The organism is Streptomyces yokosukanensis, from assembly GCF_001514035.1.
Taxonomy (GTDB): Bacteria; Actinomycetota; Actinomycetes; order Streptomycetales; family Streptomycetaceae; genus Streptomyces; species Streptomyces yokosukanensis.
This window is the reverse complement of the sequence record NZ_KQ948214.1, coordinates 170137-227048: the sequence shown is the minus strand read 5'-3', so window position 1 is coordinate 227048 and position 56912 is coordinate 170137. Positions and strand designations below refer to the sequence as shown.

The window sequence follows — 56912 nt, the reverse complement described above, 5'->3', positions numbered from 1 at the left end:
GGCAGGCGAGCAGCAGGCGGTCGCCGATCCGCAGCATCGATCCCTGCACCATCGGGGCGTACAGGTCGGGCAGGTCGTGGAAGGGGGCGGTGAAGCTGCCGCCGCCGTCGCGGCTGAGCGCCTGGGTGCGGTGGCCGAGGTCGGTGCCGTCCTGCTCCCGGCCGCTGATCAGGAGGGAGCCGTCCTGGCGCTCGGCCAGGGTCAGTTCGGACGGCTTCTGCCGGAAGGTGCCGTCGTCGGCGATGGGCCAGGTGTCGGTGGCGCCGATCCGCCAGTGGCCGCCGTGGTCGTCGCTCACGATCAGCGCCGCGTGGTTGGCGGTTATCCGGCTGCCGTCCCAGGACTCGGTGTTGACCCCGAAGACCAGCCGGCCGGCGTAGCGGCCCCGGGTGAGCTGGATGCCGTGCACCGGGCCGGTCGCGTACCAGGAGTTCCAGTCGGCGGGCAGGATCTCCGGGCTGAGGTCGCGCGGTGCGGACCAGGTGCGGCCGTCGTCGTCGCTGTACTGCAGGTGCGGGGTGCGGTCACAGGGGATCGCGCAGCTGGCGCTGTCGGTCCGGCCCGTGTTGTACGTCTCCGCGAGCCAGACCCGGCCCGTCTCGCGGTCCACGATCGGCGCCGGGTTGCCGTGGGTGTCGCCGCCGCCGTCGTTGACCACCTGCAACGGGCCCCAGCTGCGGCCGCCGTCGGTGGAGCGTTTGAGGACGATGTCTATGTCGGCGGCGTCCCCGCAGTTGAGGACGCGGCCCTCGGCGAACGCCAGGAGGGTGCCGTCGGCCGTCCGCGCGATCGCCGGGATGCGGAAGCAGGCGTAGCCGGGATCCTGCGACGCCTTGAACAGGACTTGCTGTGCGAACTCGGGTGAGTCCGCGGCGGGCTGGGCATGTGCGGGGTGGGGGGTGGCGAGAGGCAGTACGAACAGGGCCGCCACCGTGCAGACGGCGGCGAGTACGGATCTGAGACGGGCGCGGAGACCTGACGGCATGGAGCGACCTGCCCTTCGTCGGCCGGACATCTGGACATCCGGACATCCCATGTCCAACGTGCGCCCCATCGAAGGTAGTTGGGGGCAGGTCGCCTCACAAGAAGCGTGCAGCACGCGGTGCGCGCGACATCTCTACGGGCGCAGGACGACCTTGCCGCGGTTGGCTCGTGTCTCGATCACCTCGTGCGCCTTCGCGGCGTCCCCGAGGCCGAACTCGGCATGGACGGCAGGCTTCAGGGCGCCCTCGGCGAAGAGCCGCCACAGCTCCTTTCGCCACTGTTCGTACAGGTCCGGCCGTCCGCGGGCGATCAGGGCCATCTGGAAACCGATCACCGACTTGGCTCCCACCAGCAGGTCGTACGCCTCCAGGGTGCCGCCGCCCGAGCTGTAGGCGACGAGGCGGCCGTGCGGGGCGAGGGCGGCGACGGCAGGGGTGAGCAGGGCACCGCCGACGGCGTCCAGGACGCAGTCGAAGGGGTCTCCCCAACCGTCGTCGTCGTACTGCACACAGTCGTCCGCGCCGAGCGAGCGGACGAAGTCCGCCTTGCCCGGGTCGGACACGGCTCCCACCACCCGCCCCGCACCCCGCGCACGGGCCAGCTGCACGGCGAGGTGGCCGACCCCGCTGGCCGCCGCCGTGACGAGGACCGACTCGCCCGGCGCCGGACGCGCCGCCTCGAGCGCCCCGTACGCCACCAGGCCGCTGCGCACCAGCGCGATCGCGTCCACGGCGTCGGCGCCGTCGGGTACGGGCGAGGTCATGGCCTCGTGCAGCAGGGCGAAATCGGCGTACCCGTGTCCGAAGCACATCCCCGTCACCCGGTCGCCCGGCCGGAAGCGGGTCACGCCCTCGCCGGCCGCCACCACCTCGCCGGCGACCTCCCCGCCGAGCGCGATCGGCTCGGCGGCCTCGGTGACCTTGCGGACCACGGGCAGGGTGACGCCGATCGCCGCGCAGCGCACCAGCAGTTCGCCGGGGCCGGGCTCGGGGACGGGGGCTTGCTCGACGAAGAGCGGGCCGCCGGTGGATTCGTAGCGGACGCGACGCATCGCACACACCTCTCGGGCCGGGCGGGCCCGGCGCATGGATCGTTGGGGACACCCATGAAATCATTGGGGGTCCCAACGGTAGCGGAGATTCATGGGGAGGTCCAACGATTGTCGGATAGGCTGCCGGTATGGCCGAAGCACCCCTGCCCGCGATCCGCTCCCTGCCCAGCTGGCTCCTCGGCCGCGCCGCGGCCCGGGGCCGCGCCCTGGTCGCCGACGCCCTCGCGGTCGAGGGGCAGAAGATGTGGCACCACGTCGTCCTCTCCGCCGTCCGCGACCTCCAGCCCGTCGCCCAGGCCGACCTCGGCCGCGGCGTCGGCCTCGACCCCAAGGACCTGGTCGGCGTGCTCAACGACCTGCAGTCCGCCGGCCACGTCCTGCGCGCCCCCGACCCCCGGGACCGGCGCAAGAACGCCGTGACCCTCACCGACGCCGGCGCCCGCCTCCTCGCGCGCTGCGAGAAGGCGGCCCGCGAGGCCAACGAGGAACTGCTCGCGCCGCTGTCGGCCGCCGAACGCGATCAGTTCATGGGCCTGTTGATCCGGATTTCCGGCACGGACGGCTGACGGCGGCTAACGTTCCGTCATGACCGCAGCTCCCGTGCTTGATCCGCAGCGCACCGCTCTGATCCTCGTCGATCTGATGGAACGCATCGTCGCGCTGCCCCTGGAACCCCGCAAAGGCACCGAAGTGCTCTCCGCCGCCGAGGAGTTGGCGGGCGTCTTTCGCGCTGCCGGAGCGCCCGTCGTCCTCGTCCGGGTCGAACGCCCCTCGGTCGCCGAACAGCCCCCCGGCAGCGGACTCGTGCCGGGCCTCGCCGCCGCCGGCGACCTGGAGGTGGTCAAACACACCATCGGCGCCTTCCAGGGCACCGGTCTGGACGAACGACTGCGCCAACGCGGCGTCACCACCCTGGTGTTCGGCGGCATCGCCACCAACCTCGGCGTCGAGTCCACCGCCCGCGCCGCCGCCGACCTCGGCTACGACCTGGTCTTCGTCCAGGACGCCATGGCTGCCTTCACCGCCGCCGAGCACGAGGCCTCCGTCCGGCTCGACTTCCCCCGGCTCGGCACGGTCTGCGCCGCCGCCGACGTGCGCCTCACCCCCGCCTGACCGCTCAGACCAGCGTGCCGCCCCCGTCCACGACCACCGTCGAGCCTGTGCTGTAGCCCCCACGCATCAGATACAGGAACGCCTCCGCCACATCCGCCGGCTCGCCCACCCGCCCCACCGGCAGCGACTCGGCGGACGACCGGAACAGCGCCTCCCGGTCCGCCTCCGCCACCTCCCGCCACAGTTCGGTGCGCACCACCCCGGGCGAGACCACATTGACCCGCACGGGCGCCAGCTCCACCGCCAGCGCCCGGGTCAGCGACTCCATCGCCCCGCACAGCGCCGACACGGCACTCGAACCCGGCAGCGGCCGCCGCCCCGCCGTCCCCGTGGTCAGCACCACCGACCCTGCCGGGCGGATCGACCCGGCGCCGTACTTCACCGCCGTGTACGCACCCCACAACCGCGTGTCCAGAAGCCGCCGGGCCTGCTCCAGACTCGTCTCGGCGAGGCTCTTCAGCAGCAGCGAGTCACCTGCCGTGTACACCAGGTGATCGAAGGCGCCGATCCGCCCGAAGAAGCCGCGCACCGCGTCCTCGTCCGTCGCGTCCAGCGGGTACCCCTCGCTCCCCTCGGGCAGCCGCTTCAGTGCCGCGTCCACGCTCTCCTGCCGGCGCGAGGCGACCACCACCTCGGCGCCCTCCCGTGCCGCACCCTCGGCGACCGCGAGCCCGATGCCCGATGTGCCCCCGATGACGACGACGCGCTGTCCCTGCAGATCCATGGGGAGTCCCTCTCCAAGTCGGTGTTTCACCTTGTTCGGACGCTTTCCAGCCTGCGCCCCCGGTGGCGCGGCCGTCCAAGACCTCTTTCGTGTCCGGCGATACCCTGGAGGCATCGCCACGGGTACGACGAAAGGGCCGGCCATGGACCTCGACCTGCGGAAGGTCCGCTACTTCGTCGCCGTCGCCGAACTGCTGCACTTCGGTCGCGCCGCCGAGCGGCTGCACATCGCCCAGCCCGTGCTCAGCCGTCAGATCCGCGCCCTGGAGAAGGACATGGGTGCCGAGCTGTTCGTACGTGACAGCCACGGTGTGACGTTGACCGATGCCGGGCGCCAACTCCTCGACGACGCAGGGAAGTTGCTCACGCTCGCCGACGGGACTCGGCGCCGGGTGCTACGGGCCGCACGCGGTCCCCGGCGGCTCGTCGTCGGCTTCCGGGCCGGGGTCGTCGTCGCCCCCGCCCTGCGCGCCTTCGCGGCGGCGCACCCGGACGTCGAGGGCCGCGCCCGCCGGGTCATGGGGGCACCTCCCGCTCGAGCGTAGTCGAGAGTGGGGGAGGGACGACCAGGAACAGCTGATCCTCGACGGCACCGTGGACGTCGCCTACGTACGACGGCCGGTCCAGGAGGACGGCCTGGAGCTGCGGCCCCTGTACCGCGAACCCCGCGTGGCGATGCTCCCGGACGGCCACCGCCTCGCCGGGAAGCAGGAAGTGTCGCTCGCCGACCTCGACGGCGAGACCTGGCTGCACTACGCCGACCCCCGGCCGGGCGACCTGCCGATCCGCACCATCGAGGAGAAGTTCGAGTGCGTGGCCGCCGGCACCGCCATCACGCTCGTCCCGCGCTCGGTCGCGGAGCAGTACTCCCGCCCGGACATCAGCTACGTGCCGGTCACCGACGCCGAACCCGACCAGGTGCTGCTGGCCTGGGCGGCCGGCCGGCCCTCACCCCTGATCACCGCGTTCGTCGACGCCGCGCAGTCGCTCGGCTGAGGCGGGGCCCGGTGGCGCAGGGGGCGCTCCCCGCCGGTCGGGCCCCGCCGCCGTGCCGCGGGCAGGCGGCTCAGCCCTGGGCGGCCGCCTCTTTCAGGGCGATGCGGTCCTCACCCGCGTACACGTTCATCGAGCTGCCCCGCAGGAAGCCCACCAGGGTCAGACCGGTCTCCGCGGCCAGGTCCACCGCCAGCGACGAGGGCGCCGACACGGCTGCCAGCACCGGGATGCCCGCCATCACCGCCTTCTGCGCCAGCTCGAACGAGGCCCGCCCGGAGACCAGCAGGATCGTCCGCGACAGCGGCAGGTCGCCGTTCTGCAGCGCCCGCCCGACCAGTTTGTCGACCGCGTTGTGCCGGCCGACGTCCTCCCGTATGTCCAGCAGCTCCCCGTCCTCGGTGAACAGGGCCGCCGCGTGCAGGCCCCCGGTCCGGTCGAACACCCGCTGGGCCGCCCGCAGCCGGTCGGGGAGGCTCGCCAGCAGCTCGGGGGTGAGCCGGACCGGGGGAGTGTCGGCGATCGGGAACCGCGCGGTCGTCCGTACCGCGTCCAGGCTGGCCTTGCCGCACAGACCGCACGAGGAGGACGTGTAGACGTTGCGCTCCAGCGTGAAGTCCGGCAGGGCGACGTCCGGCGCGGTCTTCACGTCGACCACGTTGTAGGTGTTCGAGCCGTCCGCGGTCGCCCCCGCGCAGTAGACGATGTTCCGCAGATCGGCCGCGGCGGCCAGCACGCCCTCGCTGACCAGGAACCCCGCCGCCAGCGCGAAGTCGTCGCCGGGGGTGCGCATGGTGATCGCGAGCGGCTTGCCGTTCAGCCGGATCTCCAGGGGTTCCTCGGCGACGAGTGTGTCCGGCCGGGTGGAGAGCGCCCCGTCCCGGATGCGCAGGACCTTGCGTCGTTCCGTGACTCGTCCCATGTCCTGATCAGCCCCGGTTCTGTACGTGCTGGTAGCCGAAACGGCCCTTGATGCAGAGATTGCCGTGGGTCACCGGGTTGTCGTGCGGAGAGGTGACCTTCACGATCTCATTGTCCTGCACGTGGAGCGTGAGGGTGCAGCCCACTCCGCAGTACGCGCACACCGTGGACGTCTCGGTCTGCCGTGACGCGTCCCAGGTGCCCGCCGCCCGCATGTCGAACTCCGTGCGCGGCGACAGCGCCCCGGTCGGGCACACCTCGACGCAGTTCCCGCAGTACACACAGGCCGAGTCGGTCAGCGGCGCATCCTGCTCGACGGCGATACGGGCGTCGAAGCCGCGTCCGACGACCGAGATCGCGAAGGTGTTCTGCCACTGGTCGCCGCAGGCGTCGACGCACTTGTAGCACAGGATGCACTTGCCGTAGTCCCGCACATACAGATCGTTGTCGACCTTCGGTTCCTCGTTCAGCCGGGCCGCGCCGGGGCCGAACCGGTCCGGCTTCGCCCCGTACTCCTTGATCCACTCCGCAGCTCTCGGTGTGGTCGACAAGTCGACCGAGGAGGCGAGCAGTTCCAGGACGATCTTCCGGCTGTGCCGGGCCCGCTCGGTGCCGGTGCGGACCACCATCCCCGGCTCGGCCCTGCGCGAGCAGGCCGGCACCAGGGTCCGCGCGCCCTCGACCTCCACCACGCACACCCGGCAGGCGTTCTTCGGCCGCAGTGTGTCGCCCTGGCACAGCGTCGGGATGTCCTTCCCGGCCGCCCGGCAGGCGTCCAGGACGGTCGAACCCTCCGGGACCCGGGCCGGCTCTCCGTCGATGGTGAACTCCAGCAGCCGGCGCGGGATCCCGAGCGGTGTGACGGTCATGTGTACGCCCCCAGACGGTCGATGGCGGATTCCACGGCGTTCCACGCGGTCTGCCCCAGACCGCAGATCGAGGCGTCCCGCATCGCCCGGCCGATCTCCCGCAGCAGGGCGATGTCGCCGGCGGCCGCGGCCCCGGTGCGCTCGGTGATCCGGCGCAGCGCCTCCTCCTGCCGGACGGTCCCGACCCGGCACGGCACGCACTGCCCGCAGGACTCCTCCCGGAAGAACTCGGCGATCCGCAGCAGCAGCCGGGGCAGCGGCACGCTGTCGTCGAAGGCCATCACCACCCCCGAGCCGAGCGTGGTGCCCGCCTCGCGGGTGCCCTCGAAGGTGAGGGGGATGTCCAGTTCGTCGGGCCGCACGAACCCGCCCGCCGCACCGCCGAGCAGCACCGCCCGCAGCCCGTCCCGGACTCCGGCGAGGCGCAGCAGCTCGCCCAGCGTGGCGCCGAAGGGGAGTTCGTAGACACCGGGTCGCGCCACGCTCCCGGACACGCAGTACAGCTTCGGCCCGGTCGACCCCTCGGTGCCGATCGCCGCGTACGCCGGGGCGCCCATGGTCAGGATCGGCAGGACGTTGACGAGCGTCTCCACGTTGTTCTCGACCGTCGGCTTGCCGAACAGGCCCTTCTCCACCGGGAACGGCGGCTTCGAGCGCGGCTCGCCGCGGTACCCCTCGATGGAGTTGAACAGGGCAGTCTCCTCCCCGCAGATGTACGCCCCCGCACCGCGCCGGATCTCGATGTCGAAGGCGTAGCCCCGACCGAGGACGTCGTCCCCGAGGAACCCGCGCGCGCGTGCCTGCGCGATCGCGTGCTCCAGGCGGCGCAGCGCGCGCGGGTACTCGCCGCGCAGATACAGATGGCCCTGGTGGGCGCCGGTCGCGTACCCCGCGATGGTCATCGCCTCGACCAGCGCGTACGGGTCGCCCTCCATGAGCACGCGGTCCTTGAAGGTGCCCGGCTCGGATTCGTCGGCGTTGCAGACCAGGTGGTGCGGATGGTCGGGCTGGGACGCCGTGGCCTGCCATTTGCGGCCGGTGGGGAAGGCAGCGCCACCGCGCCCGACCAGGCCGGAGTCGGTGACCTCGCGGATGACCCCGGCGGGCCCGAGCGCGAAGGCCCGGCGGAGCGCGGTGTAGCCGCCGTGCGCGCGGTAGTCGTCCAGCGAGGCCGGGTCGACGACACCCACCCGCCCGAGCAGGACGAGACCCTCCCGGCCGGCCTGCGGCACCGCCGTGGCCACCGGTGGCTCCTCGGGCGCGGAGTCGGGCGCGTCGGCCGCGCGTACGGCCTCCTCCACGGTCGCGGGCGCCGCCACCGCCGTACGCACCGGATCGCCCGCCCTGACGGCGAGGGCCGCCGGAGCGCGTTCGCACAGGCCGAGGCAGGGGCCGCGCTCGACCTGGACGCCGCTGTCCGGACCGAGCCGGGCCGCGACCCCGGCGCACAGCTCGGACGCTCCCGCCGCCGCGCACGCCAGGTCGGTGCACAGATGCAGCACGGTCGCCGGGCGGGGCCGCACCGAGAACATCGCGTAGAAGGTCGCGACCCCGTACGCCTCGGCCGGCGGGACCGTCAGCCTGCGGCACAGATGGCCGAGGGCGCCCTCGCTGATCCAGCCGATCCGGTCGTTGATCGCGTGCAGCCCCGGCAGCAGCAGATCGCGGCGGTCCCGGGCCCGGCGGCCGCCGCGCGCCCACCGCAGATCCGCGTCACTGCGGTCGGCGCCCTCCCAGGAGGAGTCCGGCGGGCCCAACAGGGCGTCCACGGCGGCCCGTTCCTCATCCGTCGGCAAGCTGTCGCCGAAGTGCAGATCCACGCCCTCACCTCACATACGTAACAGCCGGAAGCTTCTCGATCCGGATCGCCGACGCCTTGAACTCCGCCGTCCCCGCGATCGGGCAGTTCGCCTCGATGGTCAGCTGGTTGGTGTCCACCTCGTCGGGAAAGTGCATGGTCATGAAGGCCAGACCGGGCCGCAGCGCGGTGTCGATCCACACCGGCGCCACCACCGACCCGCGCCGCGAGGACACCCGGACCGCCTCGCCGACCACGACCCCGTACCGCTCGGCGTCCTCCGGGCACAGCTCGACGTACTCGCCGCGCCTGAGCGGGGAGGCGAAACCGCCGCTCTGCACACCGGTGTTGTAGGAGTCCAGGCGGCGGCCGGTGGTCAGCCGGATCGGGTACTCCTCGTCGGTGAGGTCCACCGGCGGGTCGTGCCGCACCAGCCCGAACGGCGCCGGCATCCCGCGCCGTTGCGGGTCCGGCTCCCACAACCGGCCGTGCAGATACGCCGGTTCCAGCCGGTCCGTGCCGGGGCAGGGCCACTGGATGCCCTGGTGCTCCTCCAGCCGCGCGTACGTCATCCCGTAGTGGTCCGGCGAGACCGAGCGCAGCTCGTTCCAGACGGCCTCGGCGTCGGCGTACTTCCAGTCGTGGCCGAGGCGGGCCGCCAGCTCGCAGATGATGTCGATGTCCTCGCGGGCCTCGCCGGGCGGGGTGAGAGCGCGCCGTACCCGCTGCACCCGGCGCTCGCTGTTGGTGGTCGTGCCCTCGGTCTCCGCCCAGCCGGCGGTCGCCGGCAGCACGACGTGGGCCAGCTCGGCCGTCCTCGTGAGGAAGATGTCCTGCACGACGAGGAAGTCCAGTGCGCGAAGCCGCCGTACGGCCTGCTCGCTGTCGGCCTCCGACTGCGCCGGGTTCTCCCCGATGCAGTACACGGCCCGCAGCCCGCCGTCCTCCATCGCCTCGAACATCTCCGTGAGGTTCAGCCCGTAGTGCGGCCGGATGACGGTGTCCCACGCCGACTCGAACTTCAGCCGGACGTCCGCGTCGAGGAGGTCCTGGAAGCCGGGCAGGCGGTTGGGGATCGCGCCCATGTCGCCGCCGCCCTGCACGTTGTTCTGCCCGCGCAGCGGCTGCAGCCCCGAGCCGTAGCGGCCGATGTGGCCGGTGAGCAGGGCCAGGTTGATCAGCGCGCGGACGTTGTCGGTGCCGTTGTGGTGCTCGGTGATCCCGAGCGTCCAGCTCAGCTGGGCGCGTTCGGCGCGGGCGTACGCGTGCGCCAGCTCCTGTATCGCGCGGGCGGGCACGCCGGTCACCTTCTCGGCGAGCGACAGGGTCCACGGCTCGACCAGCTCGCGGTACTCCTCGAAGCCGGTCGTCGCCCGCTCGACGAACGCCTCGTCGGCGAGCCCGGCCCGGATGATCTCGCGGCCGATCGCGTGCGCCATCGGGATGTCGGTGCCCACGTTCAGCCCGAGCCAGCTCTCCGCCCACTGCGCGGTGGACGTGCGCCGCGGATCGACCGCGTACATCCGGGCGCCGCCCCGGATGCCCTTCAGCACATGCTGGAAGAAGATCGGGTGCGCGAAGCGGGCGTTGGACCCCCACATCACGATGACGTCGGTGTGCTCGATCTCCTCGTAGGACGACGTGCCGCCGCCCGAGCCGAACACGGCCGACAGGCCCGCGACGCTCGGGGCGTGACAGGTGCGGTTGCAGGAGTCGACGTTGTTGGTGCCCATCACGACCCGGGCGAACTTCTGTGCCACGTAGTTCGTCTCGTTGGTGGCGCGGGCGCAGGAGAACACCCCGAACGCGTCCCGGTGGCGGGCGAGTCCCCGGGCGGCCCGGTCCAGCGCCTCCTCCCAGCTCGCCTGGCGCAGCGGCTCGTCGCGCGAGTCGCGCACCAGCGGGCGGGTCAGCCGGGTGTAGGTCTTCGGTTGCCGTTTCCTCATGCGGCGCTCCTCAGCGCGAGCAGGTCCGAGATGGCGTGCACGGTGCGCAGCGTGGGCACCTCGACGCCGGTGATCTCCGCGAGTTCGACGACGGCCGCGAGCAGCACGTCCAACTCCAGCGGCTTGCCGCGCTCCAGGTCCTGGAGGGTGGAGGTGCGGTGGTCGCCGACGCGTTCCGCGCCCGCGAGCCTGCGCTCGACCGAGACACCGACCGGGCAGCCCAGCGCCTCGGCGACGGAGAGCGTCTCGCGCATCATCGTCTCGATGACCCGGCGGGTGCCGGCGTGCAGACACATCTGCCGCATGGTGGCGCGGGACAGGGCGCTGATCGGGTTGAAGGAGATGTTCCCGAGCAGCTTCACCCAGATGTCGCCGCGCAGTTCCGGTTCCACCGGGCACTTCAGTCCGCCGGTCCGCATGGCCTCGCTGAGGTCCTGGCAGCGCGGCGAGAGGCTGCGGTCGGGCTCGCCGACGGAGAACCGGGTGCCTTCCAGGTGCCGTACGACACCGGGGGACTGCAGTTCCGTGGCCGCGTAGACGACGCAGCCGATGGCGCGTTCGGGGGCGAGGACCTCGCTGACGGCGCCGCCCGGGTCGACGCTCTCCAGGCGGTGGCCGTCGTAGGGGCCGCCGTGCCGGTGGAAGTACCACCAGGGGATGCCGTTCTGCGCGGCGACCACCGCGGTGCGTTCGTGCAGCAGCGGGGCGATCAGCGGCCCGCACGCCCCGTACGCGTTGGCCTTCAGGCCGAGGAGGACGTAGTCCGCCGGACCGACCTCGCCGGGATCGTCGGTGCAGTGCGGGTGCGCGGTGAAGTCGCCGCGCGGGCTGAGCACGCGTACTCCGTGCTGCCTCATGGCCGCGAGATGCGGTCCACGGGCGATGAGATGCACATCGGCGCCGGCGCGGTGGAGCGCGGCACCGACGTAGGCACCGATGGCACCGGCGCCGAGAACTGCCACTTTCACGGGAGCACTCCGTTCGGTTTGAGGGATACCGCGGAGAGGGAGGACAGCTGAATCCTGTCGACGAAATATTGTCTACAGTATGGAGTTGAGGGCGACAAGGGTTCGGACACCGACCGTTCGGCGCATTCTGGATACCGCTTTCGCATACGACCGAGCCGTCGGGTTCTCAACTACCTTGAGCGGCCGTACCGTTCGGTATTCATGAGCAGCCCCCCTGTAGCACCGCCGGGCTGGAGCCGCTGGCTCGTTCCGCCCGCCGCCCTCTCCGTCCACCTCTCCATCGGCCAGGCCTACGCCTGGAGCGTGTTCAAGCCCCCGCTCGAATCCGCGCTGAACCTCGACGGCACCCAGAGCGCGCTGCCCTTCCAGCTCGCGATCGTGATGCTCGGTCTGTCGGCCGCCTTCGGCGGCACCCTCGTCGAACGCAACGGACCGCGCTGGGCCATGACCGTGGCCCTGGTCTGCTTCTCCTCCGGCTTCCTGATCTCCGCCCTCGGCGCCGAGACCAAGCAGTACTGGCTGATCGTCCTCGGCTACGGCTTCGTCGGCGGCATCGGCCTCGGCATCGGCTACATCTCGCCCGTCTCCACCCTGATCAAGTGGTTCCCGGACCGGCCCGGCATGGCCACCGGCATCGCCATCATGGGCTTCGGCGGCGGCGCGCTGATCGCCTCGCCCTGGTCCGCGCAGATGCTCGACTCGTTCGGCGGTGACAACGATGGCATCGCCCTCGCCTTCCTGGTGCACGGGCTGTCGTACGCCGTCTTCATGACCCTCGGCGTGTTCCTGATCCGGGTGCCCCGCACCGAGGTCCCGCAGGGCACGCGCAGTGCACCGCCCAGCGCCTTCGAGGGGGTGCAGGTCTCCGCGCGGAGCGCCGTGCGCACCCCGCAGTTCTGGTGTCTGTGGATCGTGCTCTGCATGAACGTGACCGCGGGCATCGGCATCCTGGAGAAGGCCGCCCCGATGATCACGGACTTCTTCGCCGACAGCTCCACCCCGGTGTCGGTGTCCGCGGCCGCCGGGTTCGTCGCCCTGCTGTCCGCCGCCAACATGGCGGGCCGCATCGGCTGGTCGTCCACCTCCGACCTCATCGGACGCAAGAACATCTACCGCGTCTACCTCGGCGTCGGCGCACTGATGTACCTGCTCATCGCCCTCTTCGGCGACTCGTCCAAGCCGCTGTTCGTGCTCTGCGCGCTGGTGATCCTGTCCTTCTACGGCGGCGGCTTCGCCACGGTCCCGGCGTATCTGAAGGACCTGTTCGGCACCTACCAGGTCGGTGCGATCCACGGCCGGCTGCTCACCGCGTGGTCCCTCGCCGGTGTGCTCGGGCCGCTGATCGTCAACTGGATCGCCGACCACCAGAAGGACGCGGGCAAGCACGGCTCGGCCCTGTACACCCTGTCCTTCGGGATCATGATCGGGCTGCTCGTCGTCGGCTTCGTCGCCAACGAGCTGGTCCGCCCCGTCCACGCCCGCCACCACGTCCCCGCCCCGAGGGAGGCCGCCGATGTCGAACGACAGCAGTCCGCCTGACCGGCGCCGGCTGATCGCCTTCGCCTGGATCTGGGTGGGAGCACCCTTCGCCTACGGCGTGTACGAGCTGGTGCAGAAGGCGACACAGCTGTTCAACGGGTGAGTGCGGGGAGAGGTAGGGCGTCCGAGGGTCTGCAAGAAGCCGACAACTCGGGCGCCCGTTTCCTGTGGCATCACCTGCCGCCGTACTCGTGGGTCACTGAGGAGACTGGTGGGTCCCGCCACCCACGGCAACGAGGGGACCCCGCCATGCACGGCTCGCGCATCGCCGCCATCGGTCACTATCAGCCCGCCCGGCTGCTCACCAACGAGCACCTGGCCGGCATGGTCGACACGAGCGACGAGTGGATCAGCAGCCGGGTCGGCATCCGGACCCGGCACATCGCCGGCCCGGACGAGCCGGTCGACGAGCTGGCCGCGCACGCCGCCGCCAAGGCCCTCGCCGGCGCCGGGCTCGGCCCCGGCGACATCGACCTGGTCCTGGTCGCCACGTCCACGGCGATCGACCGTTCCCCGAACACCGCCGCCCGGGTCGCGGCCCGGCTCGGCATCCCGCGGCCGGCCGCGATGGACGTCAACGTGGTCTGCGCCGGGTTCACCCACGCGCTGGCCACCGCCGACCACACCGTCCGGGCCGGCGCGGCCACCCGGGCGCTGGTCATCGGCGCCGACAAGATGTCCGACGTCACCGACTGGAGCGACCGCACCACCTGTGTCCTCGTCGGCGACGGGGCCGGGGCCGCCGTCGTCGAGGCGTGCCCGCCGGGGGAGGAGCCGGGGATCGGACCGGTGCTGTGGGGGTCGGTGCCGGAGATGGGGCACGCCGTGCGGATCGAGGGCACCCCGCCGCGCTTCGCGCAGGAGGGGCAGAGCGTCTACCGCTGGGCCACCACCCAGTTGCCGGCCATCGCCCGCAGCGTCTGTGCCAAGGCCGAGGTGGCCCCCGAGGACCTCGCCGGGGTCGTGCTGCACCAGGCCAATCTGCGCATCATCGAACCGCTGGCCGAGAAGATCGGCGCCGTCAACGCGGTGGTCGCCCGCGATGTCACCGAATCCGGCAACACCTCGGCGGCCAGCATCCCGCTGGCCTTCTCCAAGCTGATCGAGCAGGGCGCGCTCAGCAGTGGCGACGCGGTGCTCCTCTTCGGCTTCGGCGGCAATCTGTCGTACGCGGGGCAGGTCGTCCGCTGCCCGTGAGGGGGCGAGGCACGAGCCGACGAGAGCGGGTGCGACAGGCCTGGATTTTGTGCGCCGTAGACTGTAGACAAAAGACAATCGATACTGAGCGTCCAGTGTCCACGCGTCAGACCTGTCCAGGAGGGGGACCACGATGTTGCCGACCGGACTGCCGCAGGGGGCGGTGCCCAGGCTCGAACGCCCGGGACCGCTGCGCGAGCGCGTCTACGAGGCACTGCTGGAGCTGATCACCACGCGCGCCCTGCGACCCGGCCAGCATCTGGTCGAGAGCGAGCTGGCCGGCCACCTCGGCGTCTCCCGGCAGCCGGTGCGCGAGGCACTGCAGCGGCTCAACACCGAGGGCTGGGTCGATCTGCGGCCCGCACAGGGTGCGTTCGTGCACGAGCCGACCGAGGAGGAGGCCGACCAGCTGCTCACGGTCCGCACCCTGCTGGAGGCGGAGGCGGCCCGGCTGGCCGCGGCCCACGCCGGCTCCCCGGGGGTCAGCGCGCTCAAGGAGCTGTGCGCCGAGGGCGAGAAGGCCGTCGCCGCCGACGACGTGGACCGCGCCGTCGCCCTCAACGCCGCCTTCCACGCCAAGGTCATGGAGCTGGCGGGCAACGCGGTCCTCGCCGAACTCGCCGCCCAGGTGGACCGCCGGGTCCGCTGGTACTACACCCCGGTGGCCCGGCAGCGCGGGCGCCAGTCGTGGATCGAGCACCGGGAACTGATCACCGCGATCGCCGACCGCGACGAACAGCGCGCCGCCCGTCTGATGCGCGCCCACACCGAGCACACCCGCCGCTCCTACCACGAGCGCCAGAGTTCCTGATCACACCGGCGTCTCCACCGGCCGGGCCGCCGCACCGCGCCCCGCGCACGCGTGTTCCCCCTCCGGCGATCCGTGAGCGGACCGGAGAGGGGGAACACCGCGGGCCCGGCTCAGGACGTCGGCTGAGTCCTCGGCGCGGCCACGGCCGCCGTCCGGCCGTCCCGGCCCGGCTGGCGCAGCAGCAGCGCGATCGCCGCCGCCACCATCGACACACCACCGGCCAGTGCGTAGGCGCCGTCGTAGCCCCAGGCGTCGACCACCATGGAGCCGAGGCCGCCGCCGAACAGGCCGCTGACCAGCTTGCCGCTGTAGACGAGGCCGTAGTTGGTGGCGTTGTAGTTCTCGCCGAAGTAGTCCGGGGTCAGTGCGGCGAACATCGGGTAGAACGCGCCGCCGCCGAATCCGGAGAGGAAGGCGAAGAACAGGAACAGCCACTCGCTCTTGATGTCACCGGCCCAGATGACCCCGAACTGGGCGAGCCCCAGGACCACGATGACGAACACCAGCGACGTCTTGCGGCCCCACAGGTCCGACAGCCAGCCGACGACGCCCCGTCCGATGCCGTTGATGACGGCCATGACACCCATCGAGGACGCCGCGACCAGCGGGCCGAAGCCGATCTCCTTGGCGTAGTCGACCTGGAAGGAGATGCCGAAGATCGACACACCGGCGGTCATGACGATGCTGATCCACATCAGCGGCAGCATGCCTGTCCGGATCGCCTCCTTCGGGGTGTACTGCCGTACGGCGGGCGGGTTCTTCGCGAGGCTCGCCGCGTTCTTGCCGGAGCCGGCGTACGACAGCGGGTCGACGTCGGCCGGCCACCAGTTCTTCGGCGGGTCCTTGAAGAAGAACGCGCACACCGCGACCACGATCAGCACGTACACGCCGATCAGGTCCAGCACCTCGTTGTAATTGCCGGTGTCGAAGGCGTAGTTGAAGATGAAGATGAAGGGCAGGGAGCCATAGGCGAAGCCGCCGTTGACGAACCCCGTCTTGGCGCCGCGCCGCTCCGGGAACCATTTGCCGACCATGTTGATGCAGGTCGCGTAGATGAGCCCGGAGCCCACACCGCCCACGACACCGAAGCCGACGATGGCCAGCCACACGTTGTGGAAATGGGACAGGGCCAGGAAGCCGAGCAGGCACATCCCGGCGCCGATGTACATCGCGCGGCGTGCGGTCAGGATGCCCTTCTCGCGCAGCCAGCCCGCCGGGAAGGCGATGCCGGCCTGGAAGAACACCCACACGCTGAGGATCCAGAAGGTGTTGCTCTGGGTCCAGCCGTGCGCGTCGGACAGGGTGTCCTCGGCGGAGCCGTAGGCGTACTCCGAGACGCTGATGGCCATCATCGCTATCCACGGCAGGTACACCATCGACTTGCGTGAATGGCCGAGGATGTCGCGGTCCGTCTCGCCGACGCGGTAGACCCGCCCCCGGGAGTCGGTGACTTCGCGGTACGAGCGGTTCGCCGAACCGGGATCGGCCGGTGTCTTCCGTGTTGTGGGATCAGCCGTCATGTCAGGCCATCTCCTCGCCGAGGGGGTGGGGATTGGGGACGATGTGCCGGACGCTGAGCCTGCCCGGCGCTCTGAGGAACAGCGCCGCTGCGGCGCAGACGAGCCCGGTGCAGCCCGCCAGAAGGAACGCGGAGCGGGGGTCCCGGGCCGCGTACGCGGCGGCCCGCGTACCGGCTCCGGCCGCGACCGGCAGCAGCCAGGCGCCGGCGAGCAGTCCATGGACGCTCGCGCTGTGGTTCTCACCGAAGTGGTCGGCGGCCAGCGCCGTGACCAGTGCCAGGGCCGCCGCTCCGGCGGCCGCGCCCGCCGCGGCACAGCCGAGGAGGAGCCAGCCGCTGCCCGTCCGGGCCGCGACCGGCACCCCGAACTGCGCGGCGGCCAGCACCAGACAGGCCGTGATCAGAGCGGTGCGCCGGCCCGAGCGGTCCGACAGCGCGCCGGCCACCGCCGCCGCGGCGCCGCCCGCCACGGTCACGGACCACACCACCTGGCCGCCGAGCCCGAGTTGCCGGCCGTACGCCGTGAGCAGGCAGAGACCGAGCACGGTGACGCCGGCCGCGCCCAGCAGACACAGCCACATCAGCCACAGCACCGGGTTGCGGACCGCCTCCCGCAGCGTGTGGTGGCGTACGGCGGGCGGATTCTTCTCCCGTGCGCGCCGGGCGACGGGATCCGCCGGCACGGACCGCGGGTCGGGACGCGGCGGCCACCAGTTGCGCGGCGGATCCGCCAGGAACCGGCCGGCCCCCGCCACGGCCAGGGACACCGCGAGCCCGGTGACCGCGAGCAGGACCCGCGGGTCGGCCCCGCGCACCGGGGCCGGCAGGAACGGCACGGCCCCGAGGGCGAGTCCGCTCGCCACCAGCCCCGTCGGGCCGCCCCGGCGCTCCGGCCACCACCGGCCCGGCAGCGTCAGACACGTCGTGTGCACCAGTGCGGCCCCGGCACCGGCGCTCACCGCGAAGGCGAGCCGGGCGGTGGTGGATTCCGGGGCCAGGGCGAGAGCCGCGTACCCGGCCAGGGTGCCGAGCGCGCCGGTCGTCATGGCCGCACGGGCGGAGAGCCGGCCGCTCTCCCGCAGCCGCCCGGCCGGAAGGGCGGCGACCGCCTGGGACAACGCCCACAGGCCCGCCGGCCAGTACAGGTCCCCGCTCCACCGATGGGTGTCACGCAGACCGGCCTGCGCCGCGACGAACGCGTACGCGGCACAACTGATGCCCGCCATGCCCACCCAGGGCAGGACGACCATCCATATCCGGCCACGTCCCAGCAGGTCGACGTCGCTCTCGCCGACCCGGTACACGCGGCCCCTGCGGTCCCTCACCTCCCGGCACAGCACGGGAGCGGGGAGATCGATCGTTTCCATCTCGCGACTTGCACCCCTTGCGTCGAAAGTTCTGGCCAGCGCCCCCTGTCCAATGCCTTTCGTGCGCGCTCGGGTCCCGGGGACGGCCGACGCGCACCGCCGGCCGGCCCCCGCGCCACTCACCTCATGAGCCGCCCCCCAGCAGCCCGGCCGCACGCGCCCAGCGATACTTCGCCCCCAGCGCGGCCACCGGCTTCTCCGTCGTGTACGGGTAGGCCACGACCCCCCTCTCGAACAGGTACTGACAGGCCTCCTCGACCTCGACGTCCCCCGCGAGGGAAGCCACGACCGGCTTCTCGACGCCCCGCTCGCGGAACTCCGCGACCACGCGTGCCGTCAGCTCCGCGAAGACCATCGGCGGGGTGACGATGGTGTGCCAGTAGCCGAGGACGAGCGCGTGGATCCGCGGATCCTCAAGGCCGAGCCGGATCGTCGCCTCGTACGTCGACGGCGGCTCGCCCCCGGTGATGTCGACCGGGTTGCCGGCCGCGCCGAACGGCGGGATGAACCGGCGGAACGCCTCGTCGAGGTCGGGCGGGATCTCCATCAGGGACAGCCCGTTGTCGGTCACCGCGTCCGACAGCAGCACACCGCTGCCGCCCGCGCCGGTGATGATCACGACGTTGTCGCCCTTGGGCGCGGGCAGGACGGGCAGGGCACGGGCGTACTCCAGCATGTCGTTCAGGCCCGGCGCCCGGATGACCCCCGCCTGCCGGAGGATGTCGTCGTACACCGCGTCGTCGCCCGCCAGCGCTCCGGTGTGCGAGCCGGCCGCCTTCGCGCCCGCCGCCGTACGGCCCGCCTTCAGCACCACCACCGGCTTCTTCGGCACGGTCGCGCGCGCCGCCGCCACGAACGCCCGTCCGTCCTTGAGGTCTTCGAGATGCATGGCGATGCACTCGGTGTGCGGGTCCTCGCCGAACCAGGTCAGCAGGTCGTCCTCGTCGAGGTCCGACTTGTTGCCGAGGCCGACGATCGCCGACACGCCCGTCTTCGTGGTGCGGGCGAAGCCGAGGATGGCCATGCCGATGCCGCCGGACTGCGAGGTCAGCGCCACCGGGCCCTTGACGTCGTACGGTGTGCAGAACGTGGCGCACAGGTCCTGCCACGTGGAGTAGTAGCCGTAGATGTTCGGGCCGAGCAGACGGATGCCGTGCCGCTCGGCGATCTCCACGATCCGCGCCTGCAGTTCGTGCTCGCCGGTCTCGGCGAACCCGGACGGGATGAGGACGGCGTTGGGGATGTTCTTGCGTCCCACCTCCTCCAGGGCCGGGGCCACGAACCTGGCGGGGATGGCGAAGACTGCCACATCCACCTCACCGGGAACGTCCGTGACACTCTTGTACGCCTTGCGGCCCAGAATGTCATCGGCCTTGGGGTTCACCGGATGGATCTCCCCGGAGAACCCGCCGTCGACGAGGTTGCGCATGACCGAATTGCCGATCTTGCCCTGCTCGTTGGACGCGCCGATGACGGCGACGGAGGACGGCTGCATCAGCCGGCGCATGGAGGCGAGGATCTCCTCGCGGGTGTACGTCTTCCTCGGCACCGGCTGTTTCCCGGCGAGGATCACCCGGATGTCGGCGGCCATCGCCCCCTCCGGCGTCGCGATCACCGGGTTGAGGTCGACCTCGGCGATCTCCGGGAAGTCCGCGACCAGTTGGGCGACCCGCCGGATCTGCTCGGCGACCGCCCACCGGTCCACCCCGGCCTGCCCGCGCACCCCGCGCAGGATCTCCGCCGACCGGATGGAGTCCAGCATCGACATCGCCTCGTCGGCGGTGACCGGCGCCAGCCGGAACGTCACGTCCTTCAGCACCTCGACCAGCACACCGCCGAGGCCGAACGCCACCACCTTCCCGAACGTCGGGTCGGTGACCGCGCCGACGATGACCTCCAGCCCCTTCGGCAGTAGCTCCTGCACCTGTACGCCCGCGATGCGGGCCTCGGCGTCGTACGCGCGCGCGTTCTCGATGATCCGGCAGAACGCGGCCCGGACGTCCGCCGCTCCCTCGACGCCCACCACGACCCCGCCGGCGTCGGTCTTGTGCAGGATGTCCGGGGAGACGATCTTCATCACCACCGGCCCCGCGAACCGTGCCGCGGCGGCCACCGCCTCGTCCACGTCGGTTGCCAGTTCCTCGCCCGGAACGGCGATCCCGTACGCGTCGGCGATCACCTTGCCCTCGGGCGCGGTCAGCGCGGTGCGGGCCTCGGCGCGCACCGCGTCGAGGAGGGCGCGCACCTTCAGCACCCGGTCTTCGGCCATCACGTCAGATCACTCCGTTCGACTTCAGCAGGCGCAGCTCCTCGTCGCCGAGGCCCAGTTCGCCGACGTAGACCTCTTCGTTGTGCTCGCCGAGCAGCGGTGAACTGCTCACCTCGACGGGGGAGTCGGACAGCTTGAGCGGGCTGCCGACGGTGACGAACTCGCCGCGTTCGGGGTGCGCGACCCGGACCACCATCTCGTTGGCGGCGAGCGACTCGTCCTCGATGATCTCCTTGGTGGACAGGATCGGCCCGCACGGGATGTTGTGCGTGTTCAGCTTCTCCAGCACCTCCCACTTGGGGAGGGTGGCGGACCACTCCTCGATCAGCTGGAACATCTTGTTCAGCTTCGGCAGCCTCGCCTCCGGGGTGGCCCACTCGGGGTCGTCGGCCAGCTCCGGCCGGCCGATCAGCTCGGTGACCGGCTTCCAGCCGACGGGCTGGACGATGACGTAGACGTAGTCGTTGGGGCCGCCCGGCGCGCACTTGACCGCCCAGCCGGGCTGCCCGCCGCCGGAGGCGTTGCCGGAGCGGGGCACCTCGTCGCCGAAGTCCTCGTTGGGGTACTCGGCGAGCGGCCCGTGCGCGAGGCGCTGCTGGTCGCGCAGCTTGACCCGGCACAGATTGAGCACGGCGTGCTGCATGGCGACGTTGACGCGCTGCCCGCGTCCGGTGCGCTCGCGCTGCAGGAGCGCCGCCAGTATCCCGGCGACCGTGTGCACCCCGGTGCCGGAGTCGCCGATCTGCGCGCCGGTCGCCAGCGGGGGACCGTCCTCGAATCCGGTGGTCGCCATCGAGCCGCCCATCGCCTGCGCGACGACCTCGTACGCCTTGAAGTCGGTGTACGGGCCCTCGCCGAAGCCCTTGATGGAGGCGTAGACGATCCGGGGGTTGATCTCCTTGATCCGGTCCCAGGTGAACCCCATCCGGTCCACGGCGCCCGGCCCGAAGTTCTCGACCATGACGTCCGAGCGCCGGATCAGCTCGGTCAGGATCTCCTTGCCGCGCTCGGTCTTGGTGTTCAGGGTGATGCTGCGCTTGTTGCAGTTCAGCATCGTGAAGTACAGCGAGTCCACGTCCGGGAGGTCGCGCAGCTGCCTGCGGGTGATGTCGCCGCTCGGTGCCTCGAGTTTGACGACGTCGGCGCCGAGCCAGGCCAGCAGCTGGGTGGCGGAGGGCCCGGACTGGACGTGCGTCATGTCCAGGACGCGGATGCCGTCAAGTGCCTTGGTCATGCCTGGCGCTCCTCACTTGTACATGGTCTGGTTCATGGTTCCGGGGGCGTAGGCGTCCGGGTCGACCCAGACGTTGATCAGCGACGGCTTGCCCGACTCCCGGGCCCGGCGCAGCGCGGGGCCGATGTCGGCGGGGTCGCGGACCTCCTCGCCGTGACCGCCCAGCATCCGGGCGAACTTGTCGTACGCCACGTCGCCGAGGGTGTTGCCGACCCGCTCGCGCTCCTTGCCGTACTTGGCGGCCTGGCCGTAACGGATCTGGTTCATGGAGGAGTTGTTGCCGACGATCCCGACGAAGGGCAGGTCGTAGCGGACGAGGGTCTCGAAGTCCCAGCCGGTCAGGGAGAACGCGCCGTCGCCGAAGAGGGCGACGACCTCCTTGTCGGGGCGGGCCTGCTTGGCGGCGAGCACGAAGGGGACGCCGACGCCGAGGGTGCCCAGCGGGCCGGGGTCCATCCAGTGGCCGGGCGACTTGGGCTGCACCACCTGCCCGGAGAAGGTGACGATGTCGCCGCCGTCACCGATGTAGATCGAGTCCTCGGTGAGGAAGTCGTTGATCTCGCTGACCAGCCGGTACGGATGGATGGGGGAGGCGTCCGACCTCAGCTGCGGCAGCCGCTTCTCCAGCGCGCTCTGCTCGGCGGCGCGCAGCTCGTCCAGCCACTCCTTGCGCTTGGAGGCACCGCCGTCGACCCGTCCGGAGGCCGCCTCGGCGACGGACGTCAGGACGAGCCCCGCGTCGCCGACGATACCGAGGTCGATGTCCCGGTTCTTGCCGACGGTGCGGTAGTCGAGGTCGATCTGGACGACCGTGGCATCGGGGGAGAGACGCTTGCCGTAGCCCATGCGGAAGTCGAAGGGCGTGCCGACGATCACGATCACGTCGGCGTTCGAGAAGGCGTAGCGGCGCGAGAGCTGGAAGTGGTGCGGGTCGCCCGGCGGGAGCGTGCCACGCCCCGCACCGTTCATGTAGGCCGGGATGTTGAGAGCGCGCACCAGCTCGATGGCGGGCTCGGTGCCCCGGGTCGTCCACACCTGGCTGCCGAGCAGGATCGCCGGCTTCTCGGCGTGGACCAGCAGGTCGGCGAGGCGCTCGATCGCCTCGGGGTCGCCGGCCGAGCGGGTCGAGGCCCGGTAGGCGCCGGCCCTCGGCACCCGCGCCCTGTCCGCGGGCACCTTCGCGTCCAGGACGTCGCGGGGGATCTCCAGGAAGGAGGGGCCGGGCGCGCCGTGGTAGCACTCGCGGAACGCCATCGACACCATGTCCGCGGCGCGGGCGGTGTCCGGCACCGTCGCCGCGAACTTGGTGATCGGCGCCATCATGTCGACGTGCGGCAGGTCCTGCAGGGACCCCATCTTGTGCTGGGTGAGCGCGCCCTGGCCACCGATCAGCAGCATCGGGGACTCCGCCCGGAAGGCGTTGGCGACCCCGGTGACGGCGTCGGTCGTTCCGGGGCCGGCGGTGACCACCGCACAGCCCGGCCTGCCGGTGATCCGGGCGTAGCCGTCGGCTGCGTGCGCGGCGACCTGCTCGTGGCGGACGTCGACGACTTCTATGCCCTCGTCGACGCAACCGTCGTAGATGTCGATGATGTGGCCACCGCACAACGTGTAGATGCGGTCGACCCCCTCGGCCTTCAGTGCCTTGGCAACGAGATGACCACCGGAGATCACGTCCTGGGTGTCGTCGGGCATGGCGAAGTCCTGTCCCTTTCGTAGGGGTTGGGCGGCTCGCGGTTGTCCTGTATGCGCACTTCGGCATGGTGTATGCGGTAGATTGCATACAGTCGACGAATACTGTATGAAGCTTGTTATCCCGCATCCAAGTGGGTGGTGTCCAGGGGGCGTACGTACTTTTCGGTCACCGAAATCCGGCCGCTCTCCGTCACGGAGGCCGGGCCGGCGGTGACTCACCGACATATGCGCAGGCGTCGCGCCATCGCGCCGACCCGGCAGACAGGAGCCGCACATGGACCTGTACGAACACCAGGCACGGCAGCTGTTCGAGGAGCACGGCATCCCCGTGCCGCGGGCCGAGGTCACCGACTCGCCCCAGGAAGCCCGCGGGATCGCCCGCCGGCTGGGCGGCCGTGCGGTCGTCAAGGCCCAGGTGAAGACGGGCGGGCGCGGCAAGGCGGGCGGAGTCAGGTTCGCCGCCGACCCGGCCGCCGCCGAGCTGACGGCACGCCAGATGCTGGGCACGGACATCAAGGGCCACCGGGTCGGCACCGTGATGCTCGCCGAACCGGTCGACGTCGCCGAGGAGTTCTACGTCTCCTACGTCCTCGACCGCACCGCGGGCGGCTTCCTCGCCATCGCCTCCGCACAGGGCGGCATGGAGATCGAGGACGTGGCCGCGACCCGGCCCGAGGCGGTGGCCCGGATCCCCGTCGACCGGGCCGAGGGCGTCACCTCCGCCACGGCGCAGGAGATCGCGGCCACGGCCGGGCTGCCGCCCCAGACCGTCGACGTCCTGATGCGGCTTTGGCAGGTCCTGGTCCGCGAGGACGCCCTGCTCGTCGAGGTCAACCCGTTGGTGCGCACCGGCCAGGGGCAGATCCTCGCCCTCGACGGCAAGGTCACCCTGGACGACAACGCCCGCTTCCGGCAGGCCCGCCTGGGCGAGCACGGCGAGCGGCACCAGGACCCGCTGGAGGCGGCCGCCGCCGAACGCGGCCTCACCTACGTCCGGCTCGACGGCGAGGTCGGCGTCATCGGCAACGGCGCGGGACTGGTCATGTCCACCCTGGACGTCGTCGCCGGCTGCGGCGCCCGACCCGCCAACTTCCTGGACATCGGCGGCGGGGCCTCCGCACAGGTGATGGCCGACGGACTGTCGGTGATCCTCTCCGACCCGGCCGTGAAGTCCGTCCTCGTCAACGTCTTCGGCGGCATCACCGCCTGCGACGCGGTCGCCGAGGGGATCGTGTCGGCCGTGGACACCGTCCGGCTCACCAAGCCGCTCGTCGTCCGGCTCGACGGCAACAACGCCGCACGCGGACGCGCCATCCTCGGCGAGCGCGCCCATCCGCTCGTCGAGCACGCCACCACCATGGACGGCGCCGCCCGCCGGGCCGCCGAACTCGCCCACACCGCCTGAGGAGCCGGGACATGGCCATCCACCTCACCAAGGAGAGCAAGGTCCTCGTCCAGGGCATGACCGGGGGCCAGGGCATGAGGCACACCCGGCGCATGCTCGCGGCCGGCACGAACGTCGTCGGCGGGGTCAACCCGCGCAAGGCCGGGCAGAACGTCGACTTCGGCGGGCGGGGCGTGCCCGTCTTCGGATCGGTCGCCGACGGCATACGGTCGACCGGAGCCGACGTCACCGTCGTCTTCGTCCCGCCCCCCTTCGCCAAGGACGCCGTCGTCGAGGCCGCCGACGCCGGGATCCCCCTCGCCGTCGTCATCACCGAGGGCATACCGGTCCACGACACGGTCGCCCTCACCTCGTACGCCGCACGGCGCGGCACCCGTGTCATCGGCCCCAACTGCCCCGGCCTGATCACCCCCGGCCAGTCCAACGCGGGCATCATCCCCGCCGACATCACCAAGCCCGGCCCCATCGGCCTGGTGTCCAAGTCGGGCACGCTGACGTACCAACTCATGTACGAACTCCGCGACATCGGCTTCTCCACCTGCGTCGGCATCGGCGGCGACCCGGTGGTCGGTACCAGCCACATCGACTGCCTGGCCGCGTTCCAGGACGACCCCGACACCGAACTCATCGTCCTGATCGGGGAGATCGGCGGCGACGCGGAGGAACGGGCCGCCGCCCACATCCGCGACCACGTCACCAAGCCGGTCGTCGGCTACATCGCCGGGTTCACCGCTCCCGAGGGCCGCACCATGGGCCACGCCGGCGCGATCGTCTCCGGCACGGCCGGCACCGCCCGCGCCAAGCAGGAGGCCCTGGAAGCGGCCGAAGTCCGAGTCGGCCGCACGCCGTCCGAGACGGCCGCCCTGGTGCTGAGGACTCTCCGAGCCGACTGACACGGGAACGCCGCCTCACGACCACGTGGGCCGCAAGCCGCCCCCTCTTCCACCCCCTGCCTCACCCCACCCACCCCCCCACCCCCCCACCCATCCCCCCACCTCACGCACCTCACCCCGCCCCGACCGTGCACCGAGAGCGGAGCCGACGCATGCCATCCACCCTCACCCCGAACCCGCCGCCCCCGCACCCCCCGACTCCCGTGCTGCTCAAACCGGGCACGGCCTACGCCGACGCCTGGCAGCGCTGCCTCGACGCCGCGCCCGAGGCCTTCCGGGACGACCACGCGCTCAACCTCTGGGGTGCCGCGTGGCAGTCCGGCGGACGCACCCTCCCGGCGAGCACCCCGGTCGACGGCAGCCCGATCGCCGGCGCGCCACGCCTCGACGGCGCCACCGCCCAGCGGGCCGTGCGCGCCGCGCTCGACCAGCACCGCGCCTGGCGGCACATCCCGCTGCCCGAACGGCGCTCGCGGATCGCCGCCGCCCTGGACGCGCTCACCGCGCACCGCGACCTGCTCGCCCTGCTGCTCGTCTGGGAGATCGGCAAGCCCTGGCGGCTCGCCGCGGCGGACGTGGACCGGGCGATCGACGGAGTGCGCTGGTACGTCGACGGCATCGAGCCCATGCTGGCCGGCCGGACCCCGCTGGACGGCCCCGTCTCCAACATCGCCAGCTGGAACTACCCCATGAGCGTGCTCGTGCACGCCGCCCTGGTGCAGGCCCTGGCGGGCAACGCGGTGATCGCCAAGACCCCGACCGACGGCGGGGTGGCCTGCCTCACCCTCGCCATGGCGCTGGCCGCCCGCGAGGGGGTGCCCGTCACCCTGGTCGGCGGCAGCGGCCGGGAGCTGAACCAGCCCCTGGTGCGGGCGCCGGAGATCGGCTGCGTCTCCTTCGTCGGCGGCCGCGACACCGGTGCCGACGTCGCCACCGCCGTCGGCGGCCTCGGCAGACGGCACATCCTGGAACAGGAGGGGCTCAACACCTGGGGCATCTGGAACTTCTCCGACTGGGAGCGGCTCGGCGCCGTGATCCCCAAGCTGTTCGACTACGGCAAACAGCGCTGCACCGCCTACCCGCGCTTCGTCGTCCAGCGGTCGCTGTTCGACGCGTTCCTGGACACCTACCTGCCCGCGGTCCGCTCCGTCCGCGTGGGCCATCCCCTCGCGGTGGCGGACCCCGCCGACCCGCTCCCCGAGCTGGACTTCGGCCCCCTGATCAACGCGGCCAAGGCCAAGGAACTCACCGACCAGGTGACCGAGGCCGTCGACCGGGGCGCCGTACCGCTGTACCGCGGCCGTCCGGACGGCACGCGCTTCCTGCCGGGCCAGGACACCTCCGCCTACGTCCACCCGGTCACGCTCCTCAACCCACCGCCCTCCTCCCCCCTTCACCACGCGGAGCCCTTCGGCCCCGTCGACACGATCGTCCTGGTCGACACCGAGGCCGAGCTGCTGGCTGCCATGAACGCGTCCAACGGAGCGCTGGTCGCGACGCTCGCCACGGACGACCAGGCCACCTACGACCGGCTCGCCCCGCAGATCCGCGCCTTCAAGACCGGGCACGGAGTCCCCCGCTCCCGCGGCGACCGCGCCGAGCTGTTCGGCGGCTTCGGCGCCTCCTGGCGCGGGGCCTTCGTCGGCGGCGACCTTCTGGTGCGCGCGGTCACCCAGGGGCCGGCGGGCGAGCGACTGCCCGGTAACTTCCCGGAGTACCAGCTCATGCCTTGATCATCACGACGCGTACGGCATCGCTCGCGCTCTGTGCACGGTCACCGATCCCGGCGGCCCGGCTCCCCCCGGGCCGCCGCCCATCGCCCCGATACGCAGGTGAAACGCACTCCGAAACCTTGGTATTGTTGTCCACGTCGCCGCGGGGAACACCCCCGGCCGGGCGACAGACACCTGGTCCGGGTGGCGGAATGGCAGACGCGCTAGCTTGAGGTGCTAGTGCCCTTTATCGGGCGTGGGGGTTCAAGTCCCCCCTCGGACACCAGCTAACCAGCTAAGACCCCTGTTGATCAGGGGTTTTCTGCTTTTCTGGGCTGTGGCGTGACCGGCCGTGCGAAATGGAGGCCGCCGGGGTCGGTGTCAGTGGACCGGTTCGAGAGGGGCGGCGCCCGGGCGCCCGGCGCTCAGGTGGGCGGTGAGGAAGCGGGCGGCGCGGTCGAGTGCGGCGTCCGCCTCGTCGAGGCGGCCGTAGTGGTGCTGGAAGACGTGGGGGAGGCCGGGGCCGACTTCGAGCGTGACCTCGACGCCGTCGGCGCCCGCGCGGCCGGCCAGCCGGACCGCGTCGTCGAGGAGCACCTCGTTCGACCCGACCTGCACGAGGAGTGGCGGCAGTCCGGCGAGGTCGGCGAACACCGGGCTGGCCAGAGGATGTGCCCGGTCGCCCGCGCCGACGTAGAGATCGGCGTAGGCGCGCACGTCGGCCTCGGTGAAAATGGGGTCGGCGCCCTCCTTGGAGCGGATGCTTCCTCCGGCGAGGGTGAGGTCGGCCCAGGGGGAGAAGACGACCACGGCGGCCGGTTGCGGCAGCCCGGCCTCCCGGGCGGCGAGCAGCGTGGCGATGCTCAATCCGCCACCGGCGGAGTCACCGGCCATGACGAGGTCCCGCGGGTCGGTGCCCGACGCCAGCAGCTCGCGGTAGGCCGCGAGCCCGTCGTCGACCGCCGCGGGGAAAGGGTGCTCGGGCGCCAGCCGGTAGTCCACCGACGTCGCGTGCAGCCCGGCGCGGCGGGCCAGTTCACCGACCAGCCCTGCGTGGGTGTCCGGTGAGCCGATGACGTAGCCGCCGCCGTGCAGGTAGAGCAGTCGGCCGCGGGCGGAGGCTTCGGCCGGCTCCAGTTCCAGGGTCGGCCGCCCGCCCAGCACGGTCCTGCGGGTGACCACGCCCTCCGGCGCGGGGCGGGTGACGGCCGCGGCGAAACCGCTGCGCTGCTCCTCGGGAGTGGGCCGGGTCTCGGGGCGAGGGGCGGAACGAAGTGTCGCGTCCAGGGCGTCGCGCTGCTCTCGGGACATGTGGGGCCTCCATGGGTCGGGGTGCGAGGATGGATTCCTGGGAATCCACCTGCCTGGCTCCAACCGGATTCCAAGGAAGATGATTCCCAGGAATCTACTGGAAGGCCAATGTGAGTCACATCACCCCGATCTTCATCGATCTGGTCCGCGTCGAGACCCGGCTCTACAACGCGGTGAGCGCCAGGTTGCGTGCCGAGCAAGGGCTGGGGCTGGGGCAGTTCGAACTTTTGGAGATCATCGACCGCGTGCCGGGGTGCCGCGTGCTCGACATCGTCGGCGAACTTGCGATCACCGTGGGGGCCGTCAGCAAGGCGGTCGACCGGCTGGTGGCTGCGGGCTGGTGCCTGCGGGTCGCGCACCCCGAGGACCGCCGCTCGTCCGTCCTGCGCCTCACGCCCCCGGGTGAGGAGCGGTTGTCCGCTTCCCGCCCCATCGTCGAAAGCGAGCTGACCTCACTGACCGCGGCGGTTCCCCCCGACGACCTGGCCCGCATCGCCTCGACCCTGGCCACCCTTCGCGCAACCCTGGAAGCGGGCTCCCACGGCCGGCCGGGATGAGGGGACACGACCCGCGAAGGGCACCCGCCCACTGGGGCTGCCGCCCCCGTTCGCCCGGCTTTCCGTCACTGCGGTGGGTCCTGCGGCAGGGTGTCGCGGAGTTGAGCCCGGGTGTGGATGCCCAGCTTGGGGAAGATCTTGTGCAGGTGGTAGCCGACGGTGCGAGGGGAGAGGTACAAGCGGGCCCCGATGTCGCGGTTGGTCAAGCCCTGCGCGGCCAGCTCGGCGATCTGCCTTTCCCGTACGGTGAGTTCGCCCGGCGCACTCGCTGCCGTCGCAGCGGGGGCTCCCGCGGCGCGCAGTTCCGACGCGGCGCGATCGGTCCAGGGCCGGGCGTCGAGCCGCTGGAAGCACTCCAGCGCCGCGTTCAGGTGCGGGCGTGCCTCGGCGCTGCGGTGGCGCCGGCGCAGCCACTCGCCGAAGTCGAGCCGGGTGAGTGCCTTCTCGAAGGGCCAGCAGTCGGTGGTGGAGTCGGCCAGTGCGGCACGGAAGTGGTCCTCGGCCCGCTCGACCCCGCCCAGCAGGGCGGCGGCTCGGTGGAGCACGGCGGACAGCCGGGGTGACCTGTCGGGACCCAGGCCGTGCTCGACGGCCTCCACCACCGTGCGCGCGTCGTCCGTCCGTCCGGCGCGGACCGCCGCGGCGGCCAGGTCGCCCAGGTGGTAGACGGAGGCGTGGTAGTGGACGGGAGCGGGGCGGAAGTCGCGGGTGAACGTCGCGCGCAGCTGCTCGTAGGCATCGGCGTGGTCCCCGGCGACGAACGCGGCCATTCCCGCCGCGTACCGGTGTCGGACCTGGAGGTTCAGGGACCGGCGCAGGTCCACGCCCCGTACGGCTTCCATCGCCTGCGCCCGCGCGGTCGCGTGGTCTCCGCGCAGTGCGAGCAGGGTGGCCTGGAGGAGGCAGGAGCCCAGGGTCACGTTGTCGGCTCCCGCCTCGGTCGCCGTCCAGAACGCCTCGTCCGCCGCGTCCTGGGCAGCCGTCCACGAACCGCTCTCGAACAGGGCGAGGGCGAGCGTCTGCGTGACGCTCGCGTTCATGCCCGCGCTGCCCGCGCGGCGTATGACGTCCATGGTCTGCCCGAGAAGGCGGACGGCCTGCTCGGTCTCGTCCAGGATCCAGGTCGTGGCGCCCAGCGCCGTCAGGTCCGCCAAGGACTCCGGCGCCATGGCGGCCAGCGCGTCCTTCGACAGCCCGAGGAGCTGGGACCGTCGGCGGTGCGGGTCGACGGCCGCCCGGGACCAGGCGAGGGCGGCGGGATCACCGGTTTCGTCGATCAGGGCGCCGATCCGCCGCAGTTCGGACCGGTGGAACGCCGACCCGGAGTGGTACACGGACGTCGCGGCGGTGCTCAGGGTGCTCAGCGCCAGGTCCGGTGCCGAGGTGGCGGTGGCTTCGGCGACGCCGAACAGGAGCGTCAGTGCCTCCTCGTGACGGAGTGTCATGCCCAGTGCCCACCCGCCAAGAAGGGACGCCTCCGCCCGCAGCCGCGCGTCCTCGGTCAGATCGCCCACCCGGCCGCTGATCTCGCCCACCCACTGCGGATGGCCGGCGAACATCGCGGCCTGAGCGGCCATCAGCAGGCGCCGGGCGCGCAGTTGCGGCGCCGGCGTCAGCTCAGCGGCGCGTTCCAGTGCCGCCGCGGCCGCCGCGTACCCGCCCCGGGCCCGGGCGCGCTCGGCACTCTCGGCCAGCGCGTCGGCGATCTCCGCGTCCTGGCCCGTCGCCGCGGCGGCCAGGTGCCAGGCGCGGCGGTCCGGTTCCCCGGCGAGAGCGGAGGCCAGGGCGAGATGGGCTTGCCGGCGCTCGGCGAAGGAGGCCGCGTGGAGGATGGCCGAGCGGACCAGCGGGTGGCGGAGCAGCACCTGGCCGTCCTCGATCCGCACCAGTGCGACGCGCTCCGCGGGGACCAGAGCCTGTACGACGTCCGATGACGGGGCGGCGCGCAGCAGGTCGGCCAGGTGTCCGGTGCCGGCCGCGGCGACCAGGACGAGTGCCTCGCGCGTGGACTCGGGCAGTCCGGTCAGCTCGGCGGCGAACAGGTTCTCCAGGCGGGCGGTGAGCGGCAGCGCGGCACCGCCGCCCTGGTCCGTGCCGGTACGCCCCCGGGCCAGGGCGCGGGTCAGCTCGATCAGGGCCAGCGGATTGCCGGCGGCCTCTTGCAGGATCCGGGTGCGGGCCCGGCCGCGAGGCGGACTCGGCAGGGCGTCGAGCAGCAGCCCCGCCGCCGCCCGGCGCAGCGGGCCGATGGCCACCTGCGGGAAGTCCCGGTCGAATCGGGCGGGCACCGAATCCTCGCGGGCGGCGAGCAGCAGCACCACCGGCTTGCCCTCCAAGCGACGGGCGAGGAAGCCCAGCACGTCCACCGAGCCGAGGTCCAGCCACTGCGCGTCGTCCACCAGCAGGAGCAGCGGCCGCTGTGCGGCGGCGTCGCCTATCAGGGCCAACACGCTGACGCACAGCGACAACTGCTCCAGAGCCGACTCGTCCGGCGCGGCCGACAGACCGAAGGCCCGGTCGAGGGCCTCGCGTTGCGGGGCGGGCAGCGCGTCGCCGGGAAGCAGCGGATGCAGGAGCTGATGGACGCCCGAGAGCCCGAGTCCGGCCTCGCCCTCGCTGCCCCGTACGCGCAGCACCCGCAGCGCGCGGGCCCGGCCCTGCTCGGCCGTCCAGTCGACGAGGGTGCTCTTGCCCGCCCCCGGCTCCCCGGTCAGCACCAGCACCTGCGGGCCGGTGCCGTCCACCGCCCCGAGCAGCTCCTCGATGCGGGCCAGTTCGGCGGCCCTGCCCAGGATGCCCGGATCGGCGGGGTAGCCGGGACCCACGTGCACCACGGTCGTACTCCTCCAGCCGATGATCACGACCCGGTCATCCTGTCAGCCGGGCTTGCCGTGCGTCGTCCCGACGTCGGGTCCGGACCGGATACGGCGGACGACCGGTCATGTGACAGAAGCATCGTCGCCCCTTATCCACGATGATGAACCCGGCCAGGAAACAGGCCCACAGCCGTGGGCAGCCGAGCAGGCCCGGAGTACGTGTATGACGGTCCACCCATCCCCATCGGCGGCCGGCGAGGAAGCCGCCCGCCGGTCCCGCCGTACCGCGCCGTCGCGTCCGCTCGGCCGCGACGGCGAGATCGAGCGGATCCTGCGGTGCGTGGCCCGGCAGCCCGGCGGGTGCCAGGCGCTGCTGCTCCTCGGGGAGGAGGGGATCGGCCGTACGACCTTGCTCCACCACGCCCGTGAGCTGGCGGCCGGCGACGGCACGCTCGTACTGTCGGCGCAGGGCTGGGCCGCGGACGGTCGGCACGCCCGTGCCTGTCTGCAGCAGCTGCTGGTGCCGGTCCTGGGCGAGTTGCCCGGCCTGTCCGCCGTACACGGACAGGTGTTGAGCGCCGCCCTGAACCCTGCCTCCCACGACGAGGGGCCGGACGACGGACAGGTGCAGTCCGCCCTGCTGGCGCTGTTGGACCGGCTCGCCGCATCCCGGCCGGTACTGGTGTGCGTGGACGACATCCACGCCTGCGACCGTGCCTTCCTCGACGCCCTCTGCGCGGGCATCCGGTTCCTGACCAGCCGCCCGGTCCGGCTTCTGCTCACCGCGCGCGGCGACGCGCCCCCGCCCGGCCTGCCTCCCGGCGTCGAGACCCTGCACCTGGGCCCGCTGAACGCCCCCTCGGCCGCGGCGCTGCTGGACCTGCAGCCGACGGCGCCCAGCGGCCGGCGCCGGCTGGAGATCCTGGAGGAGGCCGAAGGAAACCCCTTGGCGCTGGTGGAACTGAGCCGCCGTGTGCCCTCGCCCTCCCGAGCGGCGGGCGCCGACGGCGCGCCGCCGCGACGCCCGCTGACGGCACACGCGTTCGCGGCACGGCTCGACGCGCTGCCCCCCGAGACGGGACGGGCCCTGCTGTACGCCGCGGCCGCGGGGCCGGGGGAGAGCGTCGCCGCCCTCATGGCCGCCCTGGACACCGACGACCTCGCGGTGTGGGCCCCGGCGGAGGCGGCCGGTCTGGTCTCGCTGATGGAGGACCGGCTGGTCTTCCGGCATCCGCTGGCACGGTCGGCCGCGTTCTCACGGCACATGGCGGGCGAGCGGCAGCAGGCCCATCTGGACCTCGCCGAGGCCGTCGCGCGGCCGGAGAGCAGAGCCCGGCACCTGGCCGACGCCACGTTGCGGACCGACGAGTCCGTGGCCGCCGTACTGGAGGACTCCGCGTGGCGGCACGGGGACGCCGTGGGCACGGCGCGGGCCCTGGAGCAGGCTGCCCGGCTCAGCCCGCAGCAGCGGGAACGCGCACGCCGGCTGGCCGAAGCCGTGGTGGCGGCGCATGCGGTGGGGGATCCCGGCTGGGTCAGGGACCTGTACGGCCGCTTCGTCCGGGACTCGGGGGATCCGGCACTCGACTGCGCGGCGGCCGGCGCCCTCGCCTCCATGCTGTCTCTGGAGTTCGCCCAGCGGGAGGCCTTCGACCTGCTAGTCGACGCCTCGAAGCACTTTCCGGCGGTCGGCCGGGCCGCCGCGCTCGCGTTGACGGCGGTGGCGGCGGGCATCGCCGTCCAGTCCGGTCTGCCGGAACACCGGACCGCCCTGTCCGCTCTGCTCGACCGAGCCCGCGAGGCCGACGATGGCCTGGAAGCCGACGATGGCCTGGAGGCCGATGGGGGGCTGGGGGCTGATGGGGGTCGAGAGGCCGACGGTGCTCAGGGGACCGACGGGTCTCAAGGGGCTGCCGGTGCTCAAGAGGCCGACGAATCTCAAGAGGCCGACGGTGTTCAGGGGGCCGACGGTGCTCGAGAGAGCGACGGTGCTCGGGAGAGCGACGGTGTCCGGCAGGCCGATGGCGTCGACCGGTTCCGGTCCCGGTCCCAGGTCCGGGCCGGAGCCCGGGGTTCGGTGGACGGGCCGTTGGGGCGTCTGGGCCGGGTGGACATCCAGCAGGCGCTGGACGCGCTGGTCACCTCGGTGGTCCGGCCGCAGGCCGCGACAGGATCGCCGGCGGGCCTCGGTCGTCCGCACGGTGCGCCGCTGAACGGCCTGGACACGTCGGCCTGCCGGATGGCGGTCCTCTCGTCGGCCTATCTCACCGACGAGGCGGACGTGAGTCTGGGGCAGTTCCGCGAGACCGACGCCCAGCTGCGCACCGCTCGTGCCTTCGGCATCCGCGGCTGGACGGTTCTCGCCCTCGCGGACACCCTCGTGAGCATCGGATGGTTCACCGAGGCCGAGGCCTTGATCGAGGAGGCCGCCGCCGAGGCCGCGGTGCTGCGCCTGCCGCGCCTGCGGGCGGACCTTCAGGCGCAGACCCTGGCCCTGCAGGCGCTGCGCGGGACCGTCCCGCCCGAGCCCTGGCTCACCCCCTCGGTCTGGCGCGCCGTCTGCCTGGACGAGAACCGGGCCACCCACGCGCGCCTGCTGCGCGCCCGGGGACTCGCCTCCATCGCGCTCGGCGACTGGGACGGCGCCTGGCGGCACCTGCGCGAGCTGTTCACCGCCGACGGATCGCCCTCGCACCCCGTCCTGTCGCCCCGGGGCATCGCCGAACTCGCGGTCGCGGCCCAACGCACCGGCCGCGCGGCCGAGGCCGTTCCGATCCTGGCGCGCGTCCGGGCGGAGCAGGGAGACCGCCCGAGCACCAGGATGACGCTGCTCCTGCACCATGCCACCGCGCTGGTCGATCCGGACGAGGACGCCGAGCAGCACTTCCATCTCGCCCTGGTCAACCATGAGGCGGACCGGTGGCCGTGGGAACGCGCCCACGTCCGCCTCAACTACGGCATCTGGCTGCGTCGCTGCCGCCGCACACGCGAGGCGCGCCAGCAGCTGACCAGCGCGGGGGAGACCGCCGAACGCCTCGGCGCGGGCGCCCTCGCGGCGGCCGCCGCCCGCGAACTGCGTGCCAGTGGTGCGGCGCCCACCCCCGACACCTCGGGCCTGCTGGAACAATTGACGGCACAGCAGCGGCAGATCGTACTGCTGGCCGCGCGCGGCCTTTCGAATCGTGAGATCGGTGAACAACTCTTCCTCTCGCCGCGTACGGTGGGCTCCCACCTGTACAACGTCTACCCGAAGCTCGGCGTCAGCCGGCGCCAGCAACTACGTGACCTCCTCCAGGACAGATGAGGCGGGGACCGACCGGTTCCGTGCGGACCCGCCGGCGAGCGGCGCGGCCCATGCAGAGGAGGGTGCGTGATGCCGGCAGCCCCCGGGGGCCGGCGGGGCGGTGACTTCCGCGCGGCGCTGGTCCTCGACCCCGTGGTGCAACGGCTCGTCACCGCGTCCGCCGCACCCCCGTCCCTCGACGATCTCGGCCCCGAGACGGCACGGCAGGCACTCAGGGAGACCCAGGTGGACCGGTTCGAGGACTTCGACGTGGACGCGGTCTACCGCGTGGCATCGGTCGGCCCGTCCGGGCTCGTCGGGTTCTGGACCGTCCGCCCGGCCGGTGCGACCGGCCCGCTCCCCACCCTCCTGTACCTGCACGGCGGCCGATGGACGCTCGGCGACGCGCAGACGCATGCCCGCCTCATCAGCGAGCTGGTCAAGGGCGCGGGAGTGTGCGCCGTCGTCCCCGAGTACAGCCGCACCCCCGAGGCCCGCTACCCCGTGGCGCTGGAGGAGTGCTACGCGCTGCTGGCCTGGGCCGTCTCCCGGGCCGACGAACTCGGCCTGGACGCACACCGATTGGCCGTGGCGGGCGACTGCGCCGGAGCCACGCTGGCCGCGGCCGTGACCATGCTGGCGAAGAACCGGGGCGGGCCGCGCCTTCGCGCGCAGCTGCTCTACTACCCGCTCACCGACTCCCGCTGCGACAGCCCCTCACAACGGGAGTTCGCCACCGGATACCTGCTCACCCGCCGGGCGCTGCGCGCGTACTGGGCGCGCTATGTCATGGACCCGGCCCAGCGGGACGAGCCCACCGCTTCCCCGCTGCGGGCGGGCAGGGAGGACCTGGTGGGGCTGCCGCCGACGCTGATCGTCACCGCCGAGGCCGATGTGGCACGGGACGAGGGCGAGCAGTTCGCCCGGAATCTGTGCGCGGCCGACGTCGAGGCGTCCGCCGTGCGGTTCCTCGGCACGATCCACGACTTCGTGGCACTGCACACCCTGCACGACAGCGCGCCCACTCGGGCAGCTCTCGTGACCGGTTGCGCCTTCCTGCGTGACCGAATGACCTGACGGGCGCGGTACGGGCCGGTGACCAGTCGACCGACTGATGCGCGGCTCACCGCGGCGACAGCATGCTCGCGGCATGTCAACCGTGATCGGCTCCCTCGAGGAGAAACGTCCGTGGACGGGCTCCTCCGGGAGGCCGCGAGCCCAGGTGCTGAGCACCCGCTCGGTTCCGCCGTGCGAGAGCCTGGACTTCTGGCACGACGCCGTGCTCGCGACCCTGGTCGGGATGGACATCGCCACCGACGGCCGTACCTATGACGCGGCCTTGCGCACCGATCACCTCGGTGACCTGGGGATCATCACGGTGGAGTGCGACCCGGGCCGCGTCCACCGGTCACCGCGCTTCATCGCCCGCGGCGACGGGCGGGACGTCTTCGTGGCGCTGCAGAGCACCGGCCGGGCCCAGGTCGAACAGGACGGCCGCACCACCGAGCTGCGGGCCGGCGACATCGGGATCTTCGAGACCGTCCGGCCCTTTCGCACCGCCTTCCCCGAACCCTTCCGGTTGAAGATCTTCGCGGTCCCGCGGAACCTGCTCGGGCGCTCCGAGGCCGAGCTGTGGCAGCTCACCGCGCGGGCCGTGCGCCCGAACGGCGGTCTGACCGCCCTGCTCACGCCGTTGCTGGAACGGCTGGCGGACACATCCGAGGCCTATGCGACACCGGTGGCCGAGCGACTGGCCGAGGGCGTCATCGACCTGATGGCGGCCACGGCGGTGCACCAACTGGGCGAGGACCCGGCCGCGCTGCCGGGCGCCGACCGCGTCCTGCTGCTGCGGATCAAGACCTTCGTCCGCTGGCACCTGGCGGACTCCGACCTGACTCCCCGGGCCGTCGCCGACGCCCACGGCATCTCCGTCCGCTATCTGCACCGGCTGTTCGAGGCCGAGAACACCACCGTGTGCCAGTGGATCCGCGAGCTGCGCCTGCAGGAGTGCCGCAGGGAACTCGCCGGACGGGAACCGGGATCCGCCAGCCTGGGCCAGGTCGCGCGGCGCTGGGGTTTCAGCAGCCCCGCTCGGTTCAGCCGGGCCTTTCGCACCTCCTTCGGCCTGTCGCCCACCGACTGGCTCGACCGGGAGCGTACGAGCCGAGTGACGAGCCGAGTGACGAGCCGAGCGACGGGAGACGCGCTGTGCTGACCGGATCGCTGACCACCCCCGGCCAAGGGGTGACCTTCTCCACCCGGAGCCTTGCTCCGCGGGATCGTGTCGCCGCCTGGGAACGCGCGTTGTCACAGGTCTTCGTGGGTCTGCAGGTCGCCGTGGAGGGCGGTCGGCCATGGGCGGGCGAGCTGACCGCCGAGCGCCTCGGCGCACTCCAGATCGCCACCGAGGAGTTCGGCCCGGGAACGATCCTGCGCAGCGCCCGCTCGGTGGCCGCCGACCCCAGCACCCACATCCTGGTGCGTCTGCAACTGGAGGGCACCGCACTGCTGTTGCAGGACGGCCGCACCGCCGAACTGCGGCCCGGCCAGCTGGCGTTCCACGACGCGCGGCGCCCGTACCGGATCGTGCTGCCCCACCGGCAGCGGGCTCGGGTCCTGATGCTGCCGCGTGCCCTGCTCCGGCTGGAGGAAGGGCAGTTGTCCGCCGTGACGGCGACCGTGGTGGACGACACCGGGGAGGGAGCGGCGGCCCTGATGCTGCCGCTGCTGCGCGGGCTCGTCGACGAGGTCATCCGGGTGGACACCGTCCGACGCGACGACCTCGCGCGCATCGCGGCGGAGATCCTGGCCACCTTGGCCCTGGAGCAGGTCAGCAGCCGGCCGGCGCCGGCGCTGTGGGAGCGGATCACGGCATCCGTCCAGGCCCGGCTGCAGGATCCCGGACTCGCCCCCCAGGACATCGCCGACCAGCACGGCATCTCGCTGCGCTACCTGCATCGGCTCTTCCAGCTCCAGGGCACCACCGTCAACGCCTGGGTGCGCACCCGGCGGCTGGAGGCGGCACGGGAGGAACTGGCCCAGTCCGGCGCGGCCCACCGGTCGATCGCGGCGGTGGCCGCACGCTGGGGATTCACCAACCCCTCGCACTTCAGCCGGACGTTCCGCGAGACGTACGGGATGTCGCCGGTGCAGTGGCGCGGGTCGAACCCGGGGACCTGAGGTCCCGCCCGGCACTGTGCCCGGAAAGGCAAGACCCGGGGCGCTGTCAGCATGATCGCCCCCACGCCCGGTGCCTAGCTTCGATGTGTACGGCTCCGGCGGAGAGGAACGGAAATGAAGCGCAGAGCGATGGCGTGGGTGCTGCCCGCCGTCATGGTGGCACTGAGCGTGGTGGGATCCGGGGCGCCGTCCTCGGCTCAGGACGAGACGGCCGCCGCGCCGGCCTCGACCACGGCGGTGGGTCCCCAGTACGACACCACGCACGTCTACGTCACCCCCGGCAAGGTGGACGCGTTCGTCGCCAGCTGGGTCGCGACCTTCGGCGGAACCCACACGGCCAAGGTCGTCACGACCGTCACACCGACGCCCAGCACGACCGAGTCGGAACTGGTGATGTCGCCCGTCGGCACCCTGTCCGTCTTCGACTTCAAGACACCCGCCCCGTACCCGTTCGGCGCCGAACGGACGGGCTGGCTCATGAGCGACTTCGACAAGGGCGTCCGACTGGCCCGGCAGAGCGGGGCGCAACTGGTCGTCGCGCCGTTCGACGACCCCATCGGGCGGGACGCGATCGTCCAGTTCCCGGGCGGTGTCAACGCCCAGCTGTACTGGCACACCACGGCACCGTCGTACAAGCCCCTGGACACCGTGCCGGACAACCGCGTCTATCTGACGCCCGACTCGGCGGACCGCTTCCTCGGCTCCTACCTGCGGTTCACCGGGGGCCGTGTCGTCTCCGACCGCCGGGCGGCGGACGGTGGCGACATCGGGCTGCCCGGCGAGACCTATCGCCGTATCGCCGTCCGCTCCCCGTTCGGCAACACGGTCGTCAGTGTCACCGACGGTCATCTCCCCTACCCGTTCGGGCGGGAGACCACCGGCTACGCGGTGAAGGACCTCGCCATGACCCTGCGGAAGGCCGAGGCGGCGGGCGCGAAGGTGCTGTGGGGTCCGTACGCCGCCCGGGGCCGCTCCGACGCCATGGTGCAGTTCCCCGGTGGTTACGTGGCAGAACTGCACCAGAACAGCGAGTACAGGTGACCGGCGAGGCGATGGGGGACGACGTCCACCAGCCGAGCGGGCCGGAGGTCCAGGACGACGCCGGCGCGTCGGCGGAAGAGGCCGCGATGCATGTCATTCCCGATTCCGATACCTACTGATATCTTGAAAGGAGGAGCATCGCATGAACGCCGAAGAGCAGAATTCCGCCGACCGTCACCCGCATATCCGGAACATCGTGGAAAGGGTGACCGAGCACCATCGCCGCGTTCGGGCCGAGCGTGAGGAGTCCTCGTTCGAGAACGCGATCGACGGGGCGGCGTTCGACCTGGCCACCGATATCGCGCACCCCACGGCCGGCCCGGCCGAATTCGGCTACGACGTCGACACGGATCTCGGTGTGGACCCGCGTTAGTGTTCCGGCTCAGCCGTTCCAGTCGTAGGCCTCAGCATGCCGGGGTCGTACGACCAGCTCCGGTAGAAGTGGGTGAGCCGGACCTCCTCACGGCCGGCGATCAACGCCTCCGGAAGGTCGGGCACGCCGAGGGAGGTGAAGAACCAGTACCCCTGCCGGGCGAGGCGCACGTCGTAGGTCGTGGCCGATCAGCGCGACGCGCCGATGGCCGAGGCGGTCCATCAGCGCGATGACGTCCCGGGCCATGGTCCGCTTGTCGTATCCCCGGGCGGGCTTCTCCGTGTCCCCGTGGCCGCGCAGATCCGGCGCGATCACGGTGAACCGCTCGGCGAGCACCGGCATCTGCTTCCGCCAGCCGTACCAAGTCTCGAATTTCCTGGCGTTCATTGAGTCACGGAAAACCTATCGACTCCGCCCGGGCTGCTTTTCCGAGAACGCACCGAATGTGTTCCCGCAGTGCACGGGTCTCCGCCGGACATTTCTTGTGTGCATAAACTCCCGTGACGGTCGGCCGATGCCGCACGCCGACGTCCTTCCTGAATTGCGACGGAGATTCCCATGGCACTGCTCGATCCGGAACCGGGAACGCTGCGACCGCGTACCACCGGTGGCCCGGCCGGCGACCGGGTGCCGGACGACCGGGCGTCCGGAACGCCCGAGACCCTGCGGAAGGATCTCGTCCGTCTGCTGGGGGAGCGCAAGGTGCTGCACTCGGCCCCGGCACGACCGTGGGACGCGTCAATGCCACGCTGGCCCGGCACGGCCGTCTGATGGGCCCCGACCCGGCGAGTTCCAGCGCGTGCACCGTCGGGTCGTCGCCGACAACGCTGATCAGCTCCGTCGAGGGCATCGGCGAACTGCGCCAGCGCTTCACCGGCTGAGCACACACATCGAGTCCTCGCACACACGGGGTCCTGACACACATCGAGTCCTCATCTCGGAAAGGAACACACCTCCATGCCCGGAACCAGACGATGGTCGCGGACCGGCCTGCTGGCCACCGCCGTTGCGGCCGCCCTCAGCGTCACCGGCACGGCCGGCGCCGCCTCCGGCCCGGTGTCGGACGCACACTTCGTCGCGCACCTGGACATCACCGAGGCGCAGCGGCCGGAGAACATAGCCCTGGAGCCCGGCGGCGGCGCGGACGTCACCTTCGCCTACGCCCGGCAGGTCGCCCGCATCACCCCCGACGGCCGGGCGCACGTCCTCGCGACCCTGCCCGCGCCCCCGGCCGGGTCCGTCACCCCGGCCCTGACCTCGCCGTTCCTCGGCGGCATCGTCCGTACCCACGACGGGACGCTGTACTTCCTGTACGCCACGGGCACCAGCGACCTGACCGGTGTGTGGCGCCTGCGTCCCGGGGGCACGGCGCAGCGCATCGCCGCACTTCCGGCGGACGGCCTGCCCAACGGCCTGGCGCTCGACCGGCACAGCAACCAGCTGTACGTCGCCGACTCGGTGCTCGGCACCGTCTGGCGGGTGCCGGTCGCGGGCGGCACGCCCACCCGGTGGGCCGCCGCCCCCGAGCTGCGGCCCGCCGGATTCCTGGGGGCCAACGGCATCAAGACCCACAACGGTGCGGCCTGGGTGTCCAACCTGGACAAGGGCACCGTGCTGCGCATCCCCCTCACGTGCCACGGCGGCGCCGGGCCCGTCGAGACCCGGGCCACCGGACTGGTCGACATCGACGACATCGACTTCACCGGCGCCGGCGACTCCCTGCTCGCGGCGATCAACAAGGACAACGAGGTCGCCCTGGTCAGGCCCGACGGCAGCCACAGCATCGTGCTGACCGCCGCCGACGGGCTGGAGAACCCGACGTCGCTCGCCGTACGCGGCGGCACCGCCTACATCGCCAGCGGTGCCTACTTCACGAACACCGACCCCAACGTCCTCGCGGTCCGTGTCGAGCACGGCAACCAGCGGAAGAGAGAGCTGACCGATGAGTGAGCGGACAACGGCGGGCTCCGCCGACTTCGACCCCGACGACTTCCTCGTCGTACCGGCCCGGACCTTCGAGGACCTGCGCGTCGGCGAGGTCTTCCGGGCCCCCAGCCGGACCCTGACCGACGCCCATGCCGCCGCGTTCCAGACGGTCTCCGCGGACAACCACCCGGTCCACTACGACGCCGAGTGGGCCCGCAAGCGCGGCCACCCCGCGCCCGTGGTGCACGGTCTTCAGGTGCTGGCCTTCACCGCGCCCGGGGCCACGCTGTTCCCGCACTTCATCGGCGAGGTGTTCATCAGCTTCCTCGAACTGTCCTGCACCTTCCTGGCGGAGGTGCACTCCGGGGACACCCTGTACCCCGCCCTCACCGTCACCGCGCTGGAGCCCCAGGGCGACAACGGCATCGTCGTCACGGCCGCCACCATCCACAACCAGCGCGGCGAACTCGTGCTCTCGGGCCGGCACAAGTACCTGCTGCGCCGCACGGCCTGAATCCCCGTATCCGGCATCCCCGTACCCGGCATACCCGCATCCGTCATCCCCGGAAGGAACGTCCATGACCACGTCCACACCCACCGTCGTCCTGGTGCACGGCGCTTTCGCCGACGCCTCCAGCTTCGCGCGCGTCGTCCCCGAGCTGCTGGCCGACGGAATCCAGGTGCTCGCCCCGGCCGTCCCCAACCGCAGTCTCCTCGGTGACGCCGCCTACATCGCCTCGATCGTCCGCCGGATCCCCGGTCCGGTCGTCCTCGTGGGGCACTCCTACGGCGGCGCCGTCATCACCGTCGCCGGTGCCGAGGACAACGTCCAGGCCCTGGTCTACCTGGCCGGATACGCGCTGGAGGAGGGGGAGAGCCTGGGCGAGCTGCAGGGCCGGTTCCCCGACTCCGACCTGGCCTCGGCGCTCGTCTTCACGCCCTTCCCGGTCGAGGGTTCGGACGAGCCCGGCACCGATGTGACGGTCGACATCGACAAGTTCCCCGCCATCTTCGCCGCCGACGTGGACCCCGACCTCGCCAGGACGCTCGCCGTCTCCCAGCGGCCCCTGGCCGGTGCGGCCTTCGCCGAGGCCGCCCCGGTCGCGGCGTGGAAGACCAAGCCGTCCTGGGGTCTGGTCTCGTCCTCGGACCACACCATCAACCCGGACGTCGAGCGCTTCGGCTACGAGCGGGCCGGCATGACCACCGTCGAGGTCGACTCCTCGCACCTCGTCATGCTCGCGCACCCCAAGGAGGTCGCGGACCTGATCCGCGAAGCCGTCCGGAGCGTCGGCGCCTGACCCGCAACCACCCTGCCGATCCACGCACTTCACAGGAGAGATCCATGAGATCCCTGCCTCGCCCGAGAACGAGACGGGCGCGCGCCCTCGCCGCGTCCTGCGTCGTGGCCGCCGCCGCCACGGTGTTCGCCGCCACCTCGCAGGTGACCGCCGCACCGGCGACCACGGCGACCACGGCGACCACGGCGACCACGGCGAGCGCCGAGACGGACGGCGGCGCGAAGCCCACCATCGTGCTGGTGCACGGCGCCTGGGCGGACGCATCGAGCTGGAACGCCGTCATCGCCCGCCTGCAGCACGCCGGTTACACCGTCTACGCCCCGCCGAACCCGCTGCGCGGGGTCTCCTACGACGCCCAGACCCTGGCCTCGTTCGTCGCGACCCTCCCCGGCCCGGTGGTCCTGGTCGGCCACTCCTACGGCGGCATGGTCATCACCGACGCGGCCGCGAAGAGCGCCAACGTGAAGGCGCTCGTGTACGACGACGCGTACATCCCCGACGAGGGCGAGACCGTGTTCCAGATCAACGCGGCTCGGCCCGGCTCGTGCGTCACGGCCGAACCGTCGACGTTCCTGAACCTGGTTCCCTACCCCAAAGGACCGTCCGGCGACGTCGACGCCTACCTCAAGTGGGCCCCGAACGGCGCCTACAAGGGTTTCCAGGACTGCTTCGCCAATGGCGTGCCCGCCGCCCAGGCGCGGCTCCTCGCGGCGGGGCAGCGGCCCTTCGCGGTCAGCGCCGGTTCGGAGCCCTCCGGTGCGCCCGCGTGGAAGTCCCTGCCCTCCTGGGCCGTCGTCGGCACCCAGGACCACGTCATCCCCCCGGCCGAACAGCGGGCGATGGCCGAGCGCGCGCACGCGCACATGACCGAGGTGCCGGCAGGCCATCTGTCCCTGGTCACGCGCCCCGACGTGGTCACCCGCGTGATAACCGAGGCGGCCGAAGCGGTCCGCTGACCGGCGCTCCCGACCGTGCCCCTATCTCACTGCTCCGCTGGTGATCCCGGCGGCGATGCGGCGCTGAGCGAGGACGAGCAGCACCGCCGCCGGGACACAGGCCAGCACAGCGGTGGCCATGACGGCGTTCCACCGGTTCGTGTGGGCGCCCAGGTACTGGTAGATGCCGAGCGTCACCGGCCTGACGGTGTCCGTGGTGTTCAGGGTGAGGGCGAAGAGGAAGTCGCTCCAGGCGAAGAGGAAGGTGAAGACTCCGGCGGTGATCAGAGCGTTGGTGCTCAGCGGGAGCACCACGGAGCGGAAGACGCGCAGCCTTCCGGCGCCGTCGACCCGCGCCGCCTCGATGATCTCCCTGGGGACGGCCCGCATGAACGCGTGCAGGACGAGGATCGCGAAGGGCACCCCGGCGGTCGAGTCGGCGAGGATCAGCCCGGTGTAGGAGTTCAGGAGCCCCAGGTCGTCGTAGGCGCCGTAGAGCGCGTTCGCCACGACGATGCCCGGCACCGCCTGGGTGACCAGGACACCGAAGAGCACGAAGGTGCCTCCCCGGAGGCGGAAGTGGGCGAGGGCATGGGCCGCGGGGGCCGCGAGCGCGAGGCTCAGCACCGTACTGCCGAGCGCCACGACGAGGCTCGTGACAAGACCGCGCCCTTGGTCGCGCAGCGCGGTGGCGTAGCCGCTGAGGTCCGGGTGGACGGGGAACCAGCCGGCCCGCAGGACGTTGCCCGCCGGCTGCAGGGAGGCGTTCACCATCCAGTACACCGGGAACAGCATCAGCGCGAGCAGGACGATCCCGGCGAGCGTGGACGGCCAGCCCCGTGCGGGTGCGCGCTTCACGGGAGTCCGCCTCCCTTCAGGCGTTCAGGGCGCGGCGGTTGGCGCGCAGGTGGACGAGGGCGAAGGCGAGCGAGAGCAGGACGAGGATGTTGCCGAGGGCGGCGCCGCGCCCGAACTCGAACTGCTGGAAGGACAGTTCGTACGACCGGGTGGCGAGGGTCTGCGTGGCGTCGGCCGGACCCCCGCCCGTCACGACGAGGATGATGTCCAGCACCTTGGCCGTGTAGACCACGCCCAGCACCAGCACGACGCCGGTCACGGGCCGCAGCAGCGGCCAGGTGATGTGGCGGAACGACGCGAGTCGGCCGGCCCCGTCCAGCCGCGCCGCCTCGTACAGGTGGGCCGGGATGTCCTGGAGTCCGCCGTACAGGATCGTGGCGTTGAAGGGGATGCCCACCCACACGTTGACGAGGATCACCGACACGAGCGCCTGCGACGTGCCGGTCAGCCAGGGGACGCCGGTCGACACCAGGTGCAGGTCGCGCAGCGCGCGGTTCACGACTCCCGTGTCGGTGTCCAGCATCCACCGCCAGGTCGTCCCGGAGGCGACGAGCGGCAGCAGCCAGGGCAGCAGCAGGAGCGAGCGCAGCACGCCGCCGAGCGGGAACCGGCGGTGGAAGAACAGGGCGAGGGCCAGCCCGAGCACGAACTGCCCCGCGAGCGAACCGGCGGTGAACAGGGCCGTGGTCAGCAGGAGCTTCGGGAACTGGTCCGACGACACGATGTCCGCGTAGTTCCGCAGCCCCGCGAACGGCGCGGCACCGGTGTAGAACGTCGTGGCCGTGTACCGCTGGAAGCTCATCGCGATGTTCCTCGCGATCGGGTAGCCGAAGAACAGCAGCAGGTAGCCCAGGGCGGGAACGAGGAACCCCCACCGGGCGATCCGGTCAGGAAGCCGTCGCGATCCGCTGCGCATGCCCGAGTGCTTCCCGAGGTGTCTGCTCGCCCGTCAGCGCGGCCTGGACGGCCGTGTAGATGCCGGTCGCCGCCTTGGGCCAGCTGACGCCGAGTTCGCCGGTACGGGCGCGGGCCCGCTCGACGCTCCCGACGAAGGCCGCCATCGAGGGGACCTGCTCGGCATAGCGGGACGCCACCGCCGGACGGGAGGGCACCGTGAAGTTCTGCCTCGCCAGGGCGAGCATGTGCGCGGAGTCGTTCAGACAGGCGAGGACCCGGGCCGCCTTCGCCTGCCGGGCCTTCGAAGCGTTCTGCGGGACCGTCCACACCTCACCGCCGAGCGGCGTGACCAGGGTCTGCCCCGACCGGCGGACCGGGATGGGGGCCACGCCCCAGTGCAGGTCCTTGAGTTTGTTCATCTCGGATGTCCGCCAGGGCCCGTTGACCATCATGGCCGTCCGCCCGGCGACGAACTGGTCGTGCACGTCGGCCTGTGTCCAGTTCAGCACCGACCTGGACATGGATCCGCTCCTGACCAGGTCGACCCAGAGCTGGAGCGCCTGAGCGGCCTGCGGGGTGTCCAGGTGCCTCTCGTCCCCGCCGTTGGACCACAGGAAGGGCAGGAACTGCCAGGTGCCCTCGAAGGTGGCGTTCGCGTCCACCGCCATGCCGTAGCGCCCCGGGCGGGTCAGCCTGGCCGCGGCCGCCTTCAGCTCCTCCCAGGTCCGCGGCACGGCGACACCGGCCCGGGACAGCATGTCCTTGTTGTAGAAGAGCGCGATCGTGCTGACCGTGGGCGCCAGTCCGTACACCTTGCCCCGGTAGGTGCCCGCCGACAGGATGCCCTTCGCGAACCCGCCGGAGCCGATGCCGTACCGGTCCAGCGGGGTCAGCGCGCCGGTCTGCGCGATCTGCTGCAGATCGGGGTTGTCCAGCATCAACAGGTCGGGAAGGGTCCGCGACGACGCCTGTCGCAGCACCTTCGGGACGAGCGAGGCCCCCGGGACGCTGCGGTGCTCGACCGTGACGCCGGCGCCCTTGCCGCAGGCGTCGAGCCGCTCGCTCCACTGGGCGTGCTCGGACGCGTCGGTGTAGTAGTCGAGAGCGGTGATGGAGGTGACCTCGCCCGAGGCCGAATCGGCCCCCGGGCCGCCCGCGCACCCGGAGGCCGACAGGACGAGGGCTACGGCTGCGAGGAGGGTGGATATGCGCCGCGCCGACGGTCCGGCCGCTTGGATCATGGTGATGCCTTCCGAGTACTGGGCGGGGATGCTATCTCATGTGCCTGCTCAGAAGGGGTGTCGAGGCCCGCGGCGGGAGCCGGGCCCGATGCTCGTCCACGCGGCCTCACGGATCAACGCCGCCACGGCGTCGGGTCGCGAGAGCGGCACGGCGTGCGAACTGTCCACCAAGCGGGTGTGGGCCGCCATGCGCAGCGCCATGAACCGCTGGGCGGTGGGGTCGACCACGCGGTCGGCGGTGGCGACGGCGTACCAGGACGGTTTGGCCGCCCAGGCGGGCGGGCCCGATCTGCCGGTCAACGCGCACCGGGCGATCGGGCGTTGTGTCACGGAGAGCACACTGGTGAGGTGTGGTGACAGGTCGGCTGCATACACGTGGAGAAAGCGTTCCCTGCGGATGTACAACTCGCTGTCCGCGTCCGCGGGAAACGGCGTGGGCACGGCGGCGCCGAAGAGCGCGTCCGCGGCCGGTGCGGGGGAGAAGCGGCTCGTGATGTCCAGGAGGCACTCTCCGGCGTCGAGGCCGAACGCGGCGACGTAACACAGGGCGACGACGTTGTCGGCGTCGGTGGCCGCATCGGTGATGACCGCGCCGCCGTAGCCGTGGCCGACCAGCACGACCGGGACGTCGATCCGGCGCAGCACGCTCCTGAGGCAGGCGGCGTCGTACGCCAGGCCGCGCAGCGGGTTCGCCGGGGCGCGCACCGTCAGTCCGTCGGCGTGCAGGAGCCCGATGACCCCGGCCCAGGACGAGGCGTCGGCGAACGCCCCGTGCACGAGTACGACGGCCGGCGGTAAGGGGGTGGCGGGTCCATGCATGTCGACGGCCTCCGACAAGGTGGGCTTCCCAGCCAATCCCATCCCGTCCGCCCCGGCATCGCGTGAACGTACCAACCGTGCGCTCAGCCGTCGGGCAAGGACCGGACCAGATTGGCGAGCTGCACCCGCGAGTTGACCGACAGCTTGCGGAAGGCGGAGGTCAGGTGCGTGTTGACGGTGTGCGCAGAGACCACGAGCAGTTCTGCGGCCGCCCGGTTGCTGTGGCCCTCGGCGACGAGGCGCGCGACCTTCTTCTCCGAGGCCGTCAGGGCCTCCCAGCCCTGGACGGGACGCGGTCCGCCCACCGCCCGGCGGCCGTCGCCCCCCGCCCCCTTCAACGCGTGCTCCGCGCGTGCCGCCGCGGCGTGCGCGCCCGCCGCGGTGAACGCGGCATGGGCCCGGGTCAGGGCGGCCACCGCCCGGGGGCGGTCGCCCGCCGCCAGCAGCGCCTGCCCGAAGTCGGCGCAGGCCGAGGCCAGCACCAGCGGACGGGGGCCTGTACCGAGCAGGGAGACGGAGCGTTCCAGCAGGGCGAGGTCGCCTCTCACGAGCCCCAGGGCGTGCGCCGCGAGCCCGGTCGCCGTGGGCACCGCCGGGTTGCGTGCGCCGTGGGCCTCGGCCTGCGCGGCCAGGTCCCGCGCCAGAGCGCGGTCCGTTCCCCGCAGGGCCATGCGGATCGCGGCATCGACCCAGCAGCGCAGCAGCCGCCAGCGCACGAAGGGGCCCTGCCGCTGCACCTGCCGAATCCTGTCGACGGCGAGGCCGATGTCCCCGTCGGTGTCCGCGTGGAGGGCCTCCAGGAACCGCACCGCGGCGGTGTTGCCCGGGTTCGGCTTGGCCGCCAGCCGCTCCCGCGCGGCGGCCAGGTGCTGCCGGGCCGCCGCCTCCTCGCCCCGCAGCAGAGCGGTCCAGGACCGGATCACGCGAGCGTTCACCTGCTGGACGGGTACCTGTACGTCGTCCTCCAGGCGCTCCATCGTCACGAAGTCGGCGTCGGCGTCGTCGAGCCGGCCCAGTCCCAGATGCTGCTGCCCCTGAGCCCACAGCAGCATGGCCTCGCGGAGCCCGCCGGAACGCTGCGCCGCCTTCAGCAGCAGCCGCTCGCCGGACGCGAAGTCGTCCATGTGCTGATGGGCGACGATCTCCTCGGGAAAGAAGGCGGAATCCACCGCACTGAGCGCGGTGAAGCGCTCCAGGGCGACGGCGTTCTCACCCGCGTTGAGCGCGATCTCACCGAGCGAGAACAGGGCTTGCACGTGGGCGTCCCGGTCCCCGATCTCGATCGCGGCCCGCAGCGCGTTCTCGCCCGCCTCACGTGCCGCGCCCAGATCGTGGCCCCGCGACAGGGCCAGTGCCCGCAGTGCCGCCAGCCGGGCCTCGATCTCGGGGGCGGCACCCCCGACGGCGAGGGCCGTCTCGGACCGGTGGCGCAGCTCCTCGGCGAGGTCCAGGTTCCACAGCGTCCCGCCGAGGGCGGCCTGCAGCCGGCCGAACGTCTCCACGGGCGGTCGGCACTCCAGAAGCCGGTCGCCGGTGGACAGCGCCTCACGATCGCGGCCGGCCCGGGTCAGGCAGACGACGGCCTGCTCACCCACGGCGAACCACGACGGCCGCGCGGCGGGCACCAGGTCCAGCGCGCGCGTCACCAGGTCGGCCGCGAGCCCCGGCGTCACCGGCAGTACGTCGTCGGCGGCGCGCCTCAGCAGCCCGACCGCTTCCTCGTCCCCGGGCAGCGCGCCCCGCAGGATGTGCGCCGCCGCGTCGATCGGCCGGTGGCCCGCGGCGACGAGGTGGCCGGCGGCCTCGCGGTGCAGCGCCTTGCGGGCCGAGGGCGGGATGTCCACGTAGACCGCCTGGCGCAGCAGGTCGTGCCGGAAGACCAGATGGTCGCCGTCGTCGTCCAGGAGACCCGCGCGCACCGCTTCGTCGAGCGCCGCGATCAGCGGGGCGGTCGGCCCGCCGCAGAGCACGGCGGCCTCGTGGAAGGCGAACCTGCGCCCCAGCACCGCCCCCATCTGCAGGAACCGCAAAGTGGCGGGCTGCAGGGACGTGAGCCTGCCGCGCACTCCGGACACCAGGCCCGGGGGTACGGGCTCTCCCGAGGCCTCGGCGGTCCGCAGTCCGGCGAGCAGCTCGACCGCCAGGAACGGGTTCCCGCCGGCACCTTCGAGCAGCTCGCGCACGCGCTCGTCCACATCCGGGCCCAGGGCGTCGTCGGCGAGCCGGCCGATCGCCGCGCCGGACAGCGGGCCCAACGACAAGGTGCGCGCCGGGAGTTCGTCCCGCACGGCCGCGACGATCTCCTCGGCGGGCCCGCCGAGGCCCCGCCGCGCCGTCAGCAGCCACAGGACCGGCGACGTCCGCAGCCGCCGCGGAAGCTGCTGCAGCGCGAACCGGCTCAGCGCGTCGGCCCACTGCACGTCGTCCAGAGCGATCAGCACCGGCACGCTGTCGGCTCGCTCCTCGATCGCCTCCGCCAGGCGCTCCACCAGCCGGATCCGCTGATCGTGACGGTGCGCGAGGTCGGCCAGCACGTCGTCGGCGAGCAGCGGGGGATCGCCGTGCAGGAGGCAGGCCGCGAGCGACGACAGCGGCACGATGTGATGCAGTTCGTCGGCCTTGCCGACCCCGACGCGGAATCCCGCCGCCTCGGCCCGGGCCACGGCTTCGGCGAGCAGCGTGGTCTTCCCGATTCCCGGCTCGCCCCGGACGAGGGTCAGGGCGCCGCTTCCGGTCCGGGCCACCGAGGCGATCAGCGCCCGCAACTCCGCCAACTCGGCCTCCCGGCCGCGCAGACCGCTTCGGGACAGCGATCCGCTCGATCCCGCCACCGTGACCTTCCCCTCCGCGCGCACCGGTGACACCGGCGCTCCGGAGGCCCACTATGGCAAAAGCAGCAGCTCAACGCATATACGGGAGCTGCGGCGAGTGAGCCGGGGCAGCCATGTGCGGCGCTCGCGCGGCGAAGCTGCGCCACTCGGCGGGGGAGGCCCCGTAGGCGGCCCGAAACACCCGGCTGAAGTGGGAGGCACTGGTGAAACCCCAGCGGTGAGCGACCGCGGCGATCGTCAGCCCCGCCGCCTCCCGCCGGGACAGCTCACGCCGGCACTGCTCCAGCCGGCGCTGCTGGATCCACCGGCTGACCGTGATGTCCTCGAGCTGGAACAGCTTGTGCAGGTAGCGCACGGAGATGCGGTGGGCCCGGGCGATGGCCTCCGGCGTCAGATCCGGATCGGCGAGGTGCCAGTCGATGTAGGCCCGGATCCGCAGCAGCGACCCGCGCGCGGCGTTCTCCGTGTCCGCGCTCGCCGTGCCCAGTCGGTCGTCGGCCAGCGTCCGCAGCAGGTCCACGACGTTGCGGGCGATCGAGTCGGCCGTGCGCTGCGGATACCTGTCCGCGGTGTCCACGAGCCGGGACAGGAACGGCGACAGCAACGCGCCGAGCGGGGTCTCGGAGTCCAGGGGAGAGGCTGTGATCCGTCGCAGCTCCGTCTCGCTCAGACCCAGCACGTCGCGCGGCAGCACCAGGGACTTCGACTGAAAGGGCTCGGGCAGGGTCATCCGGATCGGCCGCGCCATGTCGTAGACGAACAGCTGCCCCGGCCGTACGCAGGCGTCGCGCGTGTCCTGCTCGACTCGGGCGACGCCCTTGCTCAGCAGCTTCACGACCACGTGGTCGCCGTTGTCGCTGCCCGCGATGAGCCGCTGGGTGCGCAGGGCCCGCAGCGGGTCGCCGTCCACCGTGACGACCTGCATCGGGCCGAGCGGTGACGTACGGATCGTGCCGCGGTCGATCTCGTCGGGGACGCCCATGTCGACCGAGCCGAACGTCTGGGACAGGGCCTCGCGCCAGTACGTCCGCCGCCGGTGGGTGGGCACCGCGTCCGTGGTGTGAAGGGTGCCCGAGGGCCCGGGTTCCCGTGGTGATGAATCCGGCGACATGATCTCCGCCCTTCGGCATGTGCGTTTTCCGGACACACCGTGCCAGTGGGGGCGAGTTCGCCACATCGCGTGAACGCGTGAGATCGGGGGCGGCGGGGCTCACCGGACGCGTTCACGGGTGCGGCCCGGCGAGCCCCGCCGGTATGCGGACGGCCGGTTCAGCCCCGGGCGGCCCAGGTGCCGCGCGCCCAGTCGGCGAAGCCGGTCCAGTGGACCTCCGGGTGGGCGGCGTGGAGGGCGGGGATGTCGACGCGGTAGCCGGGTCCGTTCAGGAACGTCCACATCGCGTGCATGTCCGCACTGCCGATGGCCGTGAGCGGGACGTACTCGTGGCGGACCTCCCGTCCCAGCGCGGCGCCGAGCGCGGCCGCCATCTGCGTGGGAGTGGGGGCGTCGGAGGCCAGTTCGATGCGCTGCCCGACGTACGCGGCGGGATCGAGCAGCACGTGCGCCGCGAACGCACCGAGGTCGGGCCGGGCGAGCTGCTGCAACTTCCGATCGGGCGGCAGCGGCAGGTCGAGCACACCGTCGCGGATGCGCTCCGCTCCGCCGAGCGCGTTGTCGAAGAAGTACGTCGGCCCCAGGACGGTGTACGGCACGTCCCCCGCGGCCAGCTCCGCCTCGATGCGCGCCTTGCTCTCGAAATGCGGTACCCCGCTGTCCTGGTCGGCCCCGGCGACCGAGCTGAACACGAGATGCGGGACGCGTTCGCGCGCCGCGGCGGAGAGGATCGCCCGCCCCTGCCCCACCTCCGCCTCGACACCGGCCTCGAAGGGGGTGGTGAACGCGAACACACCGGCCACCCCTCGCATGGCCGCGGTGAGCGAGTCGGGATCGCTCAGGGAACCCGCCACCACCTCGACACCCCGGTCGGCCAGTTGCCGCGCGGCACTGCGGGCCGGGTCGCGGACCAGCGCCCTGATCCGGGCCCCGCGGGCGAGCAGCGCTTCGGTCACGGCACCGCCCTGCCCGCCCGTCGCGGCAAGCACCAGGATCGGCTCATGCACCATGGATGAACTCCCTTCCGGCAGCGGGGCGTCGGATCTCCAGCCGGCCCCGACGGCAACCATCCGCCACGAACGACGGCGCATGACGCAGACTCGCCCGAGCCGGGCGCTGGAGGACTCGACCCCGTGCGCGCACAGTCATGAGGCCCGTGTGGCCGGCGCCTAGCGTTCCCCACCTCACATGATTGCCGGAAAGAAGAGGAACTCATGCAGTTCGGCATCTTCTCGGTCGGGGACGTGACCCCCGATCCGACCACAGCCCGTACTCCGTCGGAGCACGAACGCATCAAGGCGATGGTCGCCATCGCGCTGAAGGCGGAGGAGGTGAGCCTGGACGTCTTCGCGACGGGGGAGCACCACAACCCGCCGTTCGTGCCGTCGTCCCCGACCACCATGCTCGGCTACATCGCGGCGCGGACCGAGAGGCTGATCCTGTCCACCGCCACGACACTGATCACCACCAACGACCCGGTGAAGATCGCCGAGGACTTCGCGATGCTGCAGCATCTCGCGGACGGCCGCGTGGACCTGATGCTGGGGCGCGGAAACACCGGGCCGGTCTACCCCTGGTTCGGTCAGGACATCCGGCAGGGCCTGCCGCTCGCCCGTGAGAACTACGCGCTGCTGCACCGGCTGTGGCGCGAGGACGTGGTGGACTGGGAGGGCACCTTCCGCACGCCGCTGCAGGCATTCACCGCCACACCGCGGCCGCTGGACGGCGTGCCGCCCTTCGTCTGGCACGGCTCGATCCGCTCGCCGGAGATCGCCGACCAGGCGGCGTACTACGGCGACGGCTTCTTCCACAACAACATCTTCTGGCCGGCCGAGCACACGCGGCGGATGGTCCAGCTGTACCGGCGGCGGTACGCCCACTACGGGCACGGCCGCCCCGAGGAGGCCGTCGTCGGTCTCGGCGGTCAGGTCTTCATGCGGAAGAACTCCCAGGACGCGGTAGAGGAGTTCCGCCCCTACTTCGACAACGCGCCGGTCTACGGCCATGGACCGTCCCTGGAGGACTTCACCGAGCAGACACCGCTGACGGTGGGCTCCCCGCAGCAGGTCATCGAGCGGACCCTCGCCTTCCGCGAGACCGTCGGCGACTACCAGCGGCAACTGTTCCTGATGGATCACGCGGGGCTGCCCCTGAAGACCGTGCTGGAGCAGCTCGACATCCTCGGCGAGGAGGTGGTGCCCGTGCTGCGCGAGGAGTTCGCGAAGGGGCGCCCCGCCGAGGTGCCGGACGCGCCCTCGCACGCGTCGCTGCTCAAGGCCCGGGAAGAGGTGACCGCAGCGTGAAGCTCGTCGCCGTGTCCGCGGGGCTGAGCACCCCGTCCTCCACCCGTCTGCTCGCGGACCGTCTCGCCGAGGCGGTCCACGGCGAACTCGCCCCGCAGGGTCTCGACGTGCAGATCCAGGTCGTCGAGCTGCGCGAACTGGCCGTCGCCGTCGCCAACAACCTCGTCACCGGTTTCCCGCCGCCCCCGCTGGCCGCCGCGATCGACGCGGTGACGGGCGCGACCGGTCTGATCGCCGTGACCCCCGTCTTCACCGCCTCCTGCAGCGGGCTGTTCAAGTCCTTCTTCGACCTGATCGATCCGCAGGCCCTGACCGGCAAGCCGGTCCTGATCGCGGCGACCGGAGGCTCGGCCCGCCACTCCCTGGTGCTGGAGCACGCGCTTCGCCCGCTGTTCTCCTACCTGCGGGCGGCCGTCGTCCCCACCGCGGTGTACGCGGCGTCCGAGGACTGGGGGTCGGGCGGCGACGCCTACACGGAGGGACTGCCCGCGCGCATCCGGCGGGCGGGCGCCGAGCTGGCCGCCCTCATGGCCGCCCGGCCGGACGAGGAGGCACCCGAGGACGACGTCACCGCGCTCGAACGGCAGCTGTCCGACCTGCGCTTCGACTGACGGCCCGGTCGCCGGGGCGCCCGAGGCGGACGACGGCGGTCGGCGGCCGGTCGAGCAGTCCGAGGTCCTGTTCCTGCATCGCGATCACCACCGAGGTCTTTGGCAGCGTTCGCAACAGCGCGGCCAGCATCGCCTGGGCGGTGGGGCGGTCCAGACCGGCGGTGGGTTCGTCCAGCAGGAGCACCGGCGGGCGCCGCAGCACGGCGCGCGCGATCGCGAGGCGCCGCCGCTGCCCCTGGGACAGCAGACGCCCGCCGGGGCCCACCGGGGTGTCGAGCGGCAGCGCGGAGAGACCGACCACCTCCAGTACGGTCCGCAGGGCGGCGGCGCCGGCCGAGGGGGCGGCCTGACGGAGATTGGCCGCCACGGTGTCGTTGGCCAGCCAGTCGTCGGCCTCGACCAGGGTGATCGTCTCGGCGACGACCCCGGCCGGCAGCTCGTGCACGGGTGTGCCGCCGAGGAGGACCGTGCCACGAGGGGCCGGTATCCGTCCGGCGAGCTGTTCGAGCAGCGTCGACTTCCCGCTGCCGTTGGGGCCGGTGACCAGCACCGGTCCCGGGCCGGACAGGACCGTGCCGAGAGTCGACGACGAACCGGGAACCGGCAGTCCGGCCGCCTCCAGCCCGCCCGCCTCCAGCCCGTGTGCGACCGTCCCCGAGCGGCGCCCCGCGGTCCCGGCGTCGTGCGCGGGTTGCCGCGGCCGGCCCGCGGGTGGCTCCCCGGCGGCCAGCGGCGCGAGGCGTCCGGCCGCGTCGCCGGCCTGGGTCAGCAGGTGCAGCAGCCGGGGCAGCCGCTCCAGCAGCTCCCACCCGGCGGCCGTCAGCAGCACCTCGCCCACCACGACCGTGACGGGCTGTGCCGGGGCCGTGCACAGGGCGATGAGCAGCACCGACGCCTGGCCCACGGCGGCCAGCAGACGCAGCGTCAGACGGCCCAGCCGTTCGGACCGGGCGGCGGCCCACTCGGCCGACTCGACCGCGGCCACCCCCGTCGTCGCCGCCCGTCGCGCCTGCGGTACGGCGTCCAGGCAGCGCAGTTCGTCGAAGGCGGCCCGGCTGCCGAGCAGCACCGTCCGGAGTGCGGCCCTGGCCTCGGCGGCAGCGGCGAGATGCGCCCGCGCCCGGTGGTGGGCGCGCCGGGCGCACACCACCCCGGCCGCCCACACGACCAGTTCGGCCACGCCCAGGACCGGCATCGCCCACAGCAGCAGGATCTCGATCAGGCACGCGGTGGTGACCGCCGCCACCAGGGGCGCGTAGACGTTCGCCGGCAGGCCCGCGACGGTCTCCACGTCGGTGGTGAGCCGGGCGAGCAGCGTCCCGTCGCGCTGTCCGCGCAGTTCACGGGGGGTGAGCCGGGCGGCGCCGCGGGCCAGCCGGGTGCGCAGGGCCACGGCGGCGGTCAGCAACGTCCGGTGGCTGTCCAGGCGTTCGAGGTAGCGCAGTCCGGTGCGGGCCAGGGCCAGCGTCCGCACGGCGCCCGAGGGATACATCCAGGACCAGGTGGTGTTGGCCTGGAGGGTGACCACGGCGCAGGTCGTCAGGAACCAGCCGGAGACGCCGAGGAGCGCGGCACCGCCGAGTTCGGCCGCGACGGCCAGCAGCATGCCGGTCAGCAGGGCGCGGCGCGGGGCCGCCGTGCGCAGCAGGCGCCAGGCGCCGGTCCGGTTCATCGGGCCCTTCCGTGGTCCAGTGAGATGACCTGGTCCGCCAGCGGCAGCAGCGCGGGACTGTGGGTGGCCAGCAGGACCGTGCGGTCGCGGGCCAGCGTCCGCAGCGCCGACAGGACCCGCTGCTCGGCCTCCGGGTCGAGGTGTGCGGTGGGTTCGTCCAGGCACAGCAGCGGCGCGTCCCGCAACAGCGCCCGGACGAGCGCGAGTTGCTGGGACTGGCCGGAGGACAGGCCGGTGCCGCGTTCGCCGAGCGGGGTGTCCAGTCCCTGGGGCAGCGCGGTCAGGAGGTCGTCGAAACCGAGGCGGGCGGCGGCGTCCAGCAAGGCGTCGTCGCTCGCGGTGGGCCGGGCCAGGAGGAGGTTCTCGCGGAGGGTGCCGGGCAGCAGGTGCGCCGGCTGGCCCACCCAGGCGACCCGGCCGGGATCGGCGGGGACGGCCTGCCTGTCCAGTACATGCAGAGCGCGTCCCTCGTGCGGGGTGATGAGTCCGGCCGCCACGGCCAGCAGCGTGGACTTTCCCGCCCCGCTCGGTCCGGTGACGGCGAGGCATCCGGCCGGTGCGAGCCGCACGCCGATCCGGTCCAGGGCGGGCGCCGCACGACCCGGATGACGGACCGTCACGTCCTCCAGGCGCACCCCGGGAGGCGCCGCGCCGCGGGCCGGCCGGAGCGGCGCGCCCGAGGGCATGTCCGTCTCCTCGGCCGCGTCCAGGACCGGGCCCAGCAGCTCGGCGGCGGCAGCTGCCTGGGCGCGGGCGTGGTAGCCGGCGGCCAGGTCCCGGGCCGGGGCGAAGTAGGCGGGCACGAGGACGAGGACGAACAGTGCGGCGGACAGGCTCAT

The 56912-nt window shown here is 72.3% G+C and carries 51 protein-coding genes, 1 tRNA gene and 1 pseudogene (2 of these 53 only partly in view); 27 read left to right on the top strand and 26 right to left on the bottom strand.

Features of this window, described 5'->3' with window-relative positions:
• Nucleotides 1–985, bottom strand: partial view of a sialidase family protein gene (locus tag AQI95_RS23205; RefSeq protein WP_067126879.1) — the 5' portion only. It extends 893 nt beyond the left edge of the window; 985 of the gene's 1878 nt are visible here — the first part of the coding sequence; the start codon lies at nt 983–985; the stop codon falls past the left edge of the window.
• A 132-nt stretch (nt 986–1117) separates the two neighbouring features.
• A complete protein-coding gene (locus AQI95_RS23200; RefSeq protein WP_067126876.1) occupies nt 1118–2035 on the bottom strand; it encodes a quinone oxidoreductase family protein in 918 nt (305 codons plus the stop codon).
• A gap of 128 nt (nt 2036–2163) precedes the next feature.
• Between AQI95_RS23200 and AQI95_RS23195 the strand changes: the two genes are divergently transcribed.
• Nucleotides 2164–2601, top strand: a complete 438-nt coding sequence (locus AQI95_RS23195; RefSeq protein WP_067126873.1) for a MarR family winged helix-turn-helix transcriptional regulator — start codon at nt 2164–2166, stop codon at nt 2599–2601.
• A 19-nt stretch (nt 2602–2620) separates the two neighbouring features.
• Nucleotides 2621–3148 carry an isochorismatase family protein gene (locus tag AQI95_RS23190; RefSeq protein ID WP_208614242.1) on the top strand — a complete coding sequence of 176 codons (528 nt, stop codon included), beginning with the start codon at nt 2621–2623 and terminating at the stop codon, nt 3146–3148.
• A 4-nt stretch (nt 3149–3152) separates the two neighbouring features.
• On the opposite strand, the gene AQI95_RS23185 is transcribed toward AQI95_RS23190, so the two are convergent.
• Nucleotides 3153–3872 carry an SDR family oxidoreductase gene (locus AQI95_RS23185; protein WP_067126867.1) on the bottom strand — a complete coding sequence of 240 codons (720 nt, stop codon included), beginning with the start codon at nt 3870–3872 and terminating at the stop codon, nt 3153–3155.
• Between the two features lie 142 nt (nt 3873–4014).
• Between AQI95_RS23185 and AQI95_RS50160 the strand changes: the two genes are divergently transcribed.
• The gene (locus AQI95_RS50160; RefSeq protein WP_341849475.1) at nt 4015–4416 is read left to right on the top strand and encodes a LysR family transcriptional regulator; all 402 of its coding nucleotides are present in this window, start codon (nt 4015–4017) and stop codon (nt 4414–4416) included.
• Between the two features lie 49 nt (nt 4417–4465).
• Nucleotides 4466–4867, top strand: coding sequence for a LysR family substrate-binding domain-containing protein (locus tag AQI95_RS50155; protein WP_341849474.1), 402 nt, complete (start codon nt 4466–4468; stop codon nt 4865–4867).
• A gap of 70 nt (nt 4868–4937) precedes the next feature.
• Here the strand turns inward: AQI95_RS50155 and fdhD are convergent, their stop codons facing one another.
• The 5 genes from fdhD to AQI95_RS23155 are packed head-to-tail and all read right to left on the bottom strand — an operon-like array spanning nt 4938 to nt 11366.
• Nucleotides 4938–5786: a formate dehydrogenase accessory sulfurtransferase FdhD gene (gene fdhD / locus AQI95_RS23175; RefSeq protein ID WP_067126865.1), complete on the bottom strand. Its 849-nt coding sequence runs from the start codon at nt 5784–5786 to the stop codon at nt 4938–4940.
• A 7-nt stretch (nt 5787–5793) separates the two neighbouring features.
• Entirely contained in the window at nt 5794–6654 is an 861-nt protein-coding gene (locus AQI95_RS23170; RefSeq protein ID WP_067126862.1) for a 2Fe-2S iron-sulfur cluster-binding protein, read from the bottom strand.
• Nucleotides 6651–8474: an NADH-ubiquinone oxidoreductase-F iron-sulfur binding region domain-containing protein gene (locus AQI95_RS23165; protein ID WP_067126859.1), complete on the bottom strand. Its 1824-nt coding sequence runs from the start codon at nt 8472–8474 to the stop codon at nt 6651–6653. Before AQI95_RS23165 ends, AQI95_RS23170 begins: the two co-directional genes overlap by 4 nt.
• Before the next feature lie 4 nt (nt 8475–8478).
• Nucleotides 8479–10398 carry a molybdopterin oxidoreductase family protein gene (locus AQI95_RS23160; RefSeq protein WP_067126856.1) on the bottom strand — a complete coding sequence of 640 codons (1920 nt, stop codon included), beginning with the start codon at nt 10396–10398 and terminating at the stop codon, nt 8479–8481.
• Nucleotides 10395–11366 (bottom strand): 2-dehydropantoate 2-reductase, encoded by a 972-nt coding sequence (locus AQI95_RS23155; protein ID WP_067126853.1) that lies wholly within the window; start codon nt 11364–11366, stop codon nt 10395–10397. The genes AQI95_RS23160 and AQI95_RS23155 overlap by 4 nt, the downstream gene beginning before the upstream one ends.
• A 201-nt stretch (nt 11367–11567) precedes the next feature.
• Here AQI95_RS23155 and AQI95_RS23150 point away from each other — a divergent pair, with 201 nt between their 5' ends.
• The 4 genes from AQI95_RS23150 to AQI95_RS23140 all read left to right on the top strand — a co-directional run bounded on the left by AQI95_RS23150 (nt 11568) and on the right by AQI95_RS23140 (nt 14913).
• Complete coding sequence (locus tag AQI95_RS23150; RefSeq protein ID WP_067126850.1) at nt 11568–12905, top strand: OFA family MFS transporter; 1338 nt, start codon at nt 11568–11570, stop codon at nt 12903–12905.
• Nucleotides 12880–13008 (top strand): MFS transporter small subunit, encoded by a 129-nt coding sequence (locus AQI95_RS49870; protein WP_279617019.1) that lies wholly within the window; start codon nt 12880–12882, stop codon nt 13006–13008. The genes AQI95_RS23150 and AQI95_RS49870 overlap by 26 nt, the downstream gene beginning before the upstream one ends.
• Nucleotides 13009–13154: 146 nt before the next feature.
• On the top strand, nt 13155–14102 hold the full coding sequence (locus AQI95_RS23145) for a beta-ketoacyl-ACP synthase III (RefSeq protein WP_067126847.1): 948 nt from the start codon (nt 13155–13157) through the stop codon (nt 14100–14102).
• 133 nt (nt 14103–14235) lie between these two features.
• On the top strand, nt 14236–14913 hold the full coding sequence (locus AQI95_RS23140; RefSeq protein WP_067126844.1) for a GntR family transcriptional regulator: 678 nt from the start codon (nt 14236–14238) through the stop codon (nt 14911–14913).
• A 110-nt stretch (nt 14914–15023) separates the two neighbouring features.
• Here AQI95_RS23140 and AQI95_RS23135 read toward each other — a convergent pair whose 3' ends face one another.
• The 5 genes from AQI95_RS23135 to AQI95_RS23115 all read right to left on the bottom strand — a co-directional run bounded on the left by AQI95_RS23135 (nt 15024) and on the right by AQI95_RS23115 (nt 22997).
• Nucleotides 15024–16433, bottom strand: a complete 1410-nt coding sequence (locus AQI95_RS23135; protein ID WP_079071412.1) for an OFA family MFS transporter — start codon at nt 16431–16433, stop codon at nt 15024–15026.
• Between the two features lies 1 nt (nt 16434).
• Nucleotides 16435–17799, bottom strand: coding sequence for an MFS transporter (locus AQI95_RS23130; RefSeq protein ID WP_067126841.1), 1365 nt, complete (start codon nt 17797–17799; stop codon nt 16435–16437).
• 124 nt (nt 17800–17923) lie between these two features.
• Nucleotides 17924–20068 (bottom strand): acetate--CoA ligase family protein, encoded by a 2145-nt coding sequence (locus tag AQI95_RS23125; protein ID WP_067127500.1) that lies wholly within the window; start codon nt 20066–20068, stop codon nt 17924–17926.
• A 4-nt stretch (nt 20069–20072) separates the two neighbouring features.
• Entirely contained in the window at nt 20073–21302 is a 1230-nt protein-coding gene (gene frc, locus AQI95_RS23120) for a formyl-CoA transferase (RefSeq protein ID WP_067126838.1), read from the bottom strand.
• A gap of 12 nt (nt 21303–21314) precedes the next feature.
• A complete protein-coding gene (locus AQI95_RS23115; protein WP_067126835.1) occupies nt 21315–22997 on the bottom strand; it encodes a thiamine pyrophosphate-binding protein in 1683 nt (560 codons plus the stop codon).
• Between the two features lie 274 nt (nt 22998–23271).
• Here AQI95_RS23115 and sucC point away from each other — a divergent pair, with 274 nt between their 5' ends.
• From sucC to AQI95_RS23095, 4 genes are all read left to right on the top strand, one after another.
• A complete protein-coding gene (gene sucC / locus AQI95_RS23110; RefSeq protein WP_067126832.1) occupies nt 23272–24402 on the top strand; it encodes an ADP-forming succinate--CoA ligase subunit beta in 1131 nt (376 codons plus the stop codon).
• An 11-nt stretch (nt 24403–24413) separates the two neighbouring features.
• On the top strand, nt 24414–25295 hold the full coding sequence (sucD, locus tag AQI95_RS23105) for a succinate--CoA ligase subunit alpha (protein ID WP_067126830.1): 882 nt from the start codon (nt 24414–24416) through the stop codon (nt 25293–25295).
• Between the two features lie 152 nt (nt 25296–25447).
• Nucleotides 25448–27028 carry an aldehyde dehydrogenase family protein gene (locus AQI95_RS23100; protein ID WP_067126827.1) on the top strand — a complete coding sequence of 527 codons (1581 nt, stop codon included), beginning with the start codon at nt 25448–25450 and terminating at the stop codon, nt 27026–27028.
• Between the two features lie 177 nt (nt 27029–27205).
• Nucleotides 27206–27293: transfer RNA gene (locus AQI95_RS23095), tRNA-Leu, on the top strand.
• Between the two features lie 95 nt (nt 27294–27388).
• Here AQI95_RS23095 and AQI95_RS23090 read toward each other — a convergent pair.
• Nucleotides 27389–28318, bottom strand: a complete 930-nt coding sequence (locus AQI95_RS23090; RefSeq protein ID WP_067126824.1) for an alpha/beta hydrolase — start codon at nt 28316–28318, stop codon at nt 27389–27391.
• Between the two features lie 110 nt (nt 28319–28428).
• On the opposite strand from AQI95_RS23090, the gene AQI95_RS23085 reads away from it, so the two are divergent.
• The gene (locus AQI95_RS23085; RefSeq protein WP_067126821.1) at nt 28429–28875 is read left to right on the top strand and encodes a MarR family winged helix-turn-helix transcriptional regulator; all 447 of its coding nucleotides are present in this window, start codon (nt 28429–28431) and stop codon (nt 28873–28875) included.
• A 65-nt stretch (nt 28876–28940) separates the two neighbouring features.
• Here AQI95_RS23085 and AQI95_RS23080 read toward each other — a convergent pair whose 3' ends face one another.
• Nucleotides 28941–31709, bottom strand: a complete 2769-nt coding sequence (locus tag AQI95_RS23080; RefSeq protein ID WP_244188819.1) for an ATP-binding protein — start codon at nt 31707–31709, stop codon at nt 28941–28943.
• 205 nt (nt 31710–31914) lie between these two features.
• Here AQI95_RS23080 and AQI95_RS23075 point away from each other — a divergent pair, with 205 nt between their 5' ends.
• The 7 genes from AQI95_RS23075 (at nt 31915) to AQI95_RS23050 (ending at nt 39568) form a co-directional block, all read left to right on the top strand.
• A complete protein-coding gene (locus AQI95_RS23075) occupies nt 31915–34995 on the top strand; it encodes a helix-turn-helix transcriptional regulator (protein ID WP_067126818.1) in 3081 nt (1026 codons plus the stop codon).
• A 69-nt stretch (nt 34996–35064) separates the two neighbouring features.
• Nucleotides 35065–36051: an alpha/beta hydrolase gene (locus AQI95_RS23070; protein WP_067126815.1), complete on the top strand. Its 987-nt coding sequence runs from the start codon at nt 35065–35067 to the stop codon at nt 36049–36051.
• A 73-nt stretch (nt 36052–36124) separates the two neighbouring features.
• A complete protein-coding gene (locus tag AQI95_RS23065; protein ID WP_167361957.1) occupies nt 36125–37189 on the top strand; it encodes a helix-turn-helix domain-containing protein in 1065 nt (354 codons plus the stop codon).
• Nucleotides 37183–38154 (top strand): helix-turn-helix domain-containing protein, encoded by a 972-nt coding sequence (locus AQI95_RS23060; RefSeq protein WP_244188818.1) that lies wholly within the window; start codon nt 37183–37185, stop codon nt 38152–38154. The genes AQI95_RS23065 and AQI95_RS23060 overlap by 7 nt, the downstream gene beginning before the upstream one ends.
• Before the next feature lie 114 nt (nt 38155–38268).
• Complete coding sequence (locus AQI95_RS23055; protein WP_067126809.1) at nt 38269–39195, top strand: glyoxalase; 927 nt, start codon at nt 38269–38271, stop codon at nt 39193–39195.
• Nucleotides 39192–39314 carry a hypothetical protein gene (locus AQI95_RS49865; protein WP_279617018.1) on the top strand — a complete coding sequence of 41 codons (123 nt, stop codon included), beginning with the start codon at nt 39192–39194 and terminating at the stop codon, nt 39312–39314. The genes AQI95_RS23055 and AQI95_RS49865 overlap by 4 nt, the downstream gene beginning before the upstream one ends.
• Before the next feature lie 23 nt (nt 39315–39337).
• A complete protein-coding gene (locus tag AQI95_RS23050) occupies nt 39338–39568 on the top strand; it encodes a hypothetical protein (protein ID WP_067126806.1) in 231 nt (76 codons plus the stop codon).
• Here AQI95_RS23050 and AQI95_RS49095 read toward each other — a convergent pair.
• Nucleotides 39565–39738, bottom strand: coding sequence for a hypothetical protein (locus AQI95_RS49095; protein ID WP_244188832.1), 174 nt, complete (start codon nt 39736–39738; stop codon nt 39565–39567). The genes AQI95_RS23050 and AQI95_RS49095 overlap by 4 nt on opposite strands.
• Entirely contained in the window at nt 39656–39910 is a 255-nt protein-coding gene (locus AQI95_RS45065) for an alpha/beta fold hydrolase (RefSeq protein ID WP_279617022.1), read from the bottom strand. Before AQI95_RS45065 ends, AQI95_RS49095 begins: the two co-directional genes overlap by 83 nt.
• A gap of 216 nt (nt 39911–40126) precedes the next feature.
• On the opposite strand from AQI95_RS45065, the pseudogene AQI95_RS23045 reads away from it, so the two are divergent.
• The 5 genes and pseudogenes from AQI95_RS23045 to AQI95_RS23025 form a co-directional block, all read left to right on the top strand.
• Nucleotides 40127–40380, top strand: a pseudogene (locus tag AQI95_RS23045) (FAD-binding protein); the annotation flags it as partial.
• Nucleotides 40381–40525: 145 nt separating this feature from the next.
• On the top strand, nt 40526–41518 hold the full coding sequence (locus AQI95_RS23040; protein WP_067126800.1) for a hypothetical protein: 993 nt from the start codon (nt 40526–40528) through the stop codon (nt 41516–41518).
• The gene (locus AQI95_RS23035; RefSeq protein WP_067126797.1) at nt 41511–42008 is read left to right on the top strand and encodes a MaoC family dehydratase; all 498 of its coding nucleotides are present in this window, start codon (nt 41511–41513) and stop codon (nt 42006–42008) included. The genes AQI95_RS23040 and AQI95_RS23035 overlap by 8 nt, the downstream gene beginning before the upstream one ends.
• A 64-nt stretch (nt 42009–42072) precedes the next feature.
• Nucleotides 42073–42795, top strand: a complete 723-nt coding sequence (locus AQI95_RS23030) for an alpha/beta fold hydrolase (protein ID WP_067126794.1) — start codon at nt 42073–42075, stop codon at nt 42793–42795.
• Between the two features lie 44 nt (nt 42796–42839).
• Nucleotides 42840–43751 (top strand): alpha/beta fold hydrolase, encoded by a 912-nt coding sequence (locus AQI95_RS23025; RefSeq protein WP_079071410.1) that lies wholly within the window; start codon nt 42840–42842, stop codon nt 43749–43751.
• A gap of 21 nt (nt 43752–43772) precedes the next feature.
• On the opposite strand, the gene AQI95_RS23020 is transcribed toward AQI95_RS23025, so the two are convergent.
• From AQI95_RS23020 to AQI95_RS22990, 7 genes are all read right to left on the bottom strand, one after another.
• Entirely contained in the window at nt 43773–44588 is an 816-nt protein-coding gene (locus AQI95_RS23020; protein ID WP_067126791.1) for a carbohydrate ABC transporter permease, read from the bottom strand.
• Nucleotides 44589–44604: 16 nt separating this feature from the next.
• Complete coding sequence (locus AQI95_RS23015; protein ID WP_067126788.1) at nt 44605–45504, bottom strand: carbohydrate ABC transporter permease; 900 nt, start codon at nt 45502–45504, stop codon at nt 44605–44607.
• A complete protein-coding gene (locus AQI95_RS23010) occupies nt 45476–46726 on the bottom strand; it encodes a sugar ABC transporter substrate-binding protein (protein ID WP_167361956.1) in 1251 nt (416 codons plus the stop codon). The genes AQI95_RS23015 and AQI95_RS23010 overlap by 29 nt, the downstream gene beginning before the upstream one ends.
• A 48-nt stretch (nt 46727–46774) precedes the next feature.
• Nucleotides 46775–47545 (bottom strand): alpha/beta fold hydrolase, encoded by a 771-nt coding sequence (locus tag AQI95_RS23005; protein ID WP_067127484.1) that lies wholly within the window; start codon nt 47543–47545, stop codon nt 46775–46777.
• Between the two features lie 83 nt (nt 47546–47628).
• A complete protein-coding gene (locus AQI95_RS23000; RefSeq protein WP_341849473.1) occupies nt 47629–50400 on the bottom strand; it encodes an ATP-binding protein in 2772 nt (923 codons plus the stop codon).
• A 46-nt stretch (nt 50401–50446) separates the two neighbouring features.
• The gene (locus tag AQI95_RS22995) at nt 50447–51424 is read right to left on the bottom strand and encodes an AraC-like ligand-binding domain-containing protein (protein WP_244188817.1); all 978 of its coding nucleotides are present in this window, start codon (nt 51422–51424) and stop codon (nt 50447–50449) included.
• Between the two features lie 221 nt (nt 51425–51645).
• Nucleotides 51646–52497 (bottom strand): NmrA/HSCARG family protein, encoded by an 852-nt coding sequence (locus AQI95_RS22990; protein WP_067126785.1) that lies wholly within the window; start codon nt 52495–52497, stop codon nt 51646–51648.
• Between the two features lie 204 nt (nt 52498–52701).
• On the opposite strand from AQI95_RS22990, the gene AQI95_RS22985 reads away from it, so the two are divergent.
• The gene (locus tag AQI95_RS22985) at nt 52702–53790 is read left to right on the top strand and encodes an LLM class flavin-dependent oxidoreductase (RefSeq protein WP_067126781.1); all 1089 of its coding nucleotides are present in this window, start codon (nt 52702–52704) and stop codon (nt 53788–53790) included.
• The gene (locus AQI95_RS22980) at nt 53787–54401 is read left to right on the top strand and encodes an FMN reductase (RefSeq protein ID WP_067126777.1); all 615 of its coding nucleotides are present in this window, start codon (nt 53787–53789) and stop codon (nt 54399–54401) included. The genes AQI95_RS22985 and AQI95_RS22980 overlap by 4 nt, the downstream gene beginning before the upstream one ends.
• On the opposite strand, the gene AQI95_RS22975 is transcribed toward AQI95_RS22980, so the two are convergent.
• Entirely contained in the window at nt 54358–56073 is a 1716-nt protein-coding gene (locus AQI95_RS22975) for an ATP-binding cassette domain-containing protein (protein ID WP_067126773.1), read from the bottom strand. The genes AQI95_RS22980 and AQI95_RS22975 overlap by 44 nt on opposite strands.
• On the bottom strand, nt 56070–56912 hold the 3' end of the coding sequence (locus AQI95_RS22970; protein WP_079071408.1) for an ABC transporter ATP-binding protein/permease. 891 nt of this gene lie beyond the right edge of the window; the window shows 843 of its 1734 coding nt (coding positions 892–1734); its start codon lies beyond the right edge, outside the window — the gene reads right to left on this strand; the stop codon is at nt 56070–56072. The genes AQI95_RS22975 and AQI95_RS22970 overlap by 4 nt, the downstream gene beginning before the upstream one ends.

Bases quoted from the DNA above. Each gene is read 5' to 3' on its own strand.
- AQI95_RS22975 (WP_067126773.1), bottom strand. From the start codon at position 56,073: ATGAACCGGACCGGCGCCTGGCGCCTGCTGCGCACGGCGGCCCCGCGC.
- AQI95_RS23190 (WP_208614242.1), top strand. From the start codon at position 2,621: ATGACCGCAGCTCCCGTGCTTGATCCGCAGCGCACCGCTCTGATCCTC.
- AQI95_RS23005 (WP_067127484.1), bottom strand. From the start codon at position 47,545: ATGCATGGACCCGCCACCCCCTTACCGCCGGCCGTCGTACTCGTGCAC.
- AQI95_RS23145 (WP_067126847.1), top strand. From the start codon at position 13,155: ATGCACGGCTCGCGCATCGCCGCCATCGGTCACTATCAGCCCGCCCGG.
- AQI95_RS22990 (WP_067126785.1), bottom strand. From the start codon at position 52,497: ATGGTGCATGAGCCGATCCTGGTGCTTGCCGCGACGGGCGGGCAGGGC.
- AQI95_RS49870 (WP_279617019.1), top strand. From the start codon at position 12,880: ATGTCGAACGACAGCAGTCCGCCTGACCGGCGCCGGCTGATCGCCTTC.
- AQI95_RS23150 (WP_067126850.1), top strand. From the start codon at position 11,568: ATGAGCAGCCCCCCTGTAGCACCGCCGGGCTGGAGCCGCTGGCTCGTT.
- AQI95_RS23185 (WP_067126867.1), bottom strand. From the start codon at position 3,872: ATGGATCTGCAGGGACAGCGCGTCGTCGTCATCGGGGGCACATCGGGC.
- AQI95_RS23130 (WP_067126841.1), bottom strand. From the start codon at position 17,799: ATGGAAACGATCGATCTCCCCGCTCCCGTGCTGTGCCGGGAGGTGAGG.
- AQI95_RS23075 (WP_067126818.1), top strand. From the start codon at position 31,915: ATGACGGTCCACCCATCCCCATCGGCGGCCGGCGAGGAAGCCGCCCGC.
- AQI95_RS22985 (WP_067126781.1), top strand. From the start codon at position 52,702: ATGCAGTTCGGCATCTTCTCGGTCGGGGACGTGACCCCCGATCCGACC.
- AQI95_RS23040 (WP_067126800.1), top strand. From the start codon at position 40,526: ATGCCCGGAACCAGACGATGGTCGCGGACCGGCCTGCTGGCCACCGCC.
- sucC (WP_067126832.1), top strand. From the start codon at position 23,272: ATGGACCTGTACGAACACCAGGCACGGCAGCTGTTCGAGGAGCACGGC.
- AQI95_RS45065 (WP_279617022.1), bottom strand. From the start codon at position 39,910: ATGCCGGTGCTCGCCGAGCGGTTCACCGTGATCGCGCCGGATCTGCGC.
- AQI95_RS23135 (WP_079071412.1), bottom strand. From the start codon at position 16,433: ATGACGGCTGATCCCACAACACGGAAGACACCGGCCGATCCCGGTTCG.
- AQI95_RS23125 (WP_067127500.1), bottom strand. From the start codon at position 20,068: ATGGCCGAAGACCGGGTGCTGAAGGTGCGCGCCCTCCTCGACGCGGTG.
- AQI95_RS23195 (WP_067126873.1), top strand. From the start codon at position 2,164: ATGGCCGAAGCACCCCTGCCCGCGATCCGCTCCCTGCCCAGCTGGCTC.
- AQI95_RS23115 (WP_067126835.1), bottom strand. From the start codon at position 22,997: ATGCCCGACGACACCCAGGACGTGATCTCCGGTGGTCATCTCGTTGCC.
- AQI95_RS23140 (WP_067126844.1), top strand. From the start codon at position 14,236: ATGTTGCCGACCGGACTGCCGCAGGGGGCGGTGCCCAGGCTCGAACGC.
- fdhD (WP_067126865.1), bottom strand. From the start codon at position 5,786: ATGGGACGAGTCACGGAACGACGCAAGGTCCTGCGCATCCGGGACGGG.
- AQI95_RS23055 (WP_067126809.1), top strand. From the start codon at position 38,269: ATGAAGCGCAGAGCGATGGCGTGGGTGCTGCCCGCCGTCATGGTGGCA.
- frc (WP_067126838.1), bottom strand. From the start codon at position 21,302: ATGACCAAGGCACTTGACGGCATCCGCGTCCTGGACATGACGCACGTC.
- AQI95_RS23035 (WP_067126797.1), top strand. From the start codon at position 41,511: ATGAGTGAGCGGACAACGGCGGGCTCCGCCGACTTCGACCCCGACGAC.
- AQI95_RS23030 (WP_067126794.1), top strand. From the start codon at position 42,073: ATGACCACGTCCACACCCACCGTCGTCCTGGTGCACGGCGCTTTCGCC.
- AQI95_RS23010 (WP_167361956.1), bottom strand. From the start codon at position 46,726: ATGATCCAAGCGGCCGGACCGTCGGCGCGGCGCATATCCACCCTCCTC.
- sucD (WP_067126830.1), top strand. From the start codon at position 24,414: ATGGCCATCCACCTCACCAAGGAGAGCAAGGTCCTCGTCCAGGGCATG.
- AQI95_RS23065 (WP_167361957.1), top strand. From the start codon at position 36,125: ATGTCAACCGTGATCGGCTCCCTCGAGGAGAAACGTCCGTGGACGGGC.
- AQI95_RS23100 (WP_067126827.1), top strand. From the start codon at position 25,448: ATGCCATCCACCCTCACCCCGAACCCGCCGCCCCCGCACCCCCCGACT.
- AQI95_RS23200 (WP_067126876.1), bottom strand. From the start codon at position 2,035: ATGCGTCGCGTCCGCTACGAATCCACCGGCGGCCCGCTCTTCGTCGAG.
- AQI95_RS23025 (WP_079071410.1), top strand. From the start codon at position 42,840: ATGAGATCCCTGCCTCGCCCGAGAACGAGACGGGCGCGCGCCCTCGCC.
- AQI95_RS50160 (WP_341849475.1), top strand. From the start codon at position 4,015: ATGGACCTCGACCTGCGGAAGGTCCGCTACTTCGTCGCCGTCGCCGAA.
- AQI95_RS23160 (WP_067126856.1), bottom strand. From the start codon at position 10,398: ATGAGGAAACGGCAACCGAAGACCTACACCCGGCTGACCCGCCCGCTG.
- AQI95_RS23170 (WP_067126862.1), bottom strand. From the start codon at position 6,654: ATGACCGTCACACCGCTCGGGATCCCGCGCCGGCTGCTGGAGTTCACC.
- AQI95_RS23090 (WP_067126824.1), bottom strand. From the start codon at position 28,318: ATGTCCCGAGAGCAGCGCGACGCCCTGGACGCGACACTTCGTTCCGCC.
- AQI95_RS23050 (WP_067126806.1), top strand. From the start codon at position 39,338: ATGAACGCCGAAGAGCAGAATTCCGCCGACCGTCACCCGCATATCCGG.
- AQI95_RS23015 (WP_067126788.1), bottom strand. From the start codon at position 45,504: ATGCGCAGCGGATCGCGACGGCTTCCTGACCGGATCGCCCGGTGGGGG.
- AQI95_RS23070 (WP_067126815.1), top strand. From the start codon at position 35,065: ATGCCGGCAGCCCCCGGGGGCCGGCGGGGCGGTGACTTCCGCGCGGCG.